Annotated in this window: 43 protein-coding genes and 1 pseudogene; 27 read left to right on the top strand and 17 right to left on the bottom strand. The window is 69.7% G+C overall.

Annotated features, from left to right (window positions below; genetic code table 11):
* The first annotated feature begins 9 nt into the window (after positions 1 to 9).
* The 4 genes from T336_RS0119665 (at position 10) to T336_RS26790 (ending at position 2,349) form a co-directional block, all read left to right on the top strand.
* Entirely contained in the window at positions 10 to 1,032 is a 1,023-nt protein-coding gene (locus T336_RS0119665) for an IS30 family transposase (protein ID WP_035226632.1), read from the top strand.
* Positions 1,033 to 1,185: 153 nt separating this feature from the next.
* Positions 1,186 to 1,467, top strand: coding sequence for a hypothetical protein (locus T336_RS26290; protein ID WP_084151473.1), 282 nt, complete (start codon positions 1,186 to 1,188; stop codon positions 1,465 to 1,467).
* 6 nt (positions 1,468 to 1,473) lie between these two features.
* Complete coding sequence (locus tag T336_RS26795) at positions 1,474 to 1,824, top strand: hypothetical protein (RefSeq protein WP_156957904.1); 351 nt, start codon at positions 1,474 to 1,476, stop codon at positions 1,822 to 1,824.
* Positions 1,825 to 2,013: 189 nt separating this feature from the next.
* Positions 2,014 to 2,349: a hypothetical protein gene (locus T336_RS26790; protein ID WP_317135412.1), complete on the top strand. Its 336-nt coding sequence runs from the start codon at positions 2,014 to 2,016 to the stop codon at positions 2,347 to 2,349.
* Positions 2,350 to 2,601: 252 nt separating this feature from the next.
* Here the strand turns inward: T336_RS26790 and T336_RS0119660 are convergent, their stop codons facing one another.
* The gene (locus tag T336_RS0119660) at positions 2,602 to 4,536 is read right to left on the bottom strand and encodes a bifunctional metallophosphatase/5'-nucleotidase (protein ID WP_051647355.1); all 1,935 of its coding nucleotides are present in this window, start codon (positions 4,534 to 4,536) and stop codon (positions 2,602 to 2,604) included.
* Between the two features lie 147 nt (positions 4,537 to 4,683).
* On the opposite strand from T336_RS0119660, the gene T336_RS0119655 reads away from it, so the two are divergent.
* The 3 genes from T336_RS0119655 to T336_RS0119645 all read left to right on the top strand — a co-directional run bounded on the left by T336_RS0119655 (position 4,684) and on the right by T336_RS0119645 (position 6,618).
* Positions 4,684 to 5,400 carry an NUDIX hydrolase gene (locus T336_RS0119655; RefSeq protein ID WP_019702792.1) on the top strand — a complete coding sequence of 239 codons (717 nt, stop codon included), beginning with the start codon at positions 4,684 to 4,686 and terminating at the stop codon, positions 5,398 to 5,400.
* Between the two features lie 19 nt (positions 5,401 to 5,419).
* Positions 5,420 to 5,851 carry a hypothetical protein gene (locus T336_RS0119650; RefSeq protein WP_035226631.1) on the top strand — a complete coding sequence of 144 codons (432 nt, stop codon included), beginning with the start codon at positions 5,420 to 5,422 and terminating at the stop codon, positions 5,849 to 5,851.
* 131 nt (positions 5,852 to 5,982) lie between these two features.
* Positions 5,983 to 6,618, top strand: coding sequence for an NAD(P)H-dependent oxidoreductase (locus T336_RS0119645; RefSeq protein WP_026433825.1), 636 nt, complete (start codon positions 5,983 to 5,985; stop codon positions 6,616 to 6,618).
* Positions 6,619 to 6,627: 9 nt separating this feature from the next.
* Here the strand turns inward: T336_RS0119645 and T336_RS25440 are convergent, their stop codons facing one another.
* Positions 6,628 to 7,320, bottom strand: coding sequence for a nucleotidyltransferase family protein (locus tag T336_RS25440; RefSeq protein WP_051647352.1), 693 nt, complete (start codon positions 7,318 to 7,320; stop codon positions 6,628 to 6,630).
* A gap of 203 nt (positions 7,321 to 7,523) precedes the next feature.
* Here T336_RS25440 and T336_RS0119635 point away from each other — a divergent pair, with 203 nt between their 5' ends.
* The 5 genes from T336_RS0119635 (at position 7,524) to T336_RS0119615 (ending at position 14,343) form a co-directional block, all read left to right on the top strand.
* A complete protein-coding gene (locus tag T336_RS0119635) occupies positions 7,524 to 8,207 on the top strand; it encodes a (2Fe-2S)-binding protein (RefSeq protein ID WP_026433824.1) in 684 nt (227 codons plus the stop codon).
* Positions 8,204 to 9,286, top strand: coding sequence for an FAD binding domain-containing protein (locus tag T336_RS0119630; protein WP_026433823.1), 1,083 nt, complete (start codon positions 8,204 to 8,206; stop codon positions 9,284 to 9,286). Before T336_RS0119635 ends, T336_RS0119630 begins: the two co-directional genes overlap by 4 nt.
* Positions 9,283 to 11,670, top strand: a complete 2,388-nt coding sequence (locus T336_RS25435; protein WP_035226630.1) for a xanthine dehydrogenase family protein molybdopterin-binding subunit — start codon at positions 9,283 to 9,285, stop codon at positions 11,668 to 11,670. Before T336_RS0119630 ends, T336_RS25435 begins: the two co-directional genes overlap by 4 nt.
* Entirely contained in the window at positions 11,667 to 12,746 is a 1,080-nt protein-coding gene (locus tag T336_RS0119620) for an XdhC family protein (RefSeq protein WP_026433822.1), read from the top strand. Before T336_RS25435 ends, T336_RS0119620 begins: the two co-directional genes overlap by 4 nt.
* A gap of 124 nt (positions 12,747 to 12,870) precedes the next feature.
* Complete coding sequence (locus T336_RS0119615; protein ID WP_244883999.1) at positions 12,871 to 14,343, top strand: iron-containing redox enzyme family protein; 1,473 nt, start codon at positions 12,871 to 12,873, stop codon at positions 14,341 to 14,343.
* A gap of 94 nt (positions 14,344 to 14,437) precedes the next feature.
* Here T336_RS0119615 and T336_RS0119610 read toward each other — a convergent pair whose 3' ends face one another.
* The 3 genes from T336_RS0119610 to T336_RS0119600 all read right to left on the bottom strand — a co-directional run bounded on the left by T336_RS0119610 (position 14,438) and on the right by T336_RS0119600 (position 19,242).
* Positions 14,438 to 16,345 (bottom strand): RecQ family ATP-dependent DNA helicase, encoded by a 1,908-nt coding sequence (locus T336_RS0119610; protein WP_026433820.1) that lies wholly within the window; start codon positions 16,343 to 16,345, stop codon positions 14,438 to 14,440.
* 138 nt (positions 16,346 to 16,483) lie between these two features.
* Positions 16,484 to 18,655 carry a TonB-dependent siderophore receptor gene (locus T336_RS0119605; protein ID WP_026433819.1) on the bottom strand — a complete coding sequence of 724 codons (2,172 nt, stop codon included), beginning with the start codon at positions 18,653 to 18,655 and terminating at the stop codon, positions 16,484 to 16,486.
* 161 nt (positions 18,656 to 18,816) lie between these two features.
* A complete protein-coding gene (locus tag T336_RS0119600; protein WP_026433818.1) occupies positions 18,817 to 19,242 on the bottom strand; it encodes a hypothetical protein in 426 nt (141 codons plus the stop codon).
* Between the two features lie 66 nt (positions 19,243 to 19,308).
* On the opposite strand from T336_RS0119600, the pseudogene T336_RS25430 reads away from it, so the two are divergent.
* Both T336_RS25430 and T336_RS26285 read left to right on the top strand, forming a co-directional pair.
* Positions 19,309 to 19,536: pseudogene (locus T336_RS25430) on the top strand (hypothetical protein); the annotation flags it as partial.
* 27 nt (positions 19,537 to 19,563) lie between these two features.
* Positions 19,564 to 19,827, top strand: a complete 264-nt coding sequence (locus tag T336_RS26285) for a type II toxin-antitoxin system RelE/ParE family toxin (protein WP_084151472.1) — start codon at positions 19,564 to 19,566, stop codon at positions 19,825 to 19,827.
* Positions 19,828 to 19,846: 19 nt separating this feature from the next.
* Here T336_RS26285 and T336_RS0119585 read toward each other — a convergent pair whose 3' ends face one another.
* Positions 19,847 to 21,541, bottom strand: a complete 1,695-nt coding sequence (locus tag T336_RS0119585; RefSeq protein ID WP_026433817.1) for a sensor domain-containing diguanylate cyclase — start codon at positions 21,539 to 21,541, stop codon at positions 19,847 to 19,849.
* A 113-nt stretch (positions 21,542 to 21,654) separates the two neighbouring features.
* On the opposite strand from T336_RS0119585, the gene T336_RS0119580 reads away from it, so the two are divergent.
* The 5 genes from T336_RS0119580 to T336_RS0119560 all read left to right on the top strand — a co-directional run bounded on the left by T336_RS0119580 (position 21,655) and on the right by T336_RS0119560 (position 28,758).
* Positions 21,655 to 22,539, top strand: a complete 885-nt coding sequence (locus T336_RS0119580; RefSeq protein WP_026433816.1) for a ParB N-terminal domain-containing protein — start codon at positions 21,655 to 21,657, stop codon at positions 22,537 to 22,539.
* Positions 22,540 to 22,641: 102 nt separating this feature from the next.
* A complete protein-coding gene (locus tag T336_RS0119575; protein WP_026433815.1) occupies positions 22,642 to 26,127 on the top strand; it encodes a response regulator in 3,486 nt (1,161 codons plus the stop codon).
* Complete coding sequence (locus T336_RS0119570; protein ID WP_375576917.1) at positions 26,112 to 26,981, top strand: CheR family methyltransferase; 870 nt, start codon at positions 26,112 to 26,114, stop codon at positions 26,979 to 26,981. The genes T336_RS0119575 and T336_RS0119570 overlap by 16 nt, the downstream gene beginning before the upstream one ends.
* Entirely contained in the window at positions 26,978 to 27,589 is a 612-nt protein-coding gene (locus T336_RS0119565) for a chemotaxis protein CheB (protein ID WP_019702774.1), read from the top strand. Before T336_RS0119570 ends, T336_RS0119565 begins: the two co-directional genes overlap by 4 nt.
* Positions 27,586 to 28,758: a hybrid sensor histidine kinase/response regulator gene (locus T336_RS0119560; RefSeq protein WP_026433813.1), complete on the top strand. Its 1,173-nt coding sequence runs from the start codon at positions 27,586 to 27,588 to the stop codon at positions 28,756 to 28,758. Before T336_RS0119565 ends, T336_RS0119560 begins: the two co-directional genes overlap by 4 nt.
* A gap of 60 nt (positions 28,759 to 28,818) precedes the next feature.
* Here the strand turns inward: T336_RS0119560 and T336_RS0119555 are convergent, their stop codons facing one another.
* The gene (locus T336_RS0119555; protein ID WP_026433812.1) at positions 28,819 to 29,187 is read right to left on the bottom strand and encodes a response regulator; all 369 of its coding nucleotides are present in this window, start codon (positions 29,185 to 29,187) and stop codon (positions 28,819 to 28,821) included.
* An 89-nt stretch (positions 29,188 to 29,276) separates the two neighbouring features.
* Positions 29,277 to 31,430, bottom strand: a complete 2,154-nt coding sequence (locus tag T336_RS0119550) for a catalase (RefSeq protein ID WP_026433811.1) — start codon at positions 31,428 to 31,430, stop codon at positions 29,277 to 29,279.
* Between the two features lie 271 nt (positions 31,431 to 31,701).
* On the opposite strand from T336_RS0119550, the gene T336_RS0119545 reads away from it, so the two are divergent.
* Together T336_RS0119545 and T336_RS0119540 are read left to right on the top strand one after the other, a co-directional pair.
* Complete coding sequence (locus T336_RS0119545) at positions 31,702 to 32,667, top strand: transglutaminase-like domain-containing protein (protein ID WP_026433810.1); 966 nt, start codon at positions 31,702 to 31,704, stop codon at positions 32,665 to 32,667.
* Positions 32,668 to 33,133: 466 nt separating this feature from the next.
* Complete coding sequence (locus T336_RS0119540; protein ID WP_026433809.1) at positions 33,134 to 33,817, top strand: hypothetical protein; 684 nt, start codon at positions 33,134 to 33,136, stop codon at positions 33,815 to 33,817.
* Here T336_RS0119540 and alkB read toward each other — a convergent pair.
* Entirely contained in the window at positions 33,810 to 34,496 is a 687-nt protein-coding gene (alkB, locus tag T336_RS0119535; protein ID WP_026433808.1) for a DNA oxidative demethylase AlkB, read from the bottom strand. The two genes, T336_RS0119540 and alkB, sit on opposite strands and share 8 nt — an antisense overlap.
* A 97-nt stretch (positions 34,497 to 34,593) precedes the next feature.
* On the opposite strand from alkB, the gene T336_RS0119530 reads away from it, so the two are divergent.
* Positions 34,594 to 35,277, top strand: coding sequence for a DsbA family oxidoreductase (locus tag T336_RS0119530; RefSeq protein ID WP_051647348.1), 684 nt, complete (start codon positions 34,594 to 34,596; stop codon positions 35,275 to 35,277).
* A 214-nt stretch (positions 35,278 to 35,491) separates the two neighbouring features.
* Here the strand turns inward: T336_RS0119530 and T336_RS0119525 are convergent, their stop codons facing one another.
* The 3 genes from T336_RS0119525 to T336_RS25425 are packed head-to-tail and all read right to left on the bottom strand — an operon-like array spanning position 35,492 to position 40,858.
* Positions 35,492 to 35,998 (bottom strand): CreA family protein, encoded by a 507-nt coding sequence (locus T336_RS0119525; RefSeq protein WP_019702766.1) that lies wholly within the window; start codon positions 35,996 to 35,998, stop codon positions 35,492 to 35,494.
* Positions 35,995 to 38,577 (bottom strand): cyanophycin synthetase, encoded by a 2,583-nt coding sequence (gene cphA / locus T336_RS0119520; RefSeq protein WP_026433806.1) that lies wholly within the window; start codon positions 38,575 to 38,577, stop codon positions 35,995 to 35,997. Before cphA ends, T336_RS0119525 begins: the two co-directional genes overlap by 4 nt.
* 52 nt (positions 38,578 to 38,629) lie before the next feature.
* Entirely contained in the window at positions 38,630 to 40,858 is a 2,229-nt protein-coding gene (locus tag T336_RS25425; RefSeq protein WP_035226629.1) for a cyanophycin synthetase, read from the bottom strand.
* 244 nt (positions 40,859 to 41,102) lie between these two features.
* Between T336_RS25425 and T336_RS0119510 the strand changes: the two genes are divergently transcribed.
* From T336_RS0119510 to T336_RS0119500, 3 genes are all read left to right on the top strand, one after another.
* Positions 41,103 to 43,421 carry a cyanophycin metabolism-associated ABC transporter gene (locus T336_RS0119510; RefSeq protein ID WP_026433805.1) on the top strand — a complete coding sequence of 773 codons (2,319 nt, stop codon included), beginning with the start codon at positions 41,103 to 41,105 and terminating at the stop codon, positions 43,419 to 43,421.
* 42 nt (positions 43,422 to 43,463) lie between these two features.
* Complete coding sequence (locus T336_RS0119505; RefSeq protein ID WP_035226628.1) at positions 43,464 to 43,949, top strand: cyanophycin metabolism-associated DUF1854 family protein; 486 nt, start codon at positions 43,464 to 43,466, stop codon at positions 43,947 to 43,949.
* 160 nt (positions 43,950 to 44,109) lie between these two features.
* Entirely contained in the window at positions 44,110 to 44,547 is a 438-nt protein-coding gene (locus T336_RS0119500) for a hypothetical protein (RefSeq protein ID WP_019703297.1), read from the top strand.
* A gap of 24 nt (positions 44,548 to 44,571) precedes the next feature.
* Here the strand turns inward: T336_RS0119500 and T336_RS25420 are convergent, their stop codons facing one another.
* The 4 genes from T336_RS25420 to T336_RS0119480 form a co-directional block, all read right to left on the bottom strand.
* Positions 44,572 to 44,979, bottom strand: coding sequence for an EF-hand domain-containing protein (locus tag T336_RS25420; protein WP_051647346.1), 408 nt, complete (start codon positions 44,977 to 44,979; stop codon positions 44,572 to 44,574).
* Entirely contained in the window at positions 44,976 to 45,917 is a 942-nt protein-coding gene (locus T336_RS0119490) for a 5'-nucleotidase (RefSeq protein WP_026433803.1), read from the bottom strand. Before T336_RS0119490 ends, T336_RS25420 begins: the two co-directional genes overlap by 4 nt.
* A gap of 7 nt (positions 45,918 to 45,924) precedes the next feature.
* A complete protein-coding gene (gspF, locus tag T336_RS0119485; RefSeq protein ID WP_019703294.1) occupies positions 45,925 to 47,160 on the bottom strand; it encodes a type II secretion system inner membrane protein GspF in 1,236 nt (411 codons plus the stop codon).
* Between the two features lie 106 nt (positions 47,161 to 47,266).
* Positions 47,267 to 48,259: an LLM class flavin-dependent oxidoreductase gene (locus T336_RS0119480; RefSeq protein WP_026433802.1), complete on the bottom strand. Its 993-nt coding sequence runs from the start codon at positions 48,257 to 48,259 to the stop codon at positions 47,267 to 47,269.
* A 212-nt stretch (positions 48,260 to 48,471) separates the two neighbouring features.
* Here T336_RS0119480 and T336_RS0119475 point away from each other — a divergent pair, with 212 nt between their 5' ends.
* Complete coding sequence (locus tag T336_RS0119475; RefSeq protein ID WP_019703292.1) at positions 48,472 to 48,969, top strand: CZB domain-containing protein; 498 nt, start codon at positions 48,472 to 48,474, stop codon at positions 48,967 to 48,969.
* Between the two features lie 54 nt (positions 48,970 to 49,023).
* Here T336_RS0119475 and T336_RS0119470 read toward each other — a convergent pair whose 3' ends face one another.
* Positions 49,024 to 49,488, bottom strand: a complete 465-nt coding sequence (locus tag T336_RS0119470; RefSeq protein ID WP_026433801.1) for a DUF4174 domain-containing protein — start codon at positions 49,486 to 49,488, stop codon at positions 49,024 to 49,026.
* Here T336_RS0119470 and T336_RS25415 point away from each other — a divergent pair.
* The gene (locus T336_RS25415) at positions 49,481 to 49,855 is read left to right on the top strand and encodes a nucleotidyltransferase family protein (RefSeq protein ID WP_084151471.1); all 375 of its coding nucleotides are present in this window, start codon (positions 49,481 to 49,483) and stop codon (positions 49,853 to 49,855) included. The genes T336_RS0119470 and T336_RS25415 overlap by 8 nt on opposite strands.
* The last annotated feature ends 152 nt before the right edge of the window (positions 49,856 to 50,007 follow it).

The raw sequence follows: 50,007 nt of genomic DNA, 5'->3' as shown, positions 1-50,007 counted from the left end.
CTTGCACAGATGACTTCGCGATACACGCACTTGCAGCCCGAAGAACGCCTCACGCTGGCCTCGCTGGTCCAGCAAGGATGGAGCGGGCGATCCATCGCCCGCTTGCTTGGGCGCAGCCCCAGCACCGTGTGCCGGGAACTGGCGCGCAACAGCACCCCTCGCGACGGCTATGCCTTGCAATCCGCCCAGGCTGCCTGCCAGGCCCGCCGCAGAGCAGCGCGTCCTGCCCCCAAGCTGCACCCGCACAGCCGCCTCTGGCGCATCGTCTGCGATCTTCTGCTCTGGCGCTGGTCGCCCCAGCAGATTGCCCGCACACTGCAGCGCATGCATCCCGACGACCCACGCCAGAGCGTGTCCCACGAGACCATCTACAACGCCATCTATGCCTATCCCCGCGGGGAGTTGAAGAAGCAGTTGCTCGCCTTGCTGCGCCAGGGCCGCAGTGGGCGCCGCCCCCGCTCTGCCGGCCAGGACCGGCGCGGGCAGATTCCAGACATGGTCAGCATCCACGTACGCCCACCCGAGGCCGACGACCGGCTCATGCCCGGGCACTGGGAGGGCGACCTCATCAAGGGCGCCAACAACCGCTCCGCGGTGGGCGTACTGGTCGAGCGCAGCACGCGCCTGGTGCTGCTGTGCCGCATGCCCGATGCCACCGCAGAATCGGCCCTGGCGGCCTTCACGGCCAAGCTCAACCAGGTGGCCCAGCCCATGCGCCAGACGCTCACCTATGACCAGGGCAAGGAGATGGCCCGCCACCGCGAACTCGCCCAGGCCACGGGCGTGCGCGTGTACTTCTGCGATCCTCACAGTCCATGGCAGCGTGGCAGCTGCGAGAACACCAACGGACTGCTGCGCCAGTTCCTGCCCAAGGGCACCGACCTGGGTATTCACGATCAGGCGGCGCTCGATTCGATTGCTGACCTCATGAACAACCGCCCTCGCGAGACCTTGGGATGGCGCTCTCCCTATAAAGCGTTCCAGCAGTTCATGCAGGCCATTGCGCAGCAGCAGGACGCTACTATTCACTGAAACGGAAACTCAATCTCAAACAGTGGTGTTGCACTTCAGGTTTGAGACCACTTTGATAAAAATTCGTCCTTATCTGCTAATAGAGCATCCGAGTTATCGGAGTTTTTCAGTAATGGTAATTCAAGAGGTGGCTTGCAGGTAGGGAATCGTACAGTGCTTGAACTACCAAATTCAGGTAAAGCTAAGGTTTTCTCCGGCGTTACCGAGGAAGAGGTCAAGACATATTTTGAAGAGTTAACCGGTACAGCACTGCCTAATCCTGTCCCACTAACCATTCGCGGCAACGCAGGAGTGCGTTACACTGTCGATAACGCCAACGGAAATTTTGTTTTGCGCGATGTATCTGCATCTGTTGATCAAACCGGAGCGGCTTGGACTATGGAAATTTCGCGAGGAATAGCTCATCAAAAGGCGCGGGTGGAATTAAATTCTTAAAATAAAATGCTCAACAATAAAGATGAAATTGTTTCCGAAGCCTTCGGATTATGGGCTTCAGCTATTTTTAGCAACATTGCCGGATTTAATCCTGGGATATCTTTTTTTGAGCAAAAAGAAGAGTTCTTTTTGTTGATTGAAGACTTGCTAGAAAAGGGGCGGGTGAGGTTTTTGGTTCCAAACGAATTTTATCCTCACGGCGGAGATATTTGGGAAAATTCTTCAAAAAATATAGTTGATTATTTGAAATCAAAGTTTCCAAAGAATGCTATTTCAGAAAGTGATCTAAGTGACTATTTTTATGAAATACCGCCGATTTTATGGGTAGATGAAGAAGGTTGCCTACACGGTTCATAGTCCGTGTAACGACGTTGATTCTCGTTAACTAGGGAAGGTCTGCAAAACCCTGCCGCTTACTAGTGTGTGAAGTGAGTCGCAATTAAGGATGAAAATGTTTAATATATCATTTAGAGATGAGCCATTTTTTCGAAACGATGAGCTCGTAGCGTTGGGATTTATTGAGGGAGCAGGTTTAAGAGAGAATTTCTGGGCGCCTCTAGAATACTGGAAAAAAATCAATATGAAATGCAGTGGCGGGATGCGATTAAGATGGTGCTCGACGGTCGACCATCAGCGCTTATCACTGCTATGCGAGATCCGAAGTATGCACGTTTTATCAACTGGTGGCCAATTTATCCTGTTGAAGATCATTTTCGATTGCATAATCAGATGCTTTTGCTAGAGGGTATAAAAGATAATTTTAATGAACAAGATATATATATAAATGTTCCTCCTTACACAAATATCAATATTGATGGAGAACTCTTGTGCGAATGGAGACTTTCCAAGTCTTTAATTTTAGATTTTCTCAATTCTCTTTGAACTCCAGCAATCAGCGAGCGATGGAATGTCACAGTGACATGTAGCGCGGCGCAGGCTCCGGACGGCAGCGTGACGGCGGCGCTGACAAACCAGGCGACGCAGTCCACGAGCAACGATGCGCGCTAATGACCTGTCCCCTGCAGCCGTACCAATCATTGGGGTAGACGTCCAGCGTTTTGCAGGTCAGATTTGTTGCTGACCCGAAGGCGCGTTTGCCGAGCACCATCGGGTACAGCACATCATGAGGATGCCTTACCGCCCTTGAAACGTCTTCGTGCTATATAACTCCCGCGGCAACCGCTTGAGCACCGGCAACCCGGTCGCCCCATCCTTCCCCTGCTTTTCGATGTAGCTGAAAAACACATCCGCATCCAGCACCCCGATGTCCAGCCGCCGCGCCGCAGGCACGGCCGCCAGTGTCTTGTACCCATCCCCGCCCGTGGCGTTGAAGCTCAGCACGAACAGCTTGTACGTCTTCGTCGCATTCAGGGGCTCCCACGCGCCCGAGGCGGCATTGCGCACCTCGATGCCGGAGACACGCTGGCCGGCCGCGGCGGCAGCGTTCACGTCGAAGCGCAGGCCGCCGGTGTAGGGGTAGGGGCCGGTGGAGCCGCCGGTGCCGAAAACGGCTTCCATGCCGTCTTCCAGCATGGCCTTCACTTCCGTGCCGGTCACGTCGAGGCGGAAAAGCATGTTGCCGAAGGGCAGAACCTGGATGACCTGGGCGGCCGAGACGGTGCCCTGCAGGGGGATGCGCACGCCGCCGCCGCTTTGCAGCGAGATGTCGGCGCCGCCGTAGCGGGCGTTGGCCACGTCGAGGTACGCCTGGGCGACCAGTTGCTGGATGTCGCCGCCGCGCGCGCTCACGCTGCCTTCGGCGTTGCAGGCGGCGCTGGAGCGGCTGTAGTCGGTGGAGCCCGCGCCGCCGGGCACGCGGCGCGAGCACAGTTCCTCGGTCGCCACGGCGACCTGGGTGCGGTTGAAGACGGACACGCGGTCCTTGAAGGGCTGCAGGGTGGCGGTGGCCGCGGTGGAGGGCTGCGTCACGTGCAGGAAACCGGTGGCGGCCACGCTGGCCTGCAGGGCTTTCGCTTCCGCCTCCGTCGGGGCCTTGCCGCCGAGGGTGAAGTTGTCGCCGATGAGCACGTGCGGGGTGCCGGCGCATTGGGTGACGTTGCCGTCGGCGTCGAAGCTCACCTTCAGTTCGCCCACCACCTGGGCGTATTCCCAGGCCTGGACGATGCAGACGGTGCGGCCGTCCTTGTCGGTGGTGCGCGTCGGGTAGGCGCCGCCGGGCGTGCCCACGCCGGTGGTCTTGAGCGCGTCGGGGCCGAGCAGGGTGTGCGAATCGGCACCCACCACCACGTCCACGCCCGAGAGCTTGGGCACGATCTGGCGGTCGGCGTCGTAGCCGATGTGGCTCATGAGCACGATCTTGTTGATGCCCTGGCCGCGCAGGCGGTCGATCTCGCGCTGGGCGGCGGTGGCTTCGTCCTCGAAGGTGGTGTCCGGATCGGGGCTGGAGGAGGCCTTGGTCTTGCCGGCGACGGTGAGGCCGACGATGCCGATTTTCTGGCCGCCGCGCTCGACGATGGTGGAGGCCTGGACGGCATCCGGGGCCTTGGCCGCATTGAGCGCGGAGCTGGCGCCGAAGCGCACGTTGGCGCTCAGGGCCGGTGTCTTGCAGCTGCCCTTGCGCAGCAGGTCCAGGAAGTTCTTGAGGCCCGTGTCGCCCTTGTCGAACTCGTGGTTGCCGAGCGTGAAGGCGTCGAAGCAGACGGTGTTCATCAGGGCCGCATCCGCTTCACCGTCGGCACCGGCGCGGTTGAAGTACAGGGTGCCGGTCAGGGCGTCGCCCGCGTGCAGCTTGAGCACGTTGGCCGAGCGTTTGGAGAGTTCGTCCATGGCGGCGGTGACGCGCGGGAAGCCGCCAGCATCCACGGCCACGGTGGCCGGCGTCGAACCGCCCGTGGAGAGCTGCAGGGTCCTGGACCTGGCTTCCAGCGTGGAGTGGTGGTCGTTGATGTGCAGGATGGTGAGTTCCATCGGCTCGCCCTGGAAGACGCCGCCACCACCCGATCCGCCGCCGCAGGCCGCCACCAGGGCTGCCGCGGCCAACGCCGCGCTCCGCGCCAGGACACGGTGCCCCAGGACGTGGCCCTGCGTGTTCTCCTTGTGTTTTCCCATATTGGCCTTCATGGCGTTCTCCTTACTGCTTGTGACAAAGCCCGCATGCTTGCGGCGCGGCGTGACAGAACGATGAATGGGGGAGGGCGGGGAAAGTGATTGGGGGCACACTCCGGGTTCGTTGCGATCCCTTCCTTCTTTCCATCCATGGCCTCGCCTGCTCCCGCTTCTTCTTCCGTTGTTCCGGATACCGGTTTTCCCGCCATCCTCTGCACGGTGGACGTGGTGCTGCTGACGCTGAAGGGCGGGGTGCTGCACGCCGTGCTGCTGCGGCGGGCCGACGGGCCGCACGCGGGCGGCTGGGCGCTGCCGGGCGGCTTCATCCATGCGCAGGAGGACGCCACGGCATGGGATGCGGCGGCCCGCGTGCTGCGCGAGAAGACGGGCATCGCCAGCCCCTACCTGGAGCAGCTGGCGACCTATTCCGGGGCGAGGCGCGATCCGCGCGGCTGGTCCGTGTCCATCGTCTATTGCGCGCTGGTGCCGGCGGAGCTGTTGCGGGAAGACAGCGAGCGGCTGCAGGCGGCGCCCGTGGGCGCGCTGCCGGCGCTGGCCTTCGACCATGCGGACATGGTGGCGCTGGCGGTGTCGCGGGTGCGGTCCAAGAGCCAGTATTCGTCGCTGCCGGTGTATTTCTGCGGGGAGCGCATGACGCTGCCGCAGCTGCAGGCGGTGTACGAGGCGGTGCTGGGCGAGCCGGTGAACAAGGTGAGCTTCCGCCGCAAGATCGACGAGCTGGGCATGCTGGAGCCGGTGGACGGGCTGATGGAGTCCGGCGCGCCGCACCGGCCGGCGCAGGTGTACCGGCTGCGGGAGGCCTTCCGCCGGTGCCTGTCCGTGGTGCCGCGGGGGCTCAATAGCTGAAACCTAGAATGCGGGCACGATGTCCGCCGGCATGTCCCCGTCCCCTTCCTCCGCGATGCCCTTCCCCGTGCCGGTGCGCACGGAGTGCCCGCCCGGCGCCTGCAACTGCGACCTGCAGGCGATGCTCGCGGCGCCGGACGCGGACCGCCGGGTGCTGCGGCTCACGCGCGACGAAGAGAAGCGCCTGGTGCAGCGCCTGGAGACCATCGAGAGCCTGGCGGACCTGCGGCGCATCGAGTGCCGGCTGGAGGAGCAACTGGGCATCCGGCTGAGCATTTCCCAGGGGGCGAGCGAGGTGCGCACGCTGCGCGGTATCGCCATCCTGGTGCACGAGCAGCGCGGGCTGTGCCGCAAGACGCGGCAGGCGATCGCCGCGGCCATCCGCCGCGGAATGGAGCGGCGGCCGGAGATCGCCTTCGCGCTGCTGGACGAGGGCGGGCTGTTCGGCTGATGGCGGGCGCCGTGCCCGGTGGCGCGGCCTTGTACCACGGCGTGCAATTCCCCGTGCGAGCGCGGCCTCGCGGCCGCTCCTACACTCGGCCGTTCCTGACATTCCCAACCCAACTACCAGGACCCGACACCATGGAATTGCTCGATGTGCTGCAGTGGCGCTATGCCACGAAGAAGATGGACCCCGCCCGCGCCGTGCCGCAGGACAAGGTGGACCGCATCGTGGAGGCGGCCCGGCTGGCGCCCACCTCCAGCGGCCTGCAGCCCTTCGAGGTCATCGTGGTGACGAACCCCGACGTGCGCGCCCGCATCCAAGAGGTGGCGTGGAACCAGGCGCAGGTGACCGACGGCTCGCACCTGCTGGTGTTCGCGGCCTGGGACGACTACACGGCCGAGCGCATCAACGCGATGTTCGACTACACCAACGAGGTGCGCGGCTTCCGCAACGAAGGCTGGGAGAACTACCGCAACATGCTGCTGGGCTCGTACCCGCAGCGCGGCGCGGAAGTGAACTTCCAGCATGCCGCACGGCAGGCCTACATCGGCTTCGGCGCGGCACTGATCGCCGCCGCCGCCGAGCAGGTGGACAGCACGCCCATGGAAGGCTTCCAGCCCGAGGCGGTGGACGAGATCCTGGGCCTGCGCGCGCGCGGGCTGCGCAGCGTCACCCTCCTGCCGCTGGGCTACCGCCAGCCCGAGGGCGACTGGCTGGTGAACCTGGAGAAGGTGCGCCGCCCACGCGACCAGTTCGTGACGGAAGTGCGCTGACCGGCCGGCTTACGGAATCACTCGTGCCGCCGCCGGGGCGGCGCGAGCCTCCGCATCGCCCGCAAGATCGGCCGGCGTATCCACGTCGCGCAGGATGCCCGGGTCATCCACCGCGACGGTGCGTGCCGCATCCCAATCGATCCGGTGCGCGGCCGCCTGCGCGCCGCTGGCCTGTGCCAGGGGCGCGAAATACCGCCGTGGAATGCCGCGCGGATTGCCCGGGCGGCCCTGCCAGAGCGGCAGCGCGGGTTCTCCGGGGAATTGCACCAGCGCATCGCGCAGGGCCGCCAGAGTGTCGTCGCGCACCCAGGGCATGTCCGCCAGGCCCACCACTACGGCCTGTAGCCAGGGCTGCGCCAGCGCCCAGTGCATGGCCGCCGCGAGCGAGGTGCCCTGGCCTTCGCTGCAGCGCTCGTTCGGCACGGCGTCGAGCCCGAGGCGTGCGCAGAGCTCCAGGCCGAAGTCGTCATCGGGGGGCATGACCACGGCGGTCCGCACGAAGACGCGGGCGAAAGACCCGGCCACGGCGGCAAGCAGTGGCGTGCCGTCCGGCAGCAGGGCGCGGCGCTTGTCGCTGCCGAAACGCGACGATGCGCCGGCCGCCAGGATGATGCCGGCCACCGCGGGTGCGGCCCTTGCATCCGAAGGCTCGGCAGAAACGTTGGAGGCGTGTGGCAGGCCGGACAGGGGCACGGAAGGCATGGCTGCAGCATACGGCCCGGCGCGGCCTTGCGCCACCGGAGGGGCTGCCGAGGCCCGGCGAAGCGGTGCTTGCGAGGCGCTGCACCGCAGGCCGCATGGGTCGTATGGCCGCGCCAGGCCGACCATGGGCGCGCGATCTTCCTACAGGGTCCGCCGCACCTGCCGACGACACTGTTTCGTCCACCGGCCGTGAAGGAAGCGAGATGTCATCCAGCCACCCCATGTCGGTCGCCCGCGCCAGCGGTCCGGCCGACTCCGCCGTGTCGATCCACGCCATACGCCTGCACGTGAACGGAACGCCACGGCACCTCGATATTCCCTGCTGGGTCACGCTGCTCGACACGCTGCGCGACCTGCTCCAGCTCACAGGCACCAAGAAGGGTTGCGACCACGGGCAGTGCGGGGCCTGCACGGTGCTGGTGGACGGGCAGCGCATCAACAGCTGCCTCACCCTCGCCGTGATGCACGACGGCGCACACATCACCACCGTGGAGGGCCTTGCCGGCCTGCGGAGCGGTGCCGGGGCCGATGCCGATGCCGATGCCGATGCGGGCGCAGCCTCCGCGGATGCGCGGCAGGGCAGCGATGCGCTGCACCCGCTGCAGCAGGCCTTCATCGACCACGACGCCTTCCAGTGCGGCTACTGCACGCCGGGCCAGCTGTGTTCCGCCGCGGGCCTGCTGAGCGAAGGCGGCGTGCGCACGGCCGACGACATCCGCGAGCGCATGAGCGGCAACCTGTGCCGCTGTGGCGCGTATCCGCAGATCGTGCAGGCCGTCGCCGAGGTGGCGGGTGTGCCGCTGCGCGGTCCCGAGCGGCCCTCTGCGCACGCAGCGCAGGCCACACCGCAGGCCCGGCCGGCGCCAGCCGGGGAGGAGGCAGCATGAGGGGCTTCGACTACGTGCCGGCGGCCGACACCGAGATGGCGCTCGCCACCATGCCGCAGGGCCTGCACCATGCGAGCGAGCGGGCGCTGCCCGCGAAGTTCATCGCCGGCGGCACCAACCTCATCGACCTGATGAAGGAGAGCGTGATGCGGCCGCGCCGCCTCGTGGATGTGGGGCGCCTGCCGTTCGCGGGCATCGAGGAAGCCGAAGGCGGCGGCGTGCGCCTGGGTGCGCTGGCCCGCAATGCCGCCACCGCCAGGCATCCGCTGGTGCGCGAGCGCTATCCGCTGCTCTCGGCCGCCATCCTGGCCGGGGCCTCGCCGCAGATCCGCAACATGGCCACCAACGGTGGCAACCTGTTGCAGCGCACGCGCTGCCACTATTTCTACGACGTGGCCGTGCCGTGCAACAAGCGCGAGCCCGGCACGGGCTGCCCGGCGCGCGACGGGCTGGCGCGGCAACTGGCCATCCTGGGAACCAGCGACCATTGCATCGCCACGCACCCGTCCGACATGTGCGTGGCCCTGGCGGCGCTGGAGGCCGTGGTGCATGTACGATCCCCAGGCGGCGAGCGCGCGATTGCCTTCGCGGATTTCCACCGGCTGCCCGGCAGCGAGCCCGACCGCGACACGGTGCTGGCGAGCGATGATCTCGTCACCCACATCGCGCTGCCGGCGCAGGGCTTCGCGCGGCATGGCGCCTACCTGAAGGTGCGCGACCGTGCCTCATATGCGTTCGCGCTGGTGTCGGTCGCGGCGGGGCTGGACCTGGGCGAGGACGGCCGCATCCGCGCCGCGCGCATCGCCGTGGGCGGCGTGGCCCACAAGCCCTGGCGCGTGCCGGATGCAGAAGAAGCCCTGGCAGGCCGCGAGCCCACGGCGGAAGCGTTCGCGCAGGCGGCCGGGCGGCTGCTGCAGGGCGCGCGCGGCCATGGCGCGCCCGGCGGCCCGGGCGACAACCAGTTCAAGATCGAACTGGCCCGCCGGGCCATCGTGCGCGCGCTGGAGATGGCGCGTGACGGCGAACTCACCAACACCGGCGAACTCGGCGCCGGCCACGTACAGGACGCGCAGCCATGAATGCACCGATGCCGAACGAAGCGGCGGACCGCGCGCAGGCGGGGCAGCAGCCCCGCGCCGATGCCGGCACCGGGCCGGTGAAGCTGGGCATGCCGGTCTCGCGCGTGGACGGGCGCCTGAAGGTGACGGGCCAGGCGCGCTATGCGGCCGAGCACCATGCGGAGGGCATGGCCCATGGCGTGGTGGTCAACAGCAGCATTGCCAAAGGCCGCATCCTGCGCATGCACCTCGACCGCGCCCGCGCGGTGCCGGGCGTGCTGGACATCATCACCCACGAGAACCGCCCGAAGGTCCGCTCCATGGACCTGTTCTACAAGGACATGACGGCGCCGGGCGGCTCGCCCTTCAAGCCGCTGCTGGACGACGTGGTGCGCTACAGCGGCCAGCCGGTCGCTCTGGTGGTGGCCTGCACGTTCGAGGCGGCGCGCTGCGCGGCGTCGCTGGTGGAGATCGACTACGAGGTAGAGCGCCACGAGACGCACCTGCTGCGCCACCTGGGCCGCGCGCGAGATCCCAGCCGCATGAAGGCCGGATATTCGCCGCCCCCGAAGCCGCGCGGTGACGCCGACGGCGCGTTCGAGCGCGCGCCCGTGAAGATCGAGGCCGAGTACTACAGCGGTGTGGAGCACCACAACCCGATGGAGATGCACGCTTCCACCGTGCTGCGCGCGGAGGACGGGCACCTCACCATCTACGACAAGACCCAGAGCCCGCAGAACAGCCGCTGGCTGGTCTCGCGCGTGTTCGGCCTGGGCGGGGACGAGGTCACGGTGCGTAATCCGTTCGTGGGCGGCGCGTTCGGCTCGGGGCTGCGCCCGCAATACCAGCTCGTGCTCGCCGTGATGGCGGCGCTGCACCTGCAGTGCTCGGTGCGCGTGGTGCTCACGCGCCAGCAGATGTTCACCTTCGGCCACAGGCCCGAGACCTGGCAGCGCCTGAAACTCGCGGCCGACCGCGACGGCACGCTGCGCGCCATCGTGCACGAGGCGGTGGCCGAGACCTCGCGCATGGAAGATTATGTGGAGGTGGTGGTGAACTGGTCCGGCCAGCTCTACCGCTGCGACAACGTGCGGCTCGGCTACCGGCTGGTGCCGCTCGACCAGTACACGCCACTGGACATGCGCGCGCCCGGCGCCGCGCACGGCGTGCATGCGCTCGAAGTCGCCATGGACGAACTGGCCTATGCGCTGCGCATGGACCCGCTCGCGCTGCGGCTGAAGAACTACGCCGACCGCGACGCATCGAAAGACCTGCCGTTCTCCACCAAGGAGCTGCGCGCCTGCTACGGCCTGGGTGCGGCCCGCTTCGGCTGGGACGGCCGGCCGGTCGAACCCCGCTCGATGCGCGAGGGTCGCGAACTGGTGGGCTGGGGCATGGCCACCGGCACCTGGGATGCGATGCAGATGTTCGCCAAGGTGCGCGCGGTGCTGCGCGCCGACGGCCATCTGGAAGTGAGCAGCGCGGCCTCGGACATCGGCACCGGCACGTACACGGTGATGTCGATGATCGCGGCCGAGGCGATGGGCCTGCCGCTGGAGCGTGTGACGTTCCGCCTGGGCGACTCCACGCTGCCGATGGCCCCGATCGAAGGCGGCTCCTCCCACGTGGCCACCGTCGGCTCGGCGGTGGAGGGCGCCTGCGAGAAGCTGCGCCGCCTGCTGTGGGCGCTGGCGCAGCGCACGCGCGGTTCGGGCTTCGAGCGCACGCTGCTGCGCGACGTGGAGTTCGTGGACGGCCGGCTGCGCCGCCGCGGTGCGCCCATGGAAGACCGCGGCATGGCGCTCACCGACATCCTCGCCGCGCAGGGGCGCTCGCAGGTCGAGGCCCGCTACCTGCTGCTGCCCAACGTGCTCAAGCAGAAGAACTACGTGCGCGCCACGCATTCGGCCGTGTTCTGCGAGGTGAAGGTGGACGAGGAGATGGGCACCGTGCGCGTGACCCGCGTGGTGAGCGCGATCGCGGCGGGCCGCATCCTGAGCGCCAAGACGGCCCACAGCCAGATCACCGGCGGGGTGGTGTGGGGCATCAGCCAGGCGCTGCACGAGGAGACGCAGACCGACCATGCGCTGGGCCGGTTCATGAACCACAACTATGCCGAGTACCACATTGCATCCAACGCCGACACGCCGCCCATCGACGTGATCTTCGTGCAGGAGGACGACCGCATCGTGAGCCGCCTGGGCGCCAAGGGCGTGGGCGAGATCGGCATCGTGGGCGTGGCCGCGGCCGTGTGCAATGCGATCTTCCACGCCACCGGCCGGCGCGTGCGCTCCACGCCGATGACGCCCGACAAGGTGATGCGGCCCGCACCCGACGTGCCGCCCCAACCCATGGAGCGCGTGCCCGCCGCGGTGGCGGCGCAGGCGATGGACGCACCGCAGTGACGCACGGCACCGATCCCGAACTCCGCGTGGCCCGTGCGCTGCACGACTGGCGCGCCGCCGGCCGCCATGCGGTGCTCGCCACCGTGCTGCGCACCTGGGGCTCGTCGCCGCGGCCCGTGGGCTCGTGGATGGCGCTGCGGGACGACGGCCTGATCGAAGGCTCGGTGTCCGGCGGCTGCATCGAGGACGACCTGCTGCAGCGCTTGCTGCCGGGCGCCGCGCAATGGGCCGGGCGGTCGCCGGAGCGCGTGCGCTACGGGCTCACCGCCGACGAGGCGCACCGCTTCGGCCTGCCCTGTGGCGGCACGCTGGAGCTGCTGCTCGAATACGACCCCGACACGCTGTGGCTGCAGCGCCTCGTGCAGTGGCTGCAGGAGCGCCGCGTGGTGTGGCGACACCTGCGCTGCGCGGACGGCGCGGTGACGCTTTCCACCGAAAACCTCGCCGCACCCGTGCAGGGCGCGCCTTCGCTGCTCGACCATGGCGACACGCTCGCGCAGCGCCTGGGGCCGTCGCACCGCATGCTGCTGATCGGCGCCGGAGCGCTCACGCAGTGCCTCGCGGCGATGGCGATTCCCTGCGGCTTCGCGGTGGCTGTCTGCGATCCGCGCGAGGAGCACCGGCTGGGCTGGAACCTGCCCGGCGCGGAACTGGTCGAGGGCATGCCCGACGATGCCGTGCTGGCGATGGGCATGGACGCGCACACCTGCGTCATTGCGCTCACCCACGATCCGAAGCTGGACGATCTGGCGCTGCTGGAGGCCCTGCAGGGCGACGCTTTCTACGTGGGCGCCATCGGCTCGGCCGCCACCACCGCCGCGCGGCGGCAGCGGCTGCGCGTGCATTTCGGCATCGGGGAGGATGCGCTTGCGCGCCTGCGCGGGCCCATCGGCCTGGCGATCGGCAGCCGCACGCCGCCGGAGATCGCCGTGAGCGTGCTGGCCGAGGTGATCGCGGCGAAGAACGGCACCATGCTGCCCGCCGCGTCGCGCATGACCGAAGCCGCGCTCATCCATGGCGATGCCGCGGGCGCGGCCTGTGGCTGGACACTCCACGGTGGCGCCGCGGCCGCCTGACGCGGGCGCGGCGCATGCGCCGATGGGACCGTAGGAGCGGGCCGACCGGGAGGGGGGCCACGCACCGATGGAGTGCAGCCCCAGGGTGGGGAACCATGGGGCATACGCCATCCGGTACCCCATCATGAGAACCTCCACGCTGATCGCCCCCACGCCCGAAGCCGCCGACGACCGTCCCGCTCCCCGACGAACATCCGCGCACGCGCCCGTGCGCGCCCCGGAAGGGCCGTTTCAATCGCTGCATGCCGCGCTGCACCAGACGGCCCCCACGCCCGAGGCGAGGCGCCAGGGCGCGGCACTGCTGCGCGATACGCTGGCGCGCGCCGACCTGCAGCAGGCCACCCTGCCAGAACGCCCCGAGGACCTGCACGACTGGATGGCCGCGAGCCACGCCGCCGTGTCGGCGCAGTACGGCGAATACCTGGCCGCGCGGCGCGCAGGCGAAGGCCGGCGGTATTTCCGCAACCGGGCCCACGCACTGCACTTCCTGCGGGCCGTGGCCCCGACCAAGCTGGTGGATGGCAGCTGGCTCTACGGCGTGATGCGCCACGCGCGCAACCCGCGCATGTCCGAACTGGTGCGCACCTACCTGGAAGAACTCGGCGACGGCGCCCCCGACAAGAACCACGTGCTGCTCTACCGCCAGCTGCTGTCGCGCTACGGCCTGTCGCAAGGGCCCGCGCTGCCCGACGCGCTCCATGAGCAGGGCGCGGTGCAGCTCGCGCTGGCCTGGAACGCCGAAGAGTTCCTGCCCGAAGTCATCGGCTTCAACCTGGGCTATGAGCAACTGCCGCTGCACCTGCTGATCACCTCGTACGAGCTCAACGAGCTGGGCATCGATCCGTACTACTTCACGCTGCACGTGACGGTGGACAACGCCGACACGGGGCATGCGCGCCAGGCCTGCGATGCCGTGCTGGCGCTGTTGCCGCGCCATGGCGATCCCCAGGCCTTCTGGCAGCGGGTGCGCGATGGTGCCCGCCTGGGCGACGTGGGCCTGGGCACCACCCGCGTGATCGCGGACTTCGACATCCGCGCCGAAGTGGTGCGTATCTTCCAGGCCAAGTGCGGCGCCGGGCAGGGCATGCATTCGGACTACTGCAAGGTGGCCGGCCGCAGCGTGAACGACTGGCTGTCGGCGCCCGAAGGCATGGATGCGTTCCTGGAAGCCCTGGTGCAGGCCAAATGGATCCAACCCGGCCGCCCGGTGGCGGAAAGCCGCTTCTGGGGCCTGCTGCAGGGGCCGCGTGCGGAGATGTTCGGCGTGTTCTCGCCCTACGAGCTGCAGGTGATCCACGACTGGATCCGCGGCGACGAGGCGAGCGCGGATGGCCAGGCCTTTTTCGAGCCGGCTGCCGCCAATGAGACGCGACGCCGACCCACTTTCCGCGCCCTGCAGCGCGCGCGCCGCAACGATGCCGGCGCAGCGGGCGGGGCCGATGTGCTCGACCCGGACCTGGTGGCCTTCAAGGAGCGCCTCGGCACGCTGGATGCCGATGCGCAGTTCGATGCCCTGGTGGCCGCGATGTCGCCGTCGGAGCACTGGACGCCGGTGGGCCTGTACGCCACGCGCCGCTTCGTGGCATCGCATCCCTGACTCCACGGCACGGGCCGCTGCAGGCCCGGAGGCCGGTACGAAGAATGCCGCCACGCTCCCGCGTGGCGGCTTTGCTTCCGGCTGCTCCTGCCGCTCAGGCGCTGCGCAGTGCCAATGCAGGCTCGCCCACCGCTACCGCCACCGCAGCATCGTTGGCCGCAGGCCGGCGCCGGCGTGCCTTGCGCACGTACTCCGGGTGGAAGCAGCGTTCGCTGCCGTCCGAGAAGGCCACGGTGATCGATTCCGATGCGATCGCGCTCACCGTGCCTTCCCCGTAGCGTTTCACGCGCACCGGCATGCCGAGTTCGAACACAGGGCGGGCAGGTGCCGCATCGGGCCCGGCGGCCACGGCAGCTCCTGCCGACGGCACGACGATGGCAGGCGTTGCCGATGGCTTTTCCGAGGATTTCTTCCGTGCAGCAGTCCCCGCGGCAGGGGGCCGGGCGGACGTCACGGCGGTGGGTGCAGCGGACGATGCCGCAGCATGCGCGATGGCCTGCTGCGCATCGAGCGCGGCGATCCGCCGGCAGTTGTCGCAGGTGCCGCAGCGCTGCGCCGGTCGGGCATGGCCGAAATAATCCAGCAGCAATTCCCACCGGCAGCCGCCCGTCTGCGCGTAGAACACCATGCGCTCGAGGCCGTCCTGGTCCTGCGTGCGCTTTTGTGCGTAGTCTTCCAGCAGTGCGATCAGCGCCTCGCTGTCCATGCCCGCGCGGCGCAGCGAGAGGCGGCCGTCGGTCTTCTGCGTGACGATGCGGCGGCGGCGCAGCAGGCCCAGCGCCACCTGCAGCTTGGGGCGAGCCCGGTCGAGGGATTGCTGCAGCAGGTCCAGCGTCCAGCCGTCGTGCGCGCCCGGCGGGGGCGACTGCAGCGCGGCGTAGAGCGCATCGAGGTCGTCGGGCGTGGGGTAGCGCCCGGCCAGGAAGAACTGCTGCACGGCCTTGTCCTTGCGCAGGAAAAGCAGCGTGCATTCGGCCGGCTGTCCGTCGCGCCCGGCCCGGCCGGATTCCTGGTAATACGCGTCCAGCCCACCGGGCATCTGGTAGTGCACCACGAAGCGTACGTCCTGCTTGTCGATGCCCAGGCCGAAGGCATTGGTGGCCACCATCACGCGCAGGTCGCCCGCCATGAAGCGGTCCTGCGCCTCGCCGCGCTCGGCGGCCGGCATGCGGCCATGGTAGATGCCCGCGGATTCGCCCGCGCCGGCCAGCAGCGCATGCACTTCCTCCGCAGCCTTCACCGTGGCGGCATAGACGATGCCGGAGCCTTCGGTGTCCTTCACGGTGCGCAGCAGGCGGTCGCGCTTTTCCTTCTCGTCGGCGAGCTGCTCGACGCGGTAGTGCAGGTTGGGGCGGTAGGTGCCGGTATCGACCACGCCCGAGGCGGGAATGCCCAGTTGCCGGCGGATGTCCTGTGCCACGGGGCCTGCGGCGGTCGCGGTGAGCGCGAGCACCGTCGGGCGGCCCAGGCGCGGCAGGGCCTGGGCGATGTCGAGGAAGGCCGGGCGGAAATCATGGCCCCATTGCGAGATGCAGTGCGCCTCGTCCACGGCCAGCAGATCCACGGGCCCGCCGGCTTCGAGCAGCGCCTGGAAGCGGGCGTCCGCCAGGCGCTCGGGCGTGGTGAGCACGATGCGCGCGCTGCCGTCGGCCACGGCCGCCTCTGCCGCGCGCGTTTCCTCGGCGTCCAGCGCGCTGTGCAGTTGCACGGCCGGCACGCCGCGCTCGCGCAGCGCATCGCACTGGTCGCGCATGAGCGCGATCAGCGGCGACACCACCACCGTGCGGCCCGCGAGCAGCAGCGCGGGCAACTGGTAGCACAGCGACTTGCCGGCGCCCGTGGGCATGATGGCCAGCGTGTTCTCGCCGCGCAGCACGCGGTCGATCACATCGCGCTGGCCCGGACGCAGGGCGCGCAGGCCGAAGGATTGCTTCAGGGCCGCCTGGATGCGGGTCTGGCTGGGAGGCCGCTGGGGGGCGGCCTGGGCGGTGGAGGAGGACATGGCGGCGATCCGGTCGTTGCAGGGCCGTGCACCGGGCGCCACGATGGCGTGCCGGCACGTGCACCTATGCTCGGGCCCGGGCCCGCCGCGGCGCGTGGGACGCCGCTTACCCGCCGTGTCATCCGGGAGCGTGCGCTGTCAGAACCGGGCCTGCAGGCCCACCGCCACGGTGCGGCCGCTGCCGGGCGTCACCCACAGCCGGCTCACGGACGTGGTGTAGTAGGTCTTGTCGAACACGTTGTCCACATCCAGCGTGAGTCGCACCGTGGGCGTGAGGCGCCAGTAGGCGACGATTTTCGCCGTGGTGTAGGCAGGCAGTTCGAAGGCGGGCGTACCGGCCTGGGCTTCGGCCTGGGTGCGGGCCGCGCCCAGCCGCCTGCCCACGTGCGTGACGCCGCCGCCCACGCCGTAGCGCTGGCCGCTGGCGAGCGCATCTTCGTACACCGCCAGCAGGCTGCCGTTCACGCGCGGCACGTTGATGAGGCGGCCACCGACCTCGAGCAGGTTGTCGCGCACCACGTCCACGTCGTTCAGCACCAGGCTCGCGTTCAGGCGCCAGTGCGTGTCGAGCTGCCCGGCCAGGTCGAACTCCAGGCCGCGGCTGCGCACCTTGCCTGCCGTCACCTGGAAGCTGCTGTCCACCGGATCGGTGGTCAGCATGTTGCGCTTGGTGATGTCGAAGAGGGCCGCCGTGGCGCCCAGGCGCTGGTCCGCGCTCTCCCATTTCACGCCGACTTCCAGCGCGCGGCCCTTCTCCGGCGCCAGCGCCAGGCCGCCGCGGCCCACGGCGGACGTGAAGCCGCTGTTCGGCCGGAAAGAGGTGCCCGCGTTGGCGTACACCGTCCACTGCGCATCCGGCAGCCAGCTCACGCCCACGCGCGGTGAGACGGCCGTCGGGTCCTGCCCGTCCGTGGTGCCGGTGCGGTGGTTGTCGTAGGTCTGCCGGTAGCGGTCGAAGCGCGCGCCGGCCAGCACGCGCCACTGCGGCGCCAGCTGGATCGCGTCCTGCACGTAGAGCGCCGTGTTGCGCTGGCGCTCGGTGAAATCGGTGTTCGGACCGGGCGTCGGCCGGGGCTGGCCGTACACCGGCCGGAAGATATCGATCGCGTAGGGCGCGGCGGCCGTGGGGTTGACGCGCAGCATGCGCGCATCCAGCGTGTAGCGATAGGTCTCCACGCCCAGCAGCAGTTCGTGCGGCGTACCGCCCCACTGCAGGTTACCGATCAGCTCGCCCTGCAGGGCCGTGTCGTCGGACGAGAAATCGCGGTATCTGCGCTGGCGTCGCAGGGTGCCGTCGGCCAGCAATGCCGAGGCCTCGGTGGAGAAGCCGTCCAGCCCCGTGGAACGGTAGGAGAGCGCGAAGCGGCTGCGCCACTGCGCGTTCCATTCGTGCAGCAGCGACAGCTGGTGGGTGGTGTTCTGCACTGTCACGTCGCCGTCACCCGGCTCGCCGAGGAATCGGCTGCGCGGTACGTCGCCGAGCCGGTTGCCGACCGCCACCACGCCCCGGTCCAGCGGCGCGCGGTGCCTCAGGTATTCGCCGCTGTAGTCCAGCACGGTGCTGCCGCCGAGCTTCCAGGTGAAGGCCGGGGCCACCACCTGGCGCTGCGCGCTGACGAAGTCGCGGAAGCTGTCACGGTCTTCCACCGCCACGTTGAGCCGGTAGGCCAGGTTCTCCCCCAGCGGCCCGGTGCTGTCGAGCGCTCCGCGGCGGTACGCATGGCTGCCCGCATAGGCTTCCACCGCGTTGGCAGGCTTCCATTGCGGGCGCTTGGTGACGATGTTGAGGGTGCCGCCGGGTTCGCTGCTGCCGTAGAGCGCTGCGGCTGGCCCTTTGAGGAACTCGATGCGCTCCACGCCCGCCATGTCGCGCGGCGCATTGAAGCCCCGGTTGCCGGAGAAGCCGTTGAGCAGGGTGGCCGAGCCGGTGTTCTCGTTGCCGGGCAGGCCGCGGATGGCGACGTTGTCCCACAGGCCCCCGAAGTTGTTCTGGCGCGAGACACCGCCCACGTAGTCGAGCACGTCGTCCAGGCGCGTGGCCCCGAGGTCGTCGATGGCCTGCCGGGTGATGACGCGCACGGACTGCGGCAGCTCGCGCAGCGGCAGGTCGGTCTTGGCGCCTGCCGCCTCCTGGGCCTGGTAGGTGCCGGAATCGGTGCGGCCGACGACATCGACGGTGGACAGCTGGGCGTCGCCGGAAGGGGCAGGGTTGGTGCCGGATTGCGCGCGTGCGCCGCCGGCCACGAGGGCCGCAGCGGCCATGGCCAGGGGCAGGGCCTTGAAAGAGGGATGACGGAAAAGGGAAGTCATGGAATCGAAGGGTGCAAAAGGGGACCGCAGCCCATGCCGGCATGCCGGGGTGCCATGCGGCAGCGCGCGGCATCGGGCATCCGCGTGTCCGTGGAGACGCGGTCCCGGGTCGGGAGGCTCAGAGGAAAAGGAAGGCGCGACCGGTGCAGGCCGCGGCGCGCTCAGGCCGGCCCTGCGGAGGGCACGGGCGCGATGGCGGCCCCTGCCGGTGGGCCGCGCGCCAGGAAGGGCTGGATGGTGCGGTGCCCGCGTGCCGTTTCGGCATGGGCTGGTGGGCTGGGGGTGGCGGCAGGCCCTTCCAGCCAGGGCTGCTGCGTCGGCTGCGGTGCAGTGGCTTGCAGGTGGGCGAAGGCCAGGCAGGCAGCGCATGCCCCGTGCTGCGGTGCCGTGTCTTCGAATGGCGCTTCGGGCGCAGCGGCGGCGGACGGGCTTTCTTCCTCCCCCGCTGCGGCCACCGCCGCCACCGTGGCAAGCACTGTGGGCTGCAGGGCTTGCCGCATGTGCGCCGCTTCATGCCACGACCAGCCCAGGCAGGCATTCAGCCACAGGGCCAGCAGCAGGAAGGGCGTGAAGCGGTGCAGTCGCATGGGAGTTTCCGAAGCGCGGGATGATAGCCGCGAGCCCGACCGTGCGGCCTTTGTACTTGTCGGCCTGCCGCGAAAGCCCATGATCGGACCGGCGCGCAGTTACTGCGCGACTTCATGCGGGACTACGTGAAGCAACAACAGGAAGCGGCGGAGTACGACGCATGGTTGCGCGGCAAGGTGCAGCGGTCGAAGGCCTCGGCCGACGCCGGCAATCTGGTGCCGGCCGCCGAAGTCGAAGCCCGGTTCGCGGCGCGCCGCGCTGCAACACGTCGCCGGCTTGACGGGTCGAACTGATGGAGCTGTTTCTGGACGCCAGAGGCCATACAGGACCGCGAAGATATTTACGACTACATCGAGACCGACAACCCGGCCGCCGCGCTGGCTCTCGATGGGCTGTTTTCAGAGAAAGCCGCGCTGCTGGTGGATCATCCACATCTCGGCCGGCCCGGGCGCGTGACTGGCACGCGCGAGCTGGTCGCTCATCACAACTACGTGCTGGTATATGACGTGGACCGCGACGTAGTGCGCGTGCTGAACGTTGTCCATGTCGCGCGACAATGGCCGCCAGCCCCGAAAAGAATTTGAGCAGTCCCCCGAGGCCGCGTCAGGCGGCGGGCGCCACGCAGACCCGGTCGCGGCCTTCCGCCTTGGCCTGGTAGAGGGCCTTGTCGGCCCGCTCGAGGATGGACGCGAGCGGTTCGCCCCCTCCATGGCAGAAGGCCAGGCCGATGCTGACCGTCAGGTGGCCCACGCCGGGAAAGGGCGCATGGCCCACGGCCAGGCGGATCTTCTCTGCCACAAGCCGGCCTTCCTCGCGATCGCGGGGTTCGGGCATCAGCACGACGAATTCCTCGCCGCCGAACCGGGCGACGAAGTCCGTGGAGCGCACGCAGCCGGCGATGAGGCCCGCCAGGTGCTGCAGCACCGCATCGCCCGTCTGGTGGCCGTGCGTGTCGTTGACGCGCTTGAAATGGTCCGCATCCACGATCATCAGCGCGAAACGTTGGCCGAGTTCGCGGCACCGCGCCGCATACGCCTGCAGCGCTTCGTCGAATCGGCGGCGGTTGTAGAGCCCGGTGAGCGGATCGCGCACCGCCAGGTTCTCGAGCTCCTGGTTGGCCTGGTGCAGGGCCAGCGTGCGTTCGCGGACCTGGTTCTCCAGGGAGGTATTGAGGCGCGACAGCTCCTGCTCGCGCTCCAGCAGCGAGGCCGTCATGGACTGGAAGGAGCGGTTCAGCTGGGCGACCTCGAGGGTGTCGGTGCCGTCCGGATAGCGGGGCTCGCCCTCGCGGCGCTCGATGGCCCGCGCCGCGTGCGCCAGCAGTTCCAGCGGCCGGCTGAACCGCGCCGCGAGCCGGTAGGCCACCAAGCCGCAGAGCAGGGCGGCGGCCAGGCCCAGCAGGGCGAGCTGCCGGCCCAGCGCGCGTGCCGGCGCCAGCGCCTCGTCCGCGGGCTGCCGCACGACGATGCGCCAGCCGAGGTCCGCGCCCGCCACGGACGGCAGCGCCACCGTGCTGCTCAGGTACTCCGTCCCGTCGGCCCACATGAGGCGCTCGTAGCGCGCGGACGGGCCAGCCTGGTCCGGCAGGCGGGTCTGGCCAGCGAGCCGGAAGGGGTAGAGCACATTGCCCGAGCGGTCGGCGATGAGCACCTCGATGCCGTGCCCCGCCGCGCGGTCCACGGCCACCGCCTCCACGGTCTCGGTCACCCAGTACCAGTGGGCATGGGCGCCGATCACGCCGCGCAGCGTGCCATTGGCGTCCACGATGGGCGCGGCGAAGTCGATGAAGCGCAGCGGCTGGTCCAGGCGACGTTCCGGCAGTCGCTTGGCCAGCAGCACGGCGTCGTGCACGTCGCCCACGAAAAGATGGGTGCTGGCTTCGCGGAACCAGGGGCGCTGGTCCACCTTCTCTCCGACGAGGATGCCGCCCGTGGCCTGGAGCACCTGGCCTTCCGGGGAGCTGATGCCGATCCAGGCGTACTCGCTGTGAGCGTCCTTGCGCTGGTCGAGCGCCCGGTGCATGGCGTCGCCGCCCAGGTCGCCCTGGGTGAACAGCGGCAGCTTGCGCAGCAGGTCGATCTCGAGCGCGCGCTCGCGCAGGTTGGTGGCGAGCAGGTCGGTGGCCGAGCGGGCCGTGGTGTGCAGCAGGTCCCCCGCGAAGCGCGCGAGATCCCGCGTGGCGATGCGTCCCAGGTAGAAACCCACACCCAGCACGCTCGCGAGCGTGAGCGCACCGAACCAGAGGGTGAGTTGGCCCCGCAGGCTGGGGGGGCGGACTGGCCGGGCGATCGAATGCATGGCGCGCATTGTCCGTCCGTCTGGCAGGGCAGGCGGCGGCGGCCCTGCGGAATTTCCGGAAGACGCGCATTCACTACAATGCCGCCCCTTTTGCGGCCCGCTCGAATCCCCACATGCCCATCATCGTCAACGAAGAACTCAAGGCCTACATCGATCCGCTCACGCCCGAGGAGCATGCCGCCCTGGAGCGCAGCCTGCTCGCGGAAGGCTGCCGCGATGCGCTCGTGCTCTGGGGCGACGTGCTCGTGGATGGCCACAACCGCTATGGCATCTGCCAGAAGCACGGACTGCCGTTCAACACTGTCCAGCACCCGCATTTCCGCTCCATGGAGGACGTGCACCTCTGGATGATCGACCAGCACCTGGGGCGCCGCAGCGTCTCGGACTTCCAGCGCGGCGTGCTGGCACTGCGCAAGCGGGAGATCCTGGCGCAGCGCATGGGAGCCGCCGCCCCCGCCGCGGCCCAGGGCCCCGAGGCGGCAGAGGCCGCGGACGGTTCAGCGCCGTGGGAAGGGCCGGCCGATGCCGCATCCGCCGGACCGCAGGACGCCGCGGCGGCGGTGCCGGAGGCCGAGCCGCTGAAGAGCCGCGAAGCCATCGCCCGGGCGGCACGGCTGAGCAGCAGCCAGGTGGTGATGATCGAGAAGATCCAGAAGCAGGCGGCACCCGAACTGGTGGCTGCCGTGCGCTCGGGCGCCATCTCCATCAACACCGCGGCCGCCGTGGCGACCTTGCCGGAGGAAGAGCAGAGGGCGGCAGCGGTGGCCGGCAAGGATGAGCTGCGCCAGGCCGCGAAGCGTGCACGCGACGCTCGGCGCAAGCCGCGTGCGGAAATTCCGCAGGACGGATCCGTGCCGGAGGGCCCGGCCGGGGGGAGCGAGCCATCCGTGCCCCAGGACGACATCGAGGCGCTGCGCCGCCGCGTGGCGGAGCTTTCCGCCGAAAACGAGGCCCTGCGCGGGGAAGTGGCTCGACTGCAGGCACTGGTGGGAGCGTAAGGCGCCGCGCGGGACGGTTGCTCCTTCTTTTGCAGGATATGGCCTACGTGCGCGGCGGTGCCTGCACCCTATGATCCGGTGCTTCCCGCCCCGCACCCCTCCATGCCTTCCCAACCCATTCCGAACGACAAGATCCGCCACAGCATGCCGCTGCGGATGCTGCTGGGCTTCGTGCTGGCGGCGCTGGCCACCACCGTCATCGCCGTGTTCACCTACCAGTCGCAGCAGGACCGCGGCGAGGCGGTGAGGCGCATCAATGCAGCCGTCGAGTCGATCGTGCAGATCCAGTACGTGCTGTCGATCCTCAAGGATGCCGAAACCGGCCAGCGCGGCTACCTGCTGGCCGGCGAGCCACGCTATCTCGGCCCTTACGAGACCGCCGAGGCCTCGCTGGGGCCCGAACTGGAACGGTTGCGCGGGCTGGTGGGCGATTCGCCGCGGCAGCTGCGCCGCTTCGAGCAGCTCGCCCCGCTCGCGCGCCAGAAGATGTCCGAGCTGCACGAGACCATCCAGCTGCGCCTTTCCGGCCAGGCGGACGCGGCGCTGGCCGTGGTGCGCACGGACCGCGGCCGTGCCACCATGGACGCCATCCGCTCGCTGGTGCGCGAGATGATCGCCGCCGAGCGCGAAGAGCTGGAGGAGCGCCGCGCGATGTGGGAAGACTCGGCGCGCTTCGCGGCGTACTTCACCTGGGGCAGCTCGCTGCTGCTGCTGGTGTTCATCCTGGGCGTGGCCGCCATGACGGCCGCAGACCACCGCACCAAGGCCCGCGAAGCCTGGGTGCGCAGCGGCCTGATGGGCCTGTCCGACGAAATCCGGGGCGACCTGCGGCTGGACGAGCTCGGCCCGCGCGTGCTGGCCTACCTGGCGCGCCGCCTGGGCGCGCGCGTGGGTGCGGCCTATGTCTCCGACGGGCACGGCACCTTCCGCCGCTTCGGCGCGTACGCGCTCTCCGGCACCGGCCCCGAGCGCATCGGCGTGGGCGAGGGGCTGGTGGGGCAGGTGGCCCAGACGCTGCAGCCGGTGCATGCGCGGCATGTTCCCGCTTCGCACCTGGAGGTGCAGTCCGGCGTGGGCCACAGCACGCCCGCGGAACTCGTGGTGCTGCCGGCCGTGCACAACGGCGTGGTGCAGGCTGTCATCGAACTGGGCTTCTTCCGCCCCGTGCAGCCCATCGACATGGTCATGCTCTCGCGCGCCTCCGAGCAGCTTGCCATCGCCGTGCGCTCGGCCATCGACCGTACCCAGCTCGAGGCCCTGCTGGACGAGACGCAGCGGCAGGCGGAAGAGCTGCAGGCCCAGCAGGAAGAGCTGCGCGTGAGCAACGAGGAACTGGAGCAGCAGAGCCGCGTCCTGCAGGAGTCGCAGGCGCAGATGGAGGCGCAGCAGACCGAGCTCGAGCAGAGCAACGCCCAGCTGGAGGAGCAGACCCAGCAGCTGGAATACCAGAAGCAGCAGCTGCTGCGCGCGCAGGATGCGCTGTCCGACAAGGCCCGCGACCTGGAGCAGGCGAGCCAGTACAAGAGCGAGTTCCTGGCCAACATGAGCCACGAGTTGCGCACGCCGCTCAACTCCAGCCTGATCCTGGCCAAGCTGCTGGCCGACAACAAGGGGGGCAACCTCACGGATGAGCAGGTGCGCTATGCCGAGACCATCCACGGCGCCGGCAACGACCTGCTCACGCTCATCAACGACATCCTCGATCTCGCGAAGATCGAGGCCGGCCAGGCCACGGTGGACATCGAGCCCGTGAACGTGGCGCGCGCGGTGCAGTCCATCGTGGAGCCGCTGCGGCCGCTGGCCAGGGAGAAGAACCTGGCATTCAGCGCCGTGGTCGAGCCGGGCGTGCCGGACGTGCTGCGCACCGACGCCCAGCGGCTGGGCCAGATCCTGAAGAACCTGCTGTCCAACGCGATCAAGTTCACCGAGCGCGGCGAGGTCGCGCTGCGCGTGGCGGCCCAGCCCGACGGGCGGGTGGCGTTCTCGGTGCGCGACACGGGCATCGGCATCCCCGACCACCAGCAGAAACTGATTTTCGAGGCGTTCCGCCAGGCCGACGGCAGCACCCACCGCAAGTACGGCGGAACGGGCCTGGGCCTGTCGATCTCGCGTGATCTTGCGCAACTGCTGGGAGGCAGCGTCTCGGTGCAGAGCACCTCCGGCCAGGGCAGCGTGTTCACGCTGGTGCTGCCGTTGCAGCCCCCCGAAGGCGCCCAGGCCCAGGCGGTCGAGCAGGCACCGGCCCCCGCGCCGCAGCGCGCGGTGGCTACGGCCAGCGCCACGCCCGTCTCCGCCACGCCGGCGGAGGTGGCCGAGCAGCCGGCCCTGGCCCCCATGGCGGCCCCGCCGCGGCGCCCGGCATCGGCGGTGGCCGACGACCGCGACACGCTCCAGGCCGGCAAGCGCACCATCCTGGTGGTGGAGGACGACACGCGCTTCGCCCGCATCCTCTACGACCTGGCCCACGAGATGGGCTTCCAGTGCATCGTCACGCACAGCGGCGGCGAGGGCCTGGCCGCCGCCACCGACTACATGCCCAGCGCCGTGGTGCTGGACATGAACCTGCCCGATTTCTCGGGGTTGGGCGTGCTCGACCAGCTCAAGCGCAACCCCGCGACCCGGCACATCCCGGTCCACGTCGTGTCGGTGGCCGACTATTCGCAGGAGGCCCTGGGCCTGGGCGCCATGGGCTACGCGCTCAAGCCCGTCAAGCGCGACGAACTCGTGCAGGCACTGCAGCGCATGGAGGCCAAGTTCACCCAGGCGCTGCGCCGCGTGCTGGTGGTGGAGGACGACGATCGCCAGCGCGAGAGCATGCGCCACCTGCTGGCCAACGGCGACGTGGAGATCGTCGGCGCGGAAACCGCGCAGCGCGCGCTCCAGCTGCTGCGCGAGAGCACCTTCGACTGCATGGTCATGGACCTGAACCTGCCGGACCTGAGCGGCTACGAACTGCTCGAGCAGATGGCCGGTCAGGAGGAAGTCGCCTTCCCGCCAGTGATCGTCTATACGGGCAGATCGCTCTCGCGCGACGAGGAGCAGCGGTTGCGGCGCTTTTCCAAGTCGATCATCATCAAGGACGCCCGCTCTCCCGAACGCCTGCTCGACGAGGTCACCCTGTTCCTGCACCAGGTGGAGTCCAGCCTGCCGGCGGAGCGCCAGCAGATGCTGCGGCTGGCGCGCGACCGCGAGGCGACCTTCGAGGGCCGCAGCATCCTGGTGGTGGAGGACGACGTGCGCAACATCTTCGCGCTCTCCAGCGTGCTCGAGCCGACCGGCGCGAAGGTGCAGATCGCACGCAACGGCCGGGAGGCGCTGGAGGCGCTGGAGCGCTCCCAGTCCGGCGATGCGCCCCAGGTGGACCTGGTGCTGATGGACATCATGATGCCCGAGATGGACGGATTCACCGCCATGCGCGAGATCCGCAAGCGCCAGGAATGGCGGCGCCTTCCCATCATCGCCCTCACGGCCAAGGCCATGAAGGACGACCAGGAGAAATGCCTCGCGGCCGGCGCCAACGACTACATCGCCAAGCCGCTGGATGTCGAGAAACTGCTGTCCCTGGTGCGCGTGTGGATGCCCAAGTGAACCCCGAAGACGAAGCCCGGGCGGCGCTGCGCCGCAAGACCTTCGACATCGAGCAGCACCTGCTCGTGGAGGCCATCTACCGCCGCTATCACTACGATTTCCGCGGCTACGCGCAGGCGTCGCTCAAGCGCCGCCTGCAGGCGGCGCTCACGCGTTTTTCCTGCCGCACGCTCTCGCAGCTGCAGGACCTGGTGCTGCACGACCCGGAAGTGTTCCCGGCCATGCTCGAGTACCTCACCGTGCAGGTGAGCGAGATGTTCCGCGATCCCACCTATTTCCGCGCGCTGCGCGAGACGGTGGTGCCGGTGCTGCGCACCTACCCCTCGCTCAAGATCTGGGTGGCCGGCTGCAGCACCGGGGAAGAGGTGTATTCGCTCGCCATCCTGCTGCGCGAGGAAGGCCTGCTGGAGCGCACGCTGATCTACGCCACCGACATCAACGCCAATGCCCTGCAGAAGGCCGAGGCCGGGGTGTACGCGATCGACCGCGTGCCGTCGTTCACCGAGAACCATGCCCGCTCCGGTGGCAAGGGATCGCTGTCGGAGCACTACACGGCCGCCTATGGCCGCGTGGTGTTCGACAAGAGCCTGCGCCGGCACATCGTGTTCTCCGACCACAGCCTGGCGACCGACAGCGTGTTCGCCGAGGTGCACCTCGTCTCCTGCCGCAACGTGCTCATCTACTTCGACCGCGAACTGCAGGACCGGGCGCTGGGCCTCTTCAGCGATGCGCTCTGCCGCAAGGGTTTCCTCGGCCTCGGCTCGAAGGAATCGCTGCGCTTCTCGTCGCATGCGCAGGCATTCGATGAACTGGTCCCGCCCGAGCGCATCTACCAGAAGCGGGGGGGCGCATGATCCGTCCCACCGCCGCCCCGCAGGTACCTGCCCGGCCGTTCCAGGCGATCGTCATCGGCGGCTCCGCCGGCAGCATCGAGGCGCTGTCCGTGCTGCTGCCCGCGCTCGGGCCTGCGCAGCGCGCCGCGGTGTTCGTGGTGCTGCACCTGCCGCGCGACCGGCGCAGCCTGCTGTGCGAGATCTTCCAGCCGCGCTGCGCGCTGCCGCTGCGCGAGGCGCAGGACAAGGAGCCGGTGGAGGCGGGCACCGTCTATTTCGCGCCGCCCGACTACCACCTGCTCATCGACGCCGGGCCGTCGCTGGCCCTGTCGGTCGATGACCCCGTGCACTTCTCGCGCCCGTCCATCGACGTTCTTTTCGAGTCCGCCGCGGACGCCTACGCCGGGCGGCTGCTGGCCATCCTGCTCTCCGGTGCCAACCACGACGGGGCCCAGGGCATCGCGGCCGTGCAGGCCGCGGGCGGCACGACCATCGTGCAAGATCCCGAAAGCGCTCCCATGAGTTCCATGCCCGAAGCGGCGCTGCAGCTGTGTACGCCGGCCCATGTCCTTTCGCCGCAGCGCATCGCCGACTGGCTGGCCGCACTGCCGCCGGGAGGACGCGCATGATCGCGCCGCCGCGCATTCCCCCTGCCGCTCCAGTGCCGCAGCGCCACGCCGTCCCGGTGAAGTGCCTGCTGGTGGACGACGTGCCGGAAAACCTGATCGCGCTCGAGGCCCTGCTGCGCCGCGACGACGTGCAGATCCTGAAGGCGGCCTCGGGCCCCGAGGCGCTGGAGCTGCTGCTGGCCCACACCGACGTGGCGCTGGCGATGCTCGATGTGCAGATGCCCGAGATGAACGGCTTCGAGCTGGCCGAGCTGATCCGGGGCAGCGAGCGCACGCGCCACATCCCGCTCATCTTCATGACCGCGGGCTCGCGGGACCAGAACTGGCAGTTCAAGGGCTACGAGAACGGCGCCGTCGATTTCCTCTACAAGCCCATCGATCCGCACATGCTGGTCAACAAGGCCAACGTGTTCTTCGAGCTGCACCGGCAGAAGGTGGCGCTGGCCTGCGAACTGCAGGACCGCACCCACGCGCTCAAGCTCAGCGAGATGTTCATGGCCGTGCTCAGCCACGACCTGCGCGGCCCGCTGAGCGCCATCCTCGCCAGCTCCGCCGTGCTGCGCAAGACGCAGGAGCCCGACAAGGTACTGGCCATGGCCGACAAGGTGCAGACCAGTGCACAGCGCATGGGCCGCATGATCGAGGACCTGCTGGACGTGACGCGGGCGCGCCAGTTCGGCGGGCTGCCGGTGCGGGCGGCGCCGGCCGACCTGGGCGAACTCGTGCAGCGCACGGCGGCCGAATGGCGCACCAGCCATCCGGAGCGCATGATCGAGGTGCAGCAGCAGGGCGACCTCGGCGGCCAGTGGGACGCCGAGCGCCTGTGCCAGGTCGTGTCGAACCTGCTGGGCAATGCCATCCACCACGGCGACCCGCAGCAGCCTGTCCAGGCCACGCTGGACGGCAGCGCGCAGCACAGTGTCGTGATGACGGTCCGCAACGCTGGGGAGATCCCCCAGGCGCTGATCCCGCAGCTCTTCGACCCCTTCCGCGGGCGCGAGCGCGAGCCTGGCCGCCACCAGGGACTGGGGCTGGGCCTCTACATCGTCCACCAGATCGTGCAGGGGCACGGCGGAACGATCAGCGTGTGCTCGCGCGATGGGCGCACCATCTTCCGCGTCGAGCTGCCGCGCGAGGCGCCGCCCTGCGCGCTGTCCGGAAGGGATTGACGGACGGGATGGACGGGGCAGGGCAGGAGCGCCACCGGCCCCTGCCTGGCGGCCCCGGGCTCAGGCCGCGCCGGGCCTCAGCGCGCTGCGGATCGATTCCATCAGCGCTTCCAGGTCTTCCAGCTCGAAGGGCTTGAGCAGCGCCCGCACGTTCGGGCCGAGCGTGTCCAGCCCGTGGCCGAACTGGTAGCCCGAGCACAGCACGATCCAGCGCTGGGGATCGACCTGCAGCAGCTTGCGGCACAGGTCCGTGCCGGACATGCCCGGCAGGCTCACGTCGGTCACCACGATGTCGAAGGGCTGCGGCCCGTCCAGCTTCAGGGCTTCTTCCGCGGTGGCGCAGGACGTGACTTCGCGGTCGTCACCTTCCAGCAGCATGCCGATGGTTTCGCGGAGTTCGGCGTTGTCTTCCACGTACAGGATACGCAGGGGGGTCATGGAGTGGTCTGTCCCTTGCAAGGGTTCGAGGGTGGAAGGTCGGAGGGAATCGGTGGCGTGAGCCTGCGCGGGGGACTGGATCATGCCAGCATCCGCACCTTGGACTCGCGCTCCCACTGGCGTGTCGTGGCCGCCTTGATGAAGGCCGGGACATCGTCCGGAGCCAGCACGCCGGCGTCCGGCTCGATGCCGGCGGCCGCCAGGATGGGCTGGGAGCCCTTGCAGGCGGCGATCGCCTTGAGGTGGCCATACGCGTCGCGGAACCAGTCCACCGCCGCGGCCTCGCGGGCCAGCTGTGCGCCGGCCTTAGGCGCCAGCACGGAGGCCACCGCATCGAACACCACCGACGGCGTACCCGCGAGCTGGCCGTCGGCCGGCAGCCGCGAGCCGTCGGACAGCACGGCGCCGCCGACCTTGGGGGCCACGATCTTCACTTGCGCGCCGGCCTTTTCTGCGGCTTTGCGCAGCGCGGCGATCGGCTCCGGCGCCGATCCGTCGGCCACCAGGATGCCGATGCAGCGGCCCTGCAGCGTAGGCTTCATGCGGTCGATGATGCGCAGCGCGGGCGACAGCGGCAGGTCCTGCGCGGGCGCCGCGGCCGGGAAGGGCGCCGGCATGTCTGGCAGGCCGAGGCCGTCCGCGACGCGCTGGGCCAGGCCCTCGTCCACGTTCAGCAGCTGGGCGACGACGGCGACGCGCACGCGCTCTGTCTCCACCTTCGACAGCTCGAACACCAGCGCGGAGGCCATGTGCGCCTGCTCGATGGCGCTCTGGCTGCGGTAGAACAGGCGAGCCTGGCTGTAGTGGTCGGCGAAGCTTTCGGGCCGCAGGCGGCCCTTGGCGCCGTCATCGCCGGCCAGGCGCTCGGCGAAATGCCGGAATCCCTGGGCCACGGAGGCGCGTGGCGTGTCCTGCTGCAGGCTGCTCGGCTCATAGGCCACGCGGCCCTTGGGCACCTGCATCTGCATGTGGCCGTCGCGCTGCATATTGTGGAACGGGCACTTGGGCGCGTTGATCGGGATCTGCACGAAGTTCGGGCTGCCCAGGCGCGAGAGCTGCGTGTCCAGGTAAGAGAAGAGCCGGCCCTGCAGCAGCGGATCGTTGGAGAAATCGATGCCCGGCGGCACGTTGGCGGGGCAGAAGGCCACCTGCTCGGTTTCGGCAAAGAAGTTGTCGGGCCAGCGGTTCAGGGTCATGCGGCCGATGGTCTTCAGGGGCACCAGTTCCTCGGGCACGAGCTTGGTCGGGTCGAGGTGGTCGAACGGGAAGCGCGCGGCCTCTTCCTCGGTGAAGAGCTGCACGGCCAGGTCCCATTCGGGGAAGTCACCCGCCTGGATGGCCTCGAACAGGTCGCGCCGGTGGAAGTCGTTGTCGGCGCTCTGCAGCTTCACGGCCTCGTCCCACACGGTCGATTGGATACCCAGGCGCGGGCGCCAGTGGAACTTCACGAACGTGCTCTCGCCCTGCGCATTCAGCAGTCGGAAGGAATGCACGCCGAAGCCTTCGATCGTGCGCAGGCTGCGCGGGATGGTGCGGTCGCTCATCGCCCACATGATCATGTGCAGGCTCTCGGGCATGAGCGAGATGAAGTCCCAGAACGTGTCGTGCGCGCTCGCGGCCTGCGGGAACGCGCGGTCGGGCTCCATCTTCACGGCGTGGACGAGGTCGGGGAACTTCATCGCGTCCTGGATGAAGAACACGGGGATGTTGTTGCCGACCAGGTCCCAGTTGCCTTCGTCGGTGTAGAACTTCACGGCGAAGCCGCGCACGTCGCGCGGCGTGTCCACCGAGCCCGCGCCGCCGGCCACCGTGGAGAAGCGGCAGAACACGGGCGTCTGCCTGCCGACCTCGGTGAGGATGCGGGCGGTGGTGTACTTTTCCAGGCTTTCCGTGAGCTCGAACACGCCGTGCGCCGCGCTGCCGCGCGCATGCACGATGCGCTCGGGAATGCGCTCGTGGTCGAAATGCGTGATCTTCTCGCGCAGGATGAAATCCTCGAGCAGCGTGGGGCCCCGTGGCGTGGGGCGCAGCGAATTCTGGTTGTCCGCGACGGGAATGCCCTGCTGCGTGGTGAGCACCGGATGGCTGCCGGCGGCCTGCTGCTGCAGTTCCCCACCCTGGCCGCGCGCGGTATCGCCGGTGGCCGCGGCAGAGGCAGAGGCAGAGGCAGCCTGCACCTTCGGAGGCGATTTCTTTCCGGCGGAGCCGCTCGGGGAGGGGGTGTTCTTGGGCATGGGACGTTCCTTGTGGGACTCTGGTCCGCAGGGTGCGGAGCGTGGGGGCGGAAGACGGCATCTTTTTCCGCCATGGGGAATGGGGCTGTAGGACAAGCGCGCTTTGGCCTGGGGGGCGCTGGCGCAGCGACGCGCCTTCCTCTGACACGCTCCCGGCCGCCGGCTCCGGATACTGGGAGCAGGCGCCGAAACGATGGTGGCCGCGTCGCATGCCATGCGGACGCGCTGTGTCGTCGTGCGTTCCGATGTCCCTTTTTCCCCGAGAAAACACATGATCCGAATCAAGCTCCAGGTGGAATTGGAGTACAGCGTCGGCGATGGCCCTGGCGCGGACTTCGTCTTCAACATCCACGCCGCGCAGACCGGGGGACAGAAGGTCCTGGATGAAAGCCTGGAGATCAGCCAGCCGGACGCGGTGGCGCGGCTGCACACCGATCCCGCCACCGGCACGCGCTGCATGCGCCTGCACGCCGCCCCGGGGCCGCTCGCCATCGCCTACGCAGCCACGGTGGACATGCACCACCATGCCGCCGATCCGGCGCACATTCCCGAAGTGCCCGTGCGCGACCTGCCGCCCGAGGCCGTGGGCTACATCCTGCCCAGCCGCTACTGCCAGTCCGATCGCCTCGTCACGCTGGCCATGCGCGAGTTCGGCCACCTGTGGCAGGGCTACAGCCGCGTGCAGGCCATCTGCGACTGGGTCCGGGGCCACGTCGCCTTCCGCTCCAACACCTCCAACTCCACCACGTCGGCCATCGACACCTTCGTGGAGCGGGTGGGCGTGTGCCGCGATTTCGCGCACCTGATGATCGCGCTGTGCCGTGCCCTGAACATTCCCGCGCGCATCGCGACCGGTACCGACTATGGCGCCGACCCCGCGCTGGGCCCGCCCGACTTCCATGCCTACGTGGAGGTCTTCCTCGGCGATCGCTGGTACGTGTTCGACCCTTCCGGCACGGCCATCCCCATGGGCATGGTGCGGCTGGCGACCGGCCGCGATGCCGCCGACGTGGCCTTTGCCACGATCTTCGGCAGCGTGCAGTCGTCCGCCCCCAAGATCCGCGCCTGGGCGGTGCAGGACCCGGCCCGCGGCTTCGAGCTGCCTCACCATTCCTCGCTGGCGCTGTCCACCGACTTCCCGGATGGCCACGGCGCACCGCGCGCTCCGGCACGCCAGGGCCGCAGGGGGCACGTGGGCACGGGGCGCACTTCCGCGCTGGAGGCGGCAGGCGCCTGAGACGTTGCCCCGGGCGGTGCCGCCGGGGCGGCAGGGTTCGCGCACACAATTGCCGGTTCGCGTGACGGGCGCCCCGTGGCCGGCCGGGCCGCTTCAATGCACCCCATGGGATGTCCGCATCCCGTCCGCAGGGCCGGGAGCTGCGCTCCGGCCCGCCTTCGACCACCGCATTGCGTTGCCTGTCCACTGGCCGGCACCTGCTCCGATGCCCCGCACGCCACCTGCCACATCGCCGCGATCGTCCCGCCGCCAGGCCGCGCCTTCCCACCCCGAGCCTGCCACTGCGCAGGCTCGGGAGGCCGGACCGCGGCGGCGGCTCGCCCATGCGGGCCCGCTGCTGCCGCGCGCCCGTTCCCTCCCCGCGCACGCGGGACTGCCCGGGAACGCCGGCCGCCCGCCACGCCCTGCGGGTACGTCCTCCTCCCGTGCCGCGCCCCGTGCGGCCCCTTCTCCGGAGCCGGCTGCGGTGGCGGAGGGCCTGCACGGCTCCGCGGGCCTGTACCCCGCCCTGCAGCCTCTGTGGCGTGGCATGGTCCGCCAGGCGGCGCGGCTGACCGAGGAGATGCGAGCTCATCCCGCGTGGACCGCCGTCGTCATGGACACCCTGCGGCAACCGGAGCTGGTCGGTGCCATGGCCGCGCAGCTGGCCACGGCCGCGCAGTGGTTCTCCGCCGGTGCGGCCGCACTGCCGCGGCAACTGGCGGAGCGCGGCGACCAGGAGACGGCCTGGCGCATCGCGCAGGCACTGGTACAGCTCGACGGTGCGCAACTGGCCGAGGACCTGATCGGTGAAGCGGTGTACGGCACGCTCCGGCATCTGCCGGATCGCCAGTTGGCAGGCCTGCAACTGCTCGCCGGCCTCGGCATGCTGCTGGCCTACTGGCAGAGGATGGCCCGCCAGCGCGATGCCCTGGCCGCGGGGCCTGCGCCGGGCCTGGCACCCGCGCCGGCGGGGCCGGTCGCAGGCACCCTGCGGCGATCCCTGAGCGACAGCCGCGCCGCGCTGTCGAACAGCGTGGCAGGTGCGTTGACGCAGGCCGCCCAGGGCGTGATGGACGGTGAATATGCGGCGGGCGTGGCCCAATGGATGGCGGATGAGGCCCGCCGGGCGGCCAGCCGCTGGTTCGGCCGCAGCCGGAGCTTCAGCTAGGGCCTGGGGCCCAGCCTGCCTTGCGGAAGGTGAGGTTCACCCGCTCCGCGCCCCATTCCGGGTGCAGGTCGTCCTTCACCGGCTGCACGCCGTGGAAGCGCAGCCGGTCCGGCCCGCCCCACACCACCACGTCGCCATGTTGCAGCGGCACGCGCTCCACGGGGCCGGTGCGCGCGAAGCCACCCCACAGGAACACCGCAGGGAGCCCGAGCGATACCGACACGATGGGCGCCTGCAGGTCCTGCTCGTCCCGGTCCTGGTGCAGCGACAGCCGCGCGCCGGGGGCGTAGCGGTTGACCAGGCAGCTGTCGGGCTCGAAATCCGGGAAGCCGGCGTGAGCGGCAGCCTCGCGGGCCAGCCGCCGGAAGGCGTCCGGCATGGCGGGCCAGGCCGTGCCGGATTCAGGGTCGAGCGGGGCGTAGCGGTAGCCGCGGCGGTCGCTCACCCAGCCCAGGCGGCCGCAGGACGTGGTGGCGACCGACATCGCCCGACCGCCCGGGGTTTCCATGTGCCGCCAGGGCGCGATGCGGGCCAGGGCCAGCACCCCTTCGCGCAGTACCGGCGCCACCGGCAGCGCGAATCCGCGCAGCAGCGCCGCGCCCGGCCCCAGAGTGATGGCAGGTGCTCCGGCGGGATCGCCGTCGAAGAGGTCGGGTGTCGTGGAGGATGATCCAGGCATGGCATAGGCCACATGGCGCCTTTGCCGCAGTCCTGCAAGGGCTCTCGCGTCCTGCCATGCTCCTGTGCATCCCACGTTCCCCCAAGGAGATCCCTCCATGTCCACCGTGCCCCCGCCATCTTCCTCCGCCACTCCGCTGCGCATCGATTTCGTCTCCGACATCTCCTGCCCCTGGTGCGCCATCGGCCTGCAGTCGCTCGGCCGGGCGCTGGACGCGCTCCAGGGCTCCGTCCAGGCAGAGCTGCATTTCCAGCCGTTCGAGCTCAATCCGCAGATGCCGCCCGGCGGGCAGGATATCGGCGAACACCTGGCCGAGAAGTACGGGGCCTCCCCCGAGCAGACCGCTCAGACGCAGCGCGCCATCGCGGAGCGGGGCGCGGCGCTGGGCTTCGAGTTCCGGATGGACCGCCGCAGCCGCATCTACAACACCTTCGATGCGCACCAGCTGCTGCACTGGGCCCACGAGACGGCCGGCCCGCAGGCGCAGGAGGCGCTCAAGCGGGCCCTGTTCCATGCCTACTTCACGGAGGGCCGCGACCCCGGCGACCGGGCACTGCTCGTGCAACTGGCTGCCGGCGCGGGCCTGGACGCCGCGCGCGCACAGCAGGTGCTGGAATCCGGCGAGTACGCCGACGCGGTGCGCGAGCGCGAAGCCTTCTACCAGCAGCACGGCATCCACTCCGTGCCGGCCGTCATCGTGAACGAGCGGCACCTGATCCAGGGCGGCCAGCCGCCGGAGGTGTTCGAGCAGGCCCTGCGGCAAATCGCCGCGCAGGGGTGAAACGGCCTGCGGAAGCTGCCTGTGCCATTCTTAAGCTTGGCCTAAGTCAAGCAGTGCACATTAAAGGTTCGGCAGCCGCTGTCTCTTCTCCCTCCCTCCTTACTCAGGCTGCTGTTTACCCGCTTCGGCGGGTATTTTTTTGCCCGCGCGGCCATGAAAAAGCCCCGGCGGGTGCCGGGGCCGGGCTGCGGAACGGCGGCGCTGCGCCTTCGTCTTACTTGCGCAGCGGTATCGGCGTGGCCCGGTCCACCGGCACGGCCGTGACCGCGTTCTGCGGCGAGCCTTCGATGAGCTTGTCGGAGTACGTGAGATACACCAGCGTGTTGCGCTGCGCGTCCACCATGCGCACGATGCGCAGCCGCTTGAAGAGGATGGACATGCGCTCGCTGAAGACCTCTTCCTGGGCCTTGAGCGGCTGCGGGAAGGCGATGGGGCCGACCTGCCGGCAGGCGATGGAGGCCTCCGCCCTGTCTTCCGCCAGGCCCAGCGTGCCCTTGATGCCGCCCTTGCGCGCACGCGAGACGTAGCAGGTCACGCCCTGCACGGCGGGGTCGTCGTAGGCTTCCACGAGGATGTCGTGGTCGCGGCCGATCCACTGGAAGGCCGTATCGACGGAGCCGATCTTCTGGCCGTCCGCGGCCGCGGCCAGCGCCGTGCCGGCGAGAGCGCAGGCCAGCGCCGGCCGGGCGAGCCGGCGCAGGAAGGCGGCGGCGGCGCTCATGCCGCGGCTCCGGCGCCCTCGGCGCAGCGCCGGGCAAGGTGGGCGAGCGCTTCTTCCACCTGGTCCACCAGCACCAGGCACAGGTCGCCCGGCTGCAGCCGGTCGAGCGCGGCGTCGATGGCCACGAATTCACCGCGGATCTCGTCGATGTGCTTCGTGCGCGAGGCCTGGGCCAGGCCCTCCCGCAGCAGCGCCATCACCTCGCCATCGGCCCGGCCGCGCTGGGCGGCGTCCTGGTAGAGGATGACGTCGTCGAAGGCGGCGCCCAGGATCATGGTCTGCTCGCGGATGTCCTCGTCGCGCCGGTCGCCCGCGCCGCTGATGACCACGCTGCGGCGGTTGCCGGGCAGGGCGTCCACGGCCGACACCAGCGCGCGCATCGCGTCGGGGTTGTGGCCATAGTCGGCGATCACGGTCGCGCCGCGGAAGTCCATCACGTTGAAGCGGCCGGGGGCGTTGTCGCTGTCGTTCACGAAACCCGAGAGCCCGCGGCGAATGGTCTGCCACGGCAGGCCGGCGCCCCAGGCGGCCGCCACGGCGGCCATGACGTTCTCGACCTGGAAGCCGATCCGGCCGCCCTGGGTGATCGGCACGTCGCGCAGGTGCACCGTCTCGCGCCAGGACCCCTCGGCCGCGATGATGGAATCGCCGTCCACGTACACCGAGCGGTGGCCCTGTGCGCGGTGCGTGGCCATCACGGGGTGGTGGCGGTCGCTCGCGAAGTAGATCACCTTGCCGGGCGTGGATGCCGCCATGGCCGCGACGATCGGATCGGCGGCGTTCAGCACCGCGTAGCCGTCGGGCGACACGTTCTGCACGATCACGCGCTTGAGCACCGCCAGCTCTTCCACCGTGTTGATGTAGTTCATGCCGAGGTGGTCGCCCGCGCCGATATTCGTCACCACGGCCACGGAGCAGCGGTCGAAGCCCAGGCCCTCGCGCAGGATGCCGCCGCGCGCGGTCTCGAACACGGCGGCGTCCACTTCAGGGTGCAGCAGCACGTTGCGCGCGCTGCGCGGGCCGGAGCAGTCGCCGCTGTCGATCTGCCGGCCGTTCACGTACACGCCGTCGGTGTTGGTCATGCCCACCCGCAGGCCCTGGGCGGAGAACAGGTGCGCGATGAGGCGCGCGGTGGTCGTCTTGCCGTTGGTGCCGGTCACGGCGACGGTCGGGATGCGCCCGTCCTGGCCGTTCGCGAAAAGCTTGTCCACCATGGCCTGGCCGACGTTGCGCGGCTTGCCGTAGCTCGGCGAGAGGTGCATGCGCAGGCCGGGGGCCGCGTTCACCTCGACGAAACCGCCGCCTTGCTCCTCCAGCGGGCGCAGCACGGTCTCGGCCACCATGTCCACGCCGCAGATGTGCAGGCCCACCATCTGGGCCGCGGCCACGGCGCGCGCGGCCACGTCGGGATGCACGTCGTCGGTTACGTCGGTGGCGGTGCCGCCGGTGGAGAGGTTGGCGTTGTTGCGCAGGATCACGCGCTGGCCCTTGGCCGGTACGGAGTCGGGCGTGAGGCCCTGGGCGGCGAGGCGCGCCACGGCGATGTCGTCCAGGCGGATCTTGGTGAGCGAGGTCGCATGGCCTTCGCCGCGCCGCGGATCGAGGTTCACGAGGTACACGAGTTCCCGCACCGTGCGCTCGCCGTCGCCCAGCACCTGGGGCGGCTCGCGCCGTGCGGCCGCCACGAGCTGGTCGCCCACCACGAGCAGGCGGAAGTCATGGCCCGGCAGGAAGCGCTCGACCATCACCGTGCCGTATTCGGCCGCGGTGCGGAAGGCTTCCTCGAGCTGGCCGCGCTCGGTGATGTTCACCGTCACGCCCTTGCCCTGGTTGCCGTCCTGCGGCTTCACGACCACGGGCAGGCCCACCTTGAGCGCGACCTCCCAGGCTTCCTCCACGGTTTCGACCGGCTTGCCCAGGGGAACGGGCACGCCGGCTGCGTGCAGCAGGCGCTTGGTGAGATCCTTGTCCTGCGCGATGGATTCGGCCACGGCGCTGGTCGAATCGACCTCGGCGGCCTGGATGCGGCGCTGCTTCGAGCCCCAGCCGAACTGCACCAGGCTGCCGCGCGTCAGGCGGCGGTACGGGATGCCGCGCGCCAGGGCGGCATCGACGATGGAGGCCGTGCTCGGGCCCAGGCGCTCGTCCTCGTCCATCTCGCGCAGGCGGGCGATGGCTGCGTCGGCGTCGAAGGGGCCGTGGTTCAGGGCGGCCGCGATCAGTGCCTGGGCGTCCTCGAAGGCCTGGCGGCCCACGGCCTCCTCCGTGTATTCCACGACCACCTGGTACACGCCCGGGTCGGTCGTCGCGGAGGTGCGGCTGAAGCTCACCGGGCAGCCGGCCTGGGCCTGCAGCGCCAGCGCCGCCGACTGCAGCACGTGGGCCAGCGAGATGTCGCTGTCGCCACCTTCGGGGTGCAGCACGCCCACGGCCGGGAACAGCGCCCGCAGGCGGGCTTCGAACCCGGCGATCTGGCCCATCGCACGCTCGTTGCCGGTGCAGGTCACGATGGCCTCGATGGAGGTGTGGCGGCTCCAGAGGTTGGGGCCGCGAAGGGCCCGGATGCGGGATACGTCCATGGGAAAAATGCTCTCTTGTGCTTCGCGTTCGGGAAGAGGGGCTGGTCGGCGTTCAGCCGGCGACCACCGCCGCGGCTGCGGGGGCGGCGCAGGGCGGCTCGGGCTCGAAGGTCTTGATGCCCGCGCCGATCAGGTCCGGCGCGATGTCCAGCGCCCATGCCGTGGCGACGATCGCCAGCAGCGTGTCCGCACCGGGTTGCACCGCGTTGCGGCCGAAGGCCAGGTCGGCGAGCGGGGCCAGCACGTGCTCTGCCGAGCCGGTGGCCAGCACCACCCGGCCGTTCTTCACGAAGACCGCCCGTCCGCCGTCCTGCGCGCGATGCTCCGCGATGGCGGGCAGCGTGCCGTCCTGCGCGTAGAGCACCACCACGCCGTCGGACAGCGGCGCCAGCTCGAGCACCTGCGGCTCGGCGGCGTTGAGCACCGCGGCGCCGTGCGGCAGCACCACGTCCACCTGGGTGCGCATCACCTTGTACATCTGGTCCTGGTCCTGCACGTCGAAATCGGCCAGTGCCTCGCGGCCGTCCATGTCGGTGACCACGCCGACCTGGCAGCGGTCGTAGGCCAGGCCGTCGCGCAGGATGGTGCGCGCGTCGTTCTCGATCACCGCGGCCTGCACCGTCTGGTTCATCAGCAGGCGGTGCGCGGCCTCCCAGTGGGCGTTGTCGGACGTGTCCACGCAGCGGCGGTTCAGGTACAGGCCCTCGCGGCAGGCAAGGCCGGTGTGGCGGCCGCCCAGGTGCATCAGCCAGGCCACCACGCGGGCGATGGTGGCGGTGCCGCGCGTGCCCGCCACGCCCACCACCGGAATGCGGCCCACCGTGCCCTCGGGCGCGTCGTCGGCTGCGGGGAACAGGTGCTCGGCGATGGCCTGGCCCACGGGGCGCGGCGCGCCCACGGCGGGCTTGAGGTGCATCAGCAGGCTGGGGCCGGCGTTCACCTCGACGATGGCGCCCCCCTGCTCCTGCAGCGGGCGGGAGATGTCCTGGGCCACCAGGTCGATGCCGGCGATGTCCAGTCCCACCACGCGGGCGGCCAGCTGGGCGATGTAGGCCACCTCGGGATGGACATCGTCCGTGCAGTCCACGGCGACGTTGCCGTTGCGCTGCACCACGATCGGCTGGCCCGCGGCGGGCACCGAGTCGGCGGTCAGCTCCTGCCGCTGCAGTTCCAGCTGCACCTTCGGGTCGGTCGCCACGTCGATGAGATCCAGCGGATACTCTTCCTCATAGCCGCGGCGCGGGTCGGAGTTGATCTGGCTGTCGATGAGCTCGCTCACCGTGGAGCGGCCATTGCCGGTGATGCTCACCACCTCGCCGCGCGCCGCTGCCACCACCTTGCCGTCCACCACCAGCAGGCGGTGCTCGTCGCCAGGAATGAAGCGCTCCACGATCACGTCGCTGCCCTCGGGGTAGGCCACGTGGTAGGCCGCCTCGACGTCTTCCCGGCGGCGCAGGTCCAGCGTCACGCCGCGGCCATGGTTGCCGTCCGAGGGCTTGACCACCACGGGCAGGCCGATGTCCTGGGCGGCCTCCCAGGCCTCTTCGGGGCTGTCCACGATCCGGCCTTCCGGCACCGGGACCCCGCAGGAACTCAGCAGGCTCTTGGTGAGGTCCTTGTCGCTGGCGATGCCCTCGGCGATGGCGCTGGTGAACTCGCTCTCGGCCGTCCAGATGCGGCGCTGCGCCGCTCCGTAGCCCAGTTGCACGAGGTTGCCGTCATTCAGCCGGATGTGCGGGATGCCGCGGTCGGACGCGGCCGTGACGATGCAGGCGGTGCTGGGGCCGAGGTACTGGTCGTCCACCTCGGTGCGCACGCGGGCCACGGCCGCCGCCACGTCGAAGGGCTGGTCGTTGATGGCCGCCATGATGAGGCGGTGGCCCTGCTCGAGCGCCACGCGCGCCACGCTCTCGTCCCGGGCGCGGAACACCATGCGGTAGATGCCGCGCTGGCTGGTGCTGCGCGTCTGCCCGAAACCGGTGGGCATGCCCGAGAGGTTGAGCAGCTCGATGACGATGTGTTCCAGCACGTGGCCGCACCAGGTGCCGGACTCCAGCCGCTGCAGGAAGCCGCCGCGCTCGCCCACGCCGCAGTGGTGCTCGATCAGCGCCGGCAGCCAGCGCGTGAGGCGCTCGTTGAAGCCGGGCAGGGTGTTCGACGGGTGGTCCTCCAGCGCACCGAGGTCCAGCCAGACTTCGAGCACCGGGCGGTACGTCCAGATGTTGGGGCCGCGCAGGTAGTTGATGCGCAGCAGTTGGATGTCGGGGAATGTCGTCGCCATGGTTGCAGCGTAAAGGAAACGGAGGCCGGCCGGGCCGTGCGGGGGAAGACGAAGGGGTATGCGGGCGATTGTGCGCCAGCTCGGGCGGGGCTGGCGATCAGGCCGGGAGGGTGGGTGATGTCAGCGGGGGCCGGGGGCACGGCGTTGAGTGCAGATGCCGGCCGGCGGCCCGGGGCATGGGGGACAATGGCACCCGGCGAACGGGCTGGCTCCCGTGCCACCCGGGACGGAACCACGAACCAAAATGCACAATCACCATCCTGTGGACGCCTCCGGTGTCTTGACGGGCCCCGCCGGGGCCGAACTGCGAGCGGAACTCGCGTCCGATGAAAACGTAACAGCCGTGCTCGGGGTTGACCTGAGCGCATCCCTGCGCTTCGCTCCCGGCCTGGTGGCCGTCACGGAGCGGCGGCTGGTCGCCCGCGAGGGGAGCGGGCCCCTGCAGCAGTGGGCCCTGGCTCCCGGCATGGGCCTGCGCATGCTGGACCATGGCGGCGTCGGCACGCTGGAGTTGCACGACACCGACCGGCGCCTCGCGCTCTGGCGCTTCACTCTGGGCCACCATGCGCAAGCCCTGCGCTTCGTGCAGAAATTCGAGCAGCAGGTGGCCCTCCTGCAGCGGCCCGCAGCCACGGACAGCGGACCGGGCGAGGACGAGCCGCGCTGCCCCGCCTGCCACGCGGTGCTGCCGCCAGATTCCGAGGAATGCCCGGCCTGCGCGCGGGCGCCCGCCCCGCCGCCCTCCACCTGGGTGCTGCTGCGCCTGTGGCGCTTCGCGCGGCCCTACCGCAAGCAACTGGCCGGAGGCTTCGCTCTCACGCTGGCCTCCACGGCCGCCACCCTGGTGCCGCCGTACCTGACCATCCCGCTGATGGACGACATCCTCATCCCGTTCCAGAACGGCCAGCAGATTCCCATTCACCTGGTGGCGCTGTACCTGGGCGGTCTGCTGCTGTCGGCGCTGCTGGCCTGGGGGCTGGGCTGGGCGCGCACCTACATCCTGGCGCTCGTGTCCGAGCGCATCGGCGCCGACCTGCGCACCACCACCTACGAACACCTGCTCAAGCTCTCGCTCGACTATTTCGGGGGCAAGCGCACGGGCGACCTGATGGCCCGGATCGGCTCGGAGACCGACCGCATCAACGTCTTCCTGTCGCTGCACGCGCTCGATTTCATGACCGACGTGCTCATGATCCTCATGACGGCGGGCATCCTGTTCTCCATCAACCCGTGGCTGGCGCTGGTCACGCTGGTGCCGCTGCCCTTCATCGCCTGGCTCATCCACAACGTGCGCGACCGGCTGCGCACGGGCTTCGAGAAGATCGACCGGGTCTGGTCCGAGGTGACCAACGTGCTCGCCGACACCATCCCCGGCATCCGCGTGGTCAAGGCCTTCGCCCAGGAAAAGCGCGAGGCCCAGCGCTTCCGCGACGCCAACCAGCACAACCTGGAGGTGAACGACCGGCTCAACCGCACGTGGTCGCTGTTCACGCCCACGGTCTCGCTCATGACCGAGATCGGCCTGCTGGTGGTGTGGGGCTTCGGCATCTGGCTCGTGGCGCACAACCAGATCACGGTGGGCGTGCTGGCGGCCTTCATTGCCTATATTGGCCGCTTCTACACCCGGCTGGATTCGATGAGCCGCATCGTTTCCGTCACGCAGAAAGCCGCGGCGGGCGCCAAGCGCATCTTCGACATCCTGGACCACGTCAGCAACGTGCCGGACCCGGCGCAGCCGGTGGCGATGCCCCACGTCCGGGGCGCCATCTCCCTGCGCAACCTGGGCTTTCGCTATGGCAGCCGTTCCGTCATCAAGGGGCTGAACCTGGAGATCCGGCCCGGCGAGATGATCGGCCTCGTGGGCCACAGCGGCTCGGGCAAGAGCACGCTGGTCAACCTCATCAGCCGCTTCTACGATGCCACCGAGGGTTCCATCCAGGTGGACGGCGTGGACGTGCGCCGCCTGCGCGTGGCCGACTATCGCCGCCACATCGGGCTGGTGCTGCAGGAGCCTTTCCTGTTCTTCGGCACCATCGCCGAGAACATCGCCTACGGCAAGCCGGATGCCTCGCGCGAGGAGATCGTCGCGGCTGCCCGCGCCGCCCATGCCCACGAGTTCATCCTGCGCCTGCCGCACGGCTACGACTCGCTGGTGGGCGAGCGGGGGCAGGGCCTGTCGGGCGGCGAGCGCCAGCGCATCAGCATCGCGCGCGCCCTGCTCATCGACCCGCGCATCCTCATCCTGGACGAGGCGACCTCGGCGGTGGATACCGAGACCGAGAAGGAAATCCAGAAGGCGCTGGACAACCTCGTGCAGGGGCGCACCACCATCGCCATCGCCCACCGGCTCTCCACGCTGCGCAAGGCGGACCGCCTCGTGGTGATGGACCGCGGGGAGATCGTCGAGGTCGGCCCGCACGACGAACTCATGGACAGGCAGGGTGCCTACTGGCGGCTCTACGAAGCCCAGGCACGCCGTGCCGAGGAAGACGCGCAGGCGTCCGGCCTCGTGGTGGTGGACAGCGCGCTGCTCCATCCGACCCATCCCGCGGGCACGTCCTGACCGACCATGGCCGTGCCACCCCTTCCTTCCTTGTCCGCCACGATGCATCCTTCCTCCGCTCTTCCTGCCTTCGGCCTCCAGCGCGACGCCCACGGCCGGCTGGTCCTCACGCTGGCCGGCGGCACGGTGCACGAAGCCGTCACGCCCGTACGGGCTTTTCCCATCGCCGCGCCGGGCGAGGGCCTGTCGCTGGTCGGCCAGGACGGCCACGAAGCCCTCTGGATCGACCGGCTGGACCACGTGGACGCAGCCGCCCGGGCGCTCATCGAGGAAGAGCTCGCCGCGCGGGAGTTCGTGCCCACTATCACGCGGATCGCCGCGGTGTCGAGCTTCACTACGCCCAGCACCTGGACCGTGGAAACCGACCGGGGCGCGGCCCTGCTCGTCCTCAAGGGCGAGGAAGACATCCGGCGCCTGGGCAGCCGCAACGCGCTGCTGATCGCCGCGGCCGACGGAGTGCAGTTCCGCGTGCCCGACGTGGCCGCGCTGGACAAGGCCTCCAGGCGCCTGCTGGAGCGCTTCCTGTAGCGTTGGGTGATCCCGGTAGGTGACAAAACTAGGGGAAAACCCTTAAATTACGCTGAAAGGTGAAAAAAGGCCTCAATCCCCCCTTTTTTTTGCCGTTATGGATGTACGAGACGGGGTTAGCTCCCCCCGGACGTTTCTCGCCAACCAACGGAAGCCTGCCATGCAAATGCCACCTGTCGATCGATCGCCGCTCTGGCGTCCTCAGGGCGCTGATTTGTATTCCACCGGCGCTTCGGGCGCGGTGCCTGTCAGGCCCGTCAATGGCGTGACCCCGGTGGAGTCCACCGACCGCCTGGGCGAGGGCACCTCCATCCGCGAGCCCGACAAGCCTTCGGACAAGGACCCGTCCAACCGCGACTGGACCGAGGTCAAGAAGAAAGAGAAGGAAGAGGCCGAGAAGGCCAAGGATCCGCCGCCCGAGCCCATCTACAAGCAGCTGCTGGAGTTCATCCAGTCGATGTGGCGCGCGAGCGGCTCGGCCGTGGAAATGGCGCAGGAACTGAACAAGAACAGCCTGCAGGACCGCCTGTCCCAGGAGGCCAAGAACCAGCCGCTGACCTACGCCGATCCCAAGGTCAAGCGCACGGGCAATTCCTGATCCAGGGCGGAGGTGCTGGCGGGCCTACTTCCGGGCCGCAGCCGCGGCGGCCTTCGCCCGGTCGCGCTCCGCGCGGTACTTCACCGTATATGCGCGCACTTCGTCCAGGGTCACGTAGCCGTCGTGGTTGGTGTCGGCATCGTCGAAGGCGGCTGACAGGCGGGGAATGATCGCCACCTCCTTGCGGCTGAGCTTGCCGTCGCCGTTGAAATCCAGCATGTGGAACTCGCGGATCGCCTTGATCTCGCCCTTGCTGAGCGGCTGGCTGGCTGCGGACTGGGCCGGTTCGGCCGCCGCGGAGGCGTGCGGGGCCTTGGCCGTGGCCTTCGGGGGCGCGTCCGCGGCGGAGGCGGACGCGGCGGCAAGGGTCGCCGCCACGCCCAGCGCCAGGGCGGCCAGGGGATGGTGCAGTCGGTGTCGAAGTCGCATCATGGTGGGAGCACGGCATCCGCCCGAGGTTCCTCGCGCACGAGGTTGGTGATGCCGGCGCTCACGTGCCCGGCCGGCACGTGCCGCGCCGCGGAGGTCACGTGGCTGCGCTGGTCGTCGAAGAAGAAGTCCGGCTCGAATTCCCGCAGGAAGGGGCCTTTTTCCAGCCCGCCGAGGAACATCGCCTCGTCCACGGTGATGCCCCAGTCCAGCAGCGTGCGCACGGCGCGCTCGTGGGCCGGTGCGCTGCGCGCCGTCACCAGCGCGGTGCGGATGCGCATGGTCTCCGATGCATCGGCCTGCTGCTGCAACTGGTGTAGCGCAGCCAGCAGCGGCTTGAAGGGGCCGCCGGCCAGGGGCAGCGCCGCCTTGCTCACCTCGTGCTCGTGGAAGGCGGGCAGGCCGCCCTGCTGGTAGATGCGCTCGGCCTCGTCGGAGAAGAGCACCGCATCGCCGTCGAAGGCAATGCGCACCTCGTGCGGGTAGCGGTCGCCGGCCGGGGTGGAATCGGTCATCACGCGGGCCGCAGGGAACCCCATGTTCAGCGCCTGCTGCACGTCCTTCTCGTTGGCCGAAAGGAACAGGTGCGCGCCCAGCGGCCGCAGGTAGGCGAACGGGTCGCGCCCGCGCGTGAACACCCCGCGCTCGATGTGCATGCCCGCGGCGTGCGCCGAGGCGAACACGCGCATGCCGCTGGCCGGGTCGTTGCGCGACAGCACCACCACCTCCACGCGCTGCGCCTGGGCGGTGTTGAAGCCAAGCAGCTTGCGCACCAGCGGGAAGGCGATGCCCGCGCGCGCGGGCTGCTGCACCAGCTCCAGCTGGCGGCGCATGTAGGCGGCCTCGTCGCCGGCCTCGAACAGGCGGTTCTCTTCCTCGAAATCGAACAGCGCGCGGGAAGAAATGGCGACGACGAGCTTGTCGTCCAGGGTCAGGGCCATGGCGGGGCTATTTCACGAACTGGTTGAGCTGGATGATGGGCATGAGCACCGCCAGCACGATGAGCATCACGATCACGCCCATCGCCACGATGAGCAGGGGCTCCAGGATGGTGGCCAGTTGCATCGCGCGGCGCTGCACCTCGGCCGACAGCTGCGCGGCCGCGCGCTGCAGCATCAGCGGCAACTGCCCCGTCTGCTCGCCCAGCCGGGCGAACATGGACACCAGGCCGGGGAACCGTTTTTTTTGCGCCAGCGCGGAGGCCAGCGGCGCGCCCTCGCGCACCAGCACCAGCGCATCGAGCGCGTCCGCGCGCATGGCGGTGTTGCCCAGTGTCTCGGCGGCGGCCTGCAGGGCCTTCAGGATGGGCACGCCTGCGCCGGCCAGCATCGACAGCGTGCCCGTGAAGCGCGCCGCGTTGTAGCCGCGCGAGAGCCGGCCCACCACGGGCAGGCCCAGCCACGCGGCATCGAAGCGTTCACGCACGCGGGGCTGCGCCAGCGCGGAGCGGGCGGCCAGCGCCAGCACCACCAGCACCCCCAGGGCTGCCCAGCCGTAGCTGCGCACCGCGTCGGAGAGGGCCATCATCGCCACCGTGAGGAAGGGCAGGGCGCGCTTGCTGCCCGCGAACACCGCGGCCACCTGCGGCACGACGTAGCCCACGAGGAACAGCACGATCACGATCGCGATCACCGTCACGATCGCCGGGTAGAGGGAGGCGCCGATGAGCTTGGCCTTGAGCGCCTGCCGCTCCTCGAGGTCGTCCGCCAGTCGCTCCAGCACCAGGCCCAGGTGGCCGCTGGATTCGCCGGCGCCGATCACCGCGCAATAGATGGAAGAGAACTCCCGCGGGTGGGCCGTGAGCGCCCGCGCGAAGGTGGAGCCGGCGTTCACCTCGGCCCGCAGCGTGGCCACCAGGTGGCGCTGCCGGTCGTCGTCCGACTCGTCGGCCAGCGCCGTGAGCGCCCGCTCCAGCGGCAGCCCCGAAGACACCAGCCCCGCCAGCTGGCGCGTCCACACCGCCAGGCCCGTGGCGCCGAACACCGGCCGCGTGAACAGCCGCTGCCCGAGCGAGACGCTGCCGTCCCCGCCCGTGCCCTGGCCGGTGGCGAGCGCCTCCACGGCCAGCGGCACCAGGGCCTGGGCGCGCAGCAGGCTGCGTGCCGCCTTGGCGTTGTCGGCTTCGAGGGTGCCTTTGCGGGTCTGCCCCTGGGCATCGAGGGCTTCGAAAGAAAACGCGGGCATGCGGGCAGGAAGTTCGGGGAGGGCGGTCGGACCGGAAACGGGGCGCCAGCGGCGCGACGGACGGAGATGGTAGCCGCTGCCGGCGACGGGACCGCGCCCCGGTGTGTCAGGCCGTGTGCGCGGCCTCCACCGCGGCGTTCGCCTGCGCGGCGATCTCCAGCGAGCGCAGCCGCAGCGCCGGGTCGTACACATCGCTCACCAGCATGAACTCGTCGGCGCGCGTGTCCTCGGCCAGCGCCCGCAGGCCGGCCCGCACCGTCCCGGGCCCGCCGACCACGCCCGCGGCCAGGAAGTCGCCGATCGCCGCGCGCTCCTGCGGCGACAGCTGGGCCGCGTAGTCCCGCACCGGTGGCTGCAGCAGGCCGCGCCGGCCGGTCAGGATGCCCAGCACCCGCTGGTAGGTACTGCTGGCGAGATAGTCGGCCTCTTCGTCGGTATCGGCCGCGATCACCGGCACGCCGATCGCCACATAGGGCTTCTGCAGCGTGGCGGACGGGCGGAACAGCCGGCGGTACAGGTCCAGCGCCTGGTGCAGCAGCCGCGGCGCGAAATGCGAGGCGAAGGCATAGGGCAGCCCCCGCTCGGCAGCGAGCTGCGCCGAGAACAGGCTGGAGCCCAGCAGCCAGATGGGCACCTCGGTGCCCGCGCCGGGCACGGCCGTGATGCGCTGGCCCGGCTGGGCGGGGGCCAGCAGGCGCTGCAGCTCGGCCACGTCGCGCGGGAAGTCTTCCTCGGTCTCGACACGGTCGCGGCGCAGCGCGCGCATCGTGGGCCCGTCGGTGCCGGGCGCGCGGCCCAGGCCCAGGTCGATGCGGCCCGGGTACAGCTCGGCCAGCGTGCCGAAGGCCTCGGCCACCACCAGCGGCGCATGGTTGGGCAGCATGATGCCGCCCGAGCCCACGCGGATCGAGCGCGTGCCGCCCGCGATGTGGCCCACCAGCACGGCCGTGGCGGAACTGGCGATGCCCGGCATGTTGTGGTGCTCCGCCACCCAGTAGCGCCGGAAACCCAGCGATTCCGCATGCTGCGCGGTGCGCAGCGCCAGGGCCAGCGCATCGGCCACGCTGCCGCCCTCGCGCACCGCCACCAGGTCCAGCATCGAGAGCGCGGGGCGGTGGCCGCCCCCGGGAGCGGCGGAAGACTGGGCCGTGGAGGATGAGGTCGAAAGCGTCGTGGTCGTCATGCGGACCATTGTGCGGCGGGCCCCAAAACCGCTGTGGCCATGCGGGCAACCAGGGTCGGAATGACCGAAAATTGATCGAATCTATCGTCTGTAACGAATCAATTATTTCAATTAAAATACACGCCACCATGGGATTCTTCAGCCGACTGTTCCCGCCCCGGGCCGACGGCCGTCCCGTGCCCGATGACTGGACCTCGCTGCCCGACAGCCAGGCCAGCGAACTGGTGCTGATGGGCGACGAGGCCGCCAAGCTGCTGGCCGAGATCGACATCGATGCGGCCATCGCCGCCCAGGAGCGCTGGGTGCCCTGGCTGGAGCAGGTGCTGCTGCACGGCGCGCGCGACGAACGCCTGCGCCCCGAGGCCATCCGCGACGATACCCGCTCCGAGCTCGGCCAATGGCTGCGCGGGCCCGGCCGCATCGCCCTGGGGCATTTCCCGGCCTTCGACATGATGGCCCGCCGCCACCGCTACTTCCACCAGCAGGCCGCCGACGTGGTGCTGCACGCCGAGGCCGGCGACGAGCGCCAGGCCCGGCAGGCCTTCAAGAGCGGCTGCCATGCCTCGCGGCAGGTGGTGATGCTGCTGCAGGAATTGAAGCGGGGCCTGGCCCGGGCGGCGCGCTAGACAAAAGACGCCGGCAGGCGGGAAGGCCGACGGACCCATCCGGCATGCCGCGGCTCAGCGCCGCTGGCGCATGGGCATGCGGTCGATCTCGGCGAACACCGCCTGCAGATCGACGTCTGCGCCTTCCTTCCTCATCTTCACGCCGCCATCCTTGCCCACGAGGATGAACATGGCCGGCCCCCGCGCATCCAGATCCAGCGCCTTCAGCAGCGCCGCGGTGCGCGCGGCACCCAGCGGCTCCCCATTGCGGCTGCCCTGGCCGGCCACTACCGTGAACAGCGCCATGTCGCGCTCGCGGAAGCCCTCCCGCATGGCCGGCTCCCGCAGGGCGGATCGCACCTTGGCGAGCAGGGGATCGCTCTCCCGCGGGACGACCACCACGACGGGGCGGGTTTGCCAGCGTTCGGCGGTGAGGGGGTTGGCGTTGCCGCTTTCGCTGGCCCAGGTGGCGTGGAGTGGTGCGGCCAGGCAAAGGGCGAAGGTTGCGGCGCGGCGGAGGGTTCGGAGATGGATGGGCATGGAAAGAGTGTCCGGGGCAGAGGGCGCGATGGATGTCGGACAGAGGCCTCAGGACAGACGCGCCTGGGGTGGCGCTAAGCTGCCGACCATGGAGAACACCCAGCCAACGGACCTATGGCCGGAGTTCGCGACCTGCGTCGGGGTTTCGCTCGGGGCAGACGATTCTCTCCATATCGTGGCCCCGCATGGACTGGAGGATCTGTTTGCGCTCCGGGTCCGACACAACCCCGTACGCGCGAGTGCAGCCACCTACCGGCAGAGGGTGGAGCAGAAACGGTATGCGCAGCGTTGGCCCCGGGTGGAGGTGATTCCTGCGGAGGAATCGCGTCAGATGTCCCCATCGGTAGGAAACCAGTATGTGCTTTGACTGGATGTCTGCCCACGCGGGAGGTCTTTCGTCGATGCGGGCCAGCATGCCGTTTCAACCCGCGCGCCCAGGCGGGGCGCGACCCGATCCAGGCCCAGGCGCAACCGGCCCAGATTGTGTTTCAACCCACGCGCCCACGCGGGGCGCGACCG

Source organism: Paracidovorax oryzae ATCC 19882, from assembly GCF_000687165.1.
Lineage (GTDB): Bacteria > Pseudomonadota > Gammaproteobacteria > Burkholderiales > Burkholderiaceae_C > Paracidovorax > Paracidovorax oryzae.
The sequence above is the reverse complement of the archived record's forward strand: the minus strand, read 5'-3'. Positions and strand labels throughout refer to the sequence as shown.

Coding starts and splice junctions, on each gene's coding strand:
- T336_RS0119665 (WP_035226632.1), top strand. CDS start 10: ATGACTTCGCGATACACGCACTTGCAGCCCGAAGAACGCCTCACGCTG.
- T336_RS26795 (WP_156957904.1), top strand. CDS start 1,474: ATGCTCAACAATAAAGATGAAATTGTTTCCGAAGCCTTCGGATTATGG.
- T336_RS0119660 (WP_051647355.1), bottom strand. CDS start 4,536: ATGGGAAAACACAAGGAGAACACGCAGGGCCACGTCCTGGGGCACCGT.
- T336_RS0119655 (WP_019702792.1), top strand. CDS start 4,684: ATGGCCTCGCCTGCTCCCGCTTCTTCTTCCGTTGTTCCGGATACCGGT.
- T336_RS0119650 (WP_035226631.1), top strand. CDS start 5,420: ATGTCCGCCGGCATGTCCCCGTCCCCTTCCTCCGCGATGCCCTTCCCC.
- T336_RS0119645 (WP_026433825.1), top strand. CDS start 5,983: ATGGAATTGCTCGATGTGCTGCAGTGGCGCTATGCCACGAAGAAGATG.
- T336_RS25440 (WP_051647352.1), bottom strand. CDS start 7,320: ATGCCTTCCGTGCCCCTGTCCGGCCTGCCACACGCCTCCAACGTTTCT.
- T336_RS0119635 (WP_026433824.1), top strand. CDS start 7,524: ATGTCATCCAGCCACCCCATGTCGGTCGCCCGCGCCAGCGGTCCGGCC.
- T336_RS0119630 (WP_026433823.1), top strand. CDS start 8,204: ATGAGGGGCTTCGACTACGTGCCGGCGGCCGACACCGAGATGGCGCTC.
- T336_RS25435 (WP_035226630.1), top strand. CDS start 9,283: ATGAATGCACCGATGCCGAACGAAGCGGCGGACCGCGCGCAGGCGGGG.
- T336_RS0119615 (WP_244883999.1), top strand. CDS start 12,871: ATGAGAACCTCCACGCTGATCGCCCCCACGCCCGAAGCCGCCGACGAC.
- T336_RS0119610 (WP_026433820.1), bottom strand. CDS start 16,345: ATGTCCTCCTCCACCGCCCAGGCCGCCCCCCAGCGGCCTCCCAGCCAG.
- T336_RS0119605 (WP_026433819.1), bottom strand. CDS start 18,655: ATGACTTCCCTTTTCCGTCATCCCTCTTTCAAGGCCCTGCCCCTGGCC.
- T336_RS0119600 (WP_026433818.1), bottom strand. CDS start 19,242: ATGCGACTGCACCGCTTCACGCCCTTCCTGCTGCTGGCCCTGTGGCTG.
- T336_RS0119585 (WP_026433817.1), bottom strand. CDS start 21,541: ATGCATTCGATCGCCCGGCCAGTCCGCCCCCCCAGCCTGCGGGGCCAA.
- T336_RS0119580 (WP_026433816.1), top strand. CDS start 21,655: ATGCCCATCATCGTCAACGAAGAACTCAAGGCCTACATCGATCCGCTC.
- T336_RS0119575 (WP_026433815.1), top strand. CDS start 22,642: ATGCCTTCCCAACCCATTCCGAACGACAAGATCCGCCACAGCATGCCG.
- T336_RS0119565 (WP_019702774.1), top strand. CDS start 26,978: ATGATCCGTCCCACCGCCGCCCCGCAGGTACCTGCCCGGCCGTTCCAG.
- T336_RS0119560 (WP_026433813.1), top strand. CDS start 27,586: ATGATCGCGCCGCCGCGCATTCCCCCTGCCGCTCCAGTGCCGCAGCGC.
- T336_RS0119550 (WP_026433811.1), bottom strand. CDS start 31,430: ATGCCCAAGAACACCCCCTCCCCGAGCGGCTCCGCCGGAAAGAAATCG.
- T336_RS0119545 (WP_026433810.1), top strand. CDS start 31,702: ATGATCCGAATCAAGCTCCAGGTGGAATTGGAGTACAGCGTCGGCGAT.
- alkB (WP_026433808.1), bottom strand. CDS start 34,496: ATGCCTGGATCATCCTCCACGACACCCGACCTCTTCGACGGCGATCCC.
- T336_RS0119530 (WP_051647348.1), top strand. CDS start 34,594: ATGTCCACCGTGCCCCCGCCATCTTCCTCCGCCACTCCGCTGCGCATC.
- T336_RS0119525 (WP_019702766.1), bottom strand. CDS start 35,998: ATGAGCGCCGCCGCCGCCTTCCTGCGCCGGCTCGCCCGGCCGGCGCTG.
- cphA (WP_026433806.1), bottom strand. CDS start 38,577: ATGGACGTATCCCGCATCCGGGCCCTTCGCGGCCCCAACCTCTGGAGC.
- T336_RS25425 (WP_035226629.1), bottom strand. CDS start 40,858: ATGGCGACGACATTCCCCGACATCCAACTGCTGCGCATCAACTACCTG.
- T336_RS0119510 (WP_026433805.1), top strand. CDS start 41,103: ATGCACAATCACCATCCTGTGGACGCCTCCGGTGTCTTGACGGGCCCC.
- T336_RS0119505 (WP_035226628.1), top strand. CDS start 43,464: ATGCATCCTTCCTCCGCTCTTCCTGCCTTCGGCCTCCAGCGCGACGCC.
- T336_RS0119500 (WP_019703297.1), top strand. CDS start 44,110: ATGCAAATGCCACCTGTCGATCGATCGCCGCTCTGGCGTCCTCAGGGC.
- T336_RS25420 (WP_051647346.1), bottom strand. CDS start 44,979: ATGATGCGACTTCGACACCGACTGCACCATCCCCTGGCCGCCCTGGCG.
- T336_RS0119490 (WP_026433803.1), bottom strand. CDS start 45,917: ATGGCCCTGACCCTGGACGACAAGCTCGTCGTCGCCATTTCTTCCCGC.
- gspF (WP_019703294.1), bottom strand. CDS start 47,160: ATGCCCGCGTTTTCTTTCGAAGCCCTCGATGCCCAGGGGCAGACCCGC.
- T336_RS0119480 (WP_026433802.1), bottom strand. CDS start 48,259: ATGCTGGACCTGGTGGCGGTGCGCGAGGGCGGCAGCGTGGCCGATGCG.
- T336_RS0119475 (WP_019703292.1), top strand. CDS start 48,472: ATGGGATTCTTCAGCCGACTGTTCCCGCCCCGGGCCGACGGCCGTCCC.
- T336_RS25415 (WP_084151471.1), top strand. CDS start 49,481: ATGGGCATGGAAAGAGTGTCCGGGGCAGAGGGCGCGATGGATGTCGGA.
- T336_RS0119470 (WP_026433801.1), bottom strand. CDS start 49,488: ATGCCCATCCATCTCCGAACCCTCCGCCGCGCCGCAACCTTCGCCCTT.